Here is a 54,541-nt window from a genome sequence, read left to right as displayed (position 1 = left end):
CGCCATGGTCTTCGATCTGCATCCCGACATGCCGGAGGACGTGGTGGCGGCCTGGAAATGGCCCGAGGGCAGGGCGGTGCCGCAAACCCTGCGCGTGACCTTCGCCGGTCAGCTTTACAAGCGCCGCGACAACCTTTACGGCGCGCCCGGCTGGTTCCCGGCCGATCCGGCGGCGGCGGTCGACCTGCCGGTCAAGACGGTGGCGGCGCAATGAGCATCCTGAAGCCGGCCGCCGCCCTGGTGCTGGCGGTCCTTGCGCTTGCCGTGATGCAGCGCACCGCGCCCGGCTATGCCGACATCACGCGGCCCATCACGGTGTCCGGCAAGCTCGGCGAGCGCCTGACGGGACGGCAGTTCGACATCCGCGTCGAGTCGGTCCGCCTCGGCCGCGATCTCGTCTACGAGGCCTATGGGCGACGCCAGACGCTGACGACCAACGGCGTCTGGGCCCTGCTCGAGGTCTCGGCGGAGGCCACGACCGAGAGCGTCTCGATCATCGCCGCGAGCTGGCGGGCGCCGAACGGCGCACGCTATGTCGCCAGCAAGCGGCCCTCGACCTATCCCGGCATGCTGTCGCTGCAGCGCCTGGAGCCGGGCCTGCCGAAGCGCGGGTTCATCCTGTTCGAACTGCCGCGGGACCAGCTCGCGGGCGGCACCGTGCTGATCGCGCGCACCGAGTTCGCGCCGCTCGACACCGAATTCGCGTTTCACATGGACGGCATCGACACCCTCCCGCTGCAGGGCGAGCTCGTGCTGACGGCCGATGACTGAGCGCGCCGCCGCCCTTGCTCCAATCTCCGCCGGCGCGCGCCGCACCCGCCGCCTCAGCCTGCTGGCGCTGCCCTTCGTCGTCGCGCTGGCGCTGGTCGTGCATTCCTGGGAAACGGCGCTCGAATGGTGGCGGGTGAGCGATCTCGTCGAGCGGCGCGTGGAGGCCGGCCAGTCCGCCTCCTATGCGGGTGCCGACTGGCGCCTGCTCCGGTCGACCCGTGTCGTCGACAGGCCGGACGGCAGCGCCGTGGTGCTGGTCGAGTTCGAGGCGGTGATCCGCGATCCCGATGCGTTCGCGCGGCTTCCATGCACCATCGCCCTGGCCGACGCGGAAGGGCGCAGATGGCTGCCCTCCTTCATGCGGCCGCGGGAGCTGCGTGGCTTGCAGCGCAACGTCGCCATCCCCGAGACCTGCGGATCGGTAAGCTTGACACGCCCGCAGGCGGGAACGCGCGTCGAGATCGCGGAAAGTTTCGTTTTGCCGAAGGAAAGCCTGGCCGAGGCGCAGCCGATGGTCAGCCTCGCCGCCGGAAGGCCGTATTTTCTGAGATTTGAAGAGCTGGGAGTAGGGGAGTAAGGGGAAAATGCTTGCCCGCATGCGAACCCGGCAGCACCCTATCCCCTATCCCCTATCCCCTATCCCCTATTCCCTATTCCCTATTCCCTGCCACCGCCCGCTCCACCACGGCCGCCAGCAGACAGATGCGCAGCGGGTCGAGCAGGATGCCGCCGTCGAGATCGGCCAAGCTGCCGATCGCAAGGCCGATCGGCTCGGCGATCAGCTGCCAGTCGGCAAGCTCGTGCGCCCCGATCAGCCGCGTCGCCGCGACCCACAGCCATGCGCCGATCCAGCCGATCAGCCTGTAGCCGAGCACCAGCGCGATCAGTGGGCCCAGGCCGGCGCCGAGCGCCATGCGCACGCAACGCAGCACCGGCATGTAGCGGCTGCGGTAGTCGCCGAAGAAGTGGGCCAGGAAATCGCGGAGCCAGCCGAGCAGCGTGGCGTGCCTGGTGTCCGCCGGCGGTCTCTCCTGCTTCGGGGCGGCGGGCGCGGCGTCGTAGCCGTAGATGATCGCCGCCATGACCAGCCACACCAGCGGCAGCAGCGCGTAGAAGAACAGGCTTTGCGCACTGGTCCACAGGTCGGGCTCCCGCAGCTCGACCGGCACGAAGTCGGCTGCCGCCCAGGCCGGCGCAACCAGGCCGGCGCTGACGCCCTGGAGGCTGGGCAGCGCCTCGAACAGGCCGCCGGAGCCGATCCAGCGGAACAGCTCGTCCTTCCAGCCGCTCAGCGCGTAGAGGCCGATGAAGATCCAGGTCGCGTCGCAGGCGACGATCAGGAAGGACCAGAGTGGCGCGGGCGAGCGGCTGTTGATGCGCTTGACCGCCCAGCGCACGATCCAGCAGGCGCCGATCGAGGCAAGCAGGAACTGCGACGTCAGGAGGTCGAGAAAATTCGCGCTCTCGCCGAACGGCACCTTCGACAGCGCCAGCCGCGAATATTCGCGCACGGTGTCGCCGAGAAAGCCCCAGGCGGCGTAATAGGCGAAGAACGGCAGGATGGCGATCGCCACCGTCGCCATCGCCTGCTGGCGCGGCGTCCGGACGGCGGCGGCCTCGTCGTCGTCACCTGTCCTGCCGAGCCGGCGCACCGCCGGCAGGTCGGGCCGCAGGGCCTGGAACATCAGCACGGTGATCGCCAGTTTTGAAAGCACGACGAAGGACAGCACCACCATGCCGGCCATGGCGTTTCTCAGGCCGGCGAAGACGGCGGCGGAAAGCAGCAGGTCGCGCAGGATCAGCCCGAGCGCGGCGAGCAGGATCAATTGCGGCCAGTAGCGGGCGAACAGGCGCAGCGTCAGGATCAGCGGCGCGACAAAGTCCCGCGCGATCGGGGATTTCGGAAAGGCCTGGCTGATGCTCATGCGGGCGGCGGATCTTTTCATCCTTTCCCGCCCGGCCTCTGTTTAGGCGATTTGCGAACGACCCTGCAACCGCTGATCGGTCGAGCCTGTCAGGAGTGTTCCACGGGTAGCGTCTCTCCACAGAGCGCAGACTGTTCTCTGTTGGATCGCGCCGCGACCCGCATTATTTTCGCGATCCTGTCGGACTCGCCCGCGCCGGTGCGTCCTCGAAGCGAAGGAAGAAACCATGCTCTACGCCGTGCTCTGCTACAACGACGAAGCCGTGACCTCCGCCTGGTCGAAGCAGGAGGACGAGATGGTGATGGGGCGCCTGATGAAGGTGCAGGAGAAGGTCGCCCGCCAGGGTAGGCTCGGTCCGGTGGCCCGGCTGGTGCCGACCACGGCGGCCACGACGCTGCGCAAGACCAGGGACGAGCCGATCGTCATCGACGGCCCCTTCGCCGAGACCAAGGAGCAACTGCTCGGCTTCTACATGGTCGACATGCCGTCGCTCGACGCGGCGCTCGACTTCGCCCGCGAACTGGCCGCCGCCAATCCCGGCGTCGGCTCCTACGAGATCCGCCCGGTGGGCTACTTCGCCCAGAATGGAATTGACACATGACCGATCAGGTGTGGATCGAGGCCGCGCTTTCCTCCGCCCGTCCGCAGGCGGTCAGCGCGCTGCTGCGCTATTTCCGCGACCTCGACACCGCCGAGGAGGCCTATCAGGAGGCGTGCCTGCGTGCGTTGAAGAGCTGGCCGAAGAACGGCCCGCCGCGCGATCCCGCCGCCTGGCTGATCTTCGTCGGCCGCAACGCCGGCGTCGACGCGGTGCGGCGCAACAAGCGGCTGACGGCGCTGCCGGACGAGGAAAAACTGTCCGATCTCGACGACGCCGAGGCCTCGGTGGTCGAGCGGCTCGACGGCGCCGACTACCGCGACGACATTCTTCGGCTGTTGTTCATCTGCTGCCATCCCGACCTGCCGGCCACCCAGCAGATCGCTCTGGCGCTCCGAATCGTCTCCGGCCTGTCGGTCAGGCAGATCGCCCGCGCCTTCCTCGTCTCGGAAGCCGCCATGGAGCAGCGCATCACCCGCGCCAAGGGGCGTATCGGCGGCGCCGGCGTGCCGTTCGAGACGCCGGGCGCGGTGGAGCGCGCCGAGCGCCTGGCCGCAGTGGCTGCCATGGTCTACCTGGTCTTCAACGAAGGCTATTCGGCCGAAGCAGCCGAGGCGAGGGCGCGCGCGCCGCTCTGCGAGGAGGCGATCCGCCTCGGCAGGCTGCTGATACGGCTGTTTCCCACCGAACCGGAGATCATGGGGCTGCTGGCGCTGATGCTGATCCAGCATGCCCGCGCCGACGCCCGCTTCGGCGGCGACGGCAACGCCATCCTGCTGGAGGACCAGGACCGCAGCTTGTGGAAGGCGCCGCTCATCTCCGAAGGACTTGCGCTGATCGACAAGGCGATGCGCCACCGCCGCCCCGGCGCCTATCAGGTGCAGGCGGCGATCGCTGCTCTGCACGCCCGTGCCGCCCGGCCGGAAGACACCGACTGGCCGCAGATCGACCTGCTCTACCGGTCGCTGGAGGCGTTGCAGCCGTCGCCGGTGGTGACGCTCAACCGCGCCGTCGCCGTCTCCAAGATCGCCGGCCCGGCTGCCGCCCTCGACCTCATCGAGCCGCTCGCCGACCGGCTCTCCGGCTATTTCTATTTCTTCGGCGTGAAGGGCAATCTCTTGATGCAGCTCGGCCGCAACGCCGAGGCCAGGGTCGCCTTCGACCGCGCCATCGCGCTCGCCAACACGGCGGCCGAGGCCGCCCACATCCGCGGCCATCTCGACCGCCTGATGGCGGATGCCGGCAAGGCTTCCGTACAACGCGGCGCATCCTGACCTTTTTCCGCCGAGCTGTCGGAACGTTCCGCCTCCCTTCGTCCTTGGCGTGAGGAGCAAGGACAGGAGTGAACACGATGAGCACCCGGCTTTCCACCAATGGAGAAGAGGCGCAGGTTCGGGCCGTCATCGAGCAATGGGCCGACGCCATTCGCCGCAAGGACGCCGATGTGGCGTCGTCACATGTGGCGTCTGGCTACGTGCATTTCTCGCTTGCGCCGCCGCTCGTCGATGCCGGCTCGGGCGCTGCCGATCTCGATGCCTGGTTCCGGACTTGGGACGGGCCGCTCGAACTCGAGTTGCGTGACCTGACGGTGATGGCCGGCGACGACGTGGCCTTCAGCCACGGTCTGAACTGCCTGGCCGGCAACAAGCGCGACGAAGGGCGACAGGAGCTTTGGTTCCGCAGCACGCTCGGATTCCGCAAGATCGAAGGCGGCTGGAAGATCGTGCATGAGCACGAGTCGGTGCCGTTCTACATGGACGGCAGCATACGTGCCGCGGTCGACCTGAAACCCTGATTTTCCACCGCAAAGACAAGGAGGAACATCGTGCCCGAACATTCCGCAATGAAAATGGCAGGCGTCGTTCCTTATGTGCAGGTCGACAATGCCCATGAGGCCGGCGAGCTCTACAAGAAGGCTTTCGCCGCCATGGAAGTGGATCGCCGGACGGTCGAGGACGGCCGGCTGATCCATCTGCACCTGGAGATCAACGACGGAGCCTTGATGCTGAACGACCCGTTCCCCGAATACGGCTTCGGACCGAAGCCGGTGGAGAGCGTGACGCTGCACATCATCTCCAGCGCGCCGCGCCTGTGGTGGGACCGGGCGGTAGCTGCCGGACTCGAGGTGGTCATGCCCTTCGAGGTGGCCTTCTGGGGCGACCTCTACGGACAGCTGCGCGACCGCTTCGGCGTGAGATGGGGCATCGTCGGTCCGGCTGACGACGCCGGCAAGACAGGCTGAGCCTGCCGACGCAATCCTCGGTCAGCCGCGGGCGCCGGCGAGCGCGCGCGGCAGCTCTTCGGCGAAGATGTCGAGTTCGGGGTCGAGGCCGACGCTGACGCGGATGCAGCGGTCGAGCACCGGCACCATGGGCTTGCGGATGAACACGTCGCGGGCGAGCAGGTTCTGCATCACCCTGAGCGCGAAGGCGCCGTCGCCGCCGCAGTCGATGGTGACGAAATTGGTCGCCGACTCGATCGGCGAAAGTCCGTTGTCGCGGGCGATCGCCGCGATGCGCCGGCGGCCGGCGGCGACCTTGGCCTTGACCTCGGCGAGCCAGGCCTGGTCGGCGAGTGCGGCCTCGCCGGCGATCTGCGCCATGCGGCTGACGCCGTAGTGGTTGCGCACCTTCTCGAAGTCGGCGATCACCTGCGTCTCGCCGACTGCATAGCCGCAACGCAGCCCGGCCAGCCCGTAGGCCTTGGAAAAGGTCCGCATGCGGATGACGTTCGGCCGGTCGACGGAAATCGGCGGCAGCGCCGAATCCGGCCCGGTCTCGCCATAGGCCTCGTCGAGCACGAACAGGGTGGTCTCGGGCAGGGCGTCGGCGAAGCGGGAGACGTCGTCGGCCTCCCACCATGTCCCCATCGGATTGTCGGGATTGGACAGGTAGACCATCGCCGCGTTGTCGCGGCGCACGGCCGCGAGCAGCCCGTCCAGGCTCTCCCGGTCGTTCTCGTAGGCAACCTTGACCAGTCGCCCGCCGAACCCGTCGACATGGAAGTTGAAGGTCGGGTAGGCGCCGAGCGAGGTCACCACTGCTTGCCCGGGTGCCACGAAGATGCGCACGGCGAGATTGAGCAGCCCGTCTATGCCTTCGCCGACCACGACATTGTCGAAGCCGACCCCGAGATGCGCGGCGAGCGCCGCCTTGAGGTCGAAATTATCCGGGTCGCAGTACATCCACTGGTCGGCCGCGACTTCCTGCATCTTGCGGATCACCGACGGCGCCGGGCCGAAGCTGCTTTCGTTGGCGCCGATGCGGGCGCGAAAGGTCCGGCCGCTCGCCCGCTGCTGCGCTTCCGGTCCGACGAAGGGCACGGTGACGGGGAGGGCGGCGACGATCGGGGCCTGTTTCGGACGCAAGGTCATGATGCGGTTCTCTGCTGACGCGACTGACGGCCGGCGCGAACCAGCCGTCGCTGCCGATAGCAGAAAATCGGCAGGCGCGGCGAAAATTGTGGGCACGCGGCGGGGCCTTGCGGCAACCGGATCGGGGAGCCGGAAGCGTCGGCGCCGCCAGGAGCGGTGCGACCGACTGCACGCTGCAGCCGTGCCGTTCTACGCCGGATGCCGCAGCGCGCCGGCTGCCTTGCGCCTGCGCCCGTGGTTCAATTGCCACAGCGAATGCGCCACCAGGGCGACGATCAGGATGGCGCCGCCGGCCAGGGTGGGGCTGGCCGGCACCTCGGCGAAGATCATCCACACCCAGATCGGCGCCAGAACCGTCTCCAGCAGGTAGAACATCGCCACCTCCGGACCGGACAGGTATTTGGGTCCGGTGGCGAGGCAGAAGAAGGCGACGGGCATGACCACCGCGCCGTTGAGGATGATCCACCAGGGCGCCGCGACGCTGAGCCCGGTGGTCGCGACCATCGGGGCGGCGACGGCCAGCGGGATCAGCACCGCCACCAGCGCGGCAAAACCCATGTCCCTGCCGGTCGACCGGCTGATGGTGATCGCCGAGGCGATCAGCATCGCGGTCACGACGGCCATCAGGTCGCCGAACAGATGGCCGCTGCCCATCGAGGCGCTGACGATGATGAACACGCCGCCGGCCATGACGGCCATGGTGATCAGGGTCGAGACGGCGGGGCGCTCGCCGAGCAACAGCCATGACAGCAGGGCGGCGAACATCGAGTTGAACGCCAGGATGAAAACCACGTTGGCCGTCGAGGTATGATAGACGCTCGTCATGAAGGTGATGGACGACAGGCCATAGAGCGCGGCGACGATCAGGCCGGCTTTGCCGGGGATCAGCGACGGCGCATTGCCGCGCAGGCCGCGCCACGCCAGCCAGATCAGCAGGGTGGCGATCAAGGTCGTCGAGCTGCGCAGCAGCAGGATGGACCAGTGGTCGCCGTCGGCCAGGCGGATGAGCGGTACGTCGAATGTCAGGGTCAGGCCGCCGACGGCGGTCAAGGCGAGACCCTTCGCATGGTGCGGGGATGAGGCAGGCAAGAGGATTGCTCCCGGACGGAGGATGAGGAGGAAACGGTGGTCCGGAAGGATCGGTCAGACGGCTTCGTTCTTGTACCGCTCCCAGCCGCGCGGGCCGAGATGCTCCTGCGGCGTGAAGCGCACCTTATAGTTCATCTTGCGCGAGCCGTTGACCCAATAGCCGAGATAGACATGGGGCAGGCCCTCGGCCCTGGCGCGGGCGATGTGGTCGAGGATCATGTAGGTGCCCAGAGACCGGTCCTCGAGCTCGGGATTGTAGTAGGAGTAGACCATCGACAGGCCGTCCGCCATCTTGTCCGAGAGCGCCACCGCGATCAGCTCGCCTTCGCCGCGCCCGGTGATGAAGCTGTCGGGGCCGCGGCGGCGGTATTCGATGATCTTGGTCTGGACATGCGTGTCCTCGACCATCATGGCGTAGTCGAGCACCGTCATTTCCGACATGCCGCCCTTGCGGTGGCGGGCGTCGAGATAGCTGCGGAACAGCGAGTACTGCTCGGTCGAAGGCTCGGCGTCGCTGATCGCGCCGATCAGGTCGGCGTTGCGGGCGATCACCCGGCGCATGTTCTTCGACGGTGAAAACTCACCCGCCAGGATGCGCACCGACACGCAGGAGCGGCAGGATTCGCAGGCCGGCCGGTAGGCGATGTTCTGCGACCGGCGGAAGCCGCCCTGGGTGAGCAGGTCGTTCATCTCGCGGGCCTTGTCGCCGACGAGATGCGTGAACACCTTGCGCTCGAACTGGCCGTCGACATAGGGACAGGGAGAGGGGGCGGTCAGGAAGAACTGCGGCGACTGGGTCGGATGGTGGGTCATCAGGGTCCGAGGAGTCCACGAATCCCTCTACCTTGGCCCCAACGGCGAAAAATTCAACAGGAGAATTGACGCGGCGGTTTCACGAGACCGCGCGGTGGGGCGCAGTCAGCGGTCGGTGCGGGTCACCACCGTGCCGAGCAGCAGGTCGTGCAAGGTGCGCTTGCGGTCGGCAAACAGCGTCACTAGCAGCACCAGCGGCGTCAGGATGACGTTGCCCGCCCAGAACAGCACCGAATGGACGACGGCGAAGAGCCCGTCGACCGGCCGCCCGTCCAGGCGGTCGAGGCGGATGCCCATGGCGCGCATGCCGACGGTTGCCTGGCTGGCGCCGCCGAGCGTGTTCCAGACATAGACGATCGCCACCAGCGGCCCGAGCACGCCGAACAGGCCCCAGCCGATGCCGAAGGTGATCAGCCCGAGCAGGAGCACGACGAGGCCGAAGGGGATGAGCAGCAAAAGGACGATCAGATAGTCGATGAGGAAGGCGAAGATACGCCGCGAGCGGACGCCGTCATAGGCGCGCACGTCGTCGAGCCGCGACTGGATGATCTCGCCGTGAAGGACCTGATCGTTCATGGCCGTTCCTTGCTCAACCACGGCGGGATGCCGCGGTCTGCTTGAGAAATGGGAATCCTGTCCGCGTATTCAAGCCGTTTTTGACGCCGGCAGCCGCGCTTTCGACCTGAAAGACCCGGCTTTCGAGCCGAAAGGCACGAGTTTTCACCGCTGGCGGGCGCGAAAATGCTGCTTCAGCAACTCGATGTCCGCCGCCGACCGGTCCTGTACGTTGGTCACCTCGACCCATGCGTCGATGTAATGCGGCGCGGCATAGACGTGCCCGTGGCCGAGCGGCGTGGTCGTCGCCGTCGCCACGTCCAGCAGCAGCTGCAGGAAGGTCACGACCGGATACCAGCGCAGCGCCGGCGATACGTCGGGGCCGCGCGGCTCGGCCATCCAGTCGGGCTGGCGGTAGAGCGAGGCGTAGTCGAAGAAGGTGATCGGATCGCTGGCATATTGCAGGTAGACGACCCGCATCGGCCCCCAATGCGCGCCCGGAATGGCCAGCGCGTTCTCCTGGCTGGTGAAGCGCACATAGGAGCCGTCGCGGAAGCGCGGCAGCCAGGCCGGCGAACCGGGATCGCGGTCGCGCGTGACCGAGCGCCAGATGCGGCTGGGGAAGGGCGGGCCGCTCCATAGCGCGCCGTGATAGGGATCGCCGATCACCTCGAACAATTCGGTCGACTGCTCCGAGCTCAGGGCGCCGAGGCTGAGGCCGTGCAAATAGAGTTGCGGCCGCCGGTCCCTGGGCAGGGTGGTCCAGTAACCGTAGACCTCGGAGAACAGGGCGCGCGCCGTCTCCGCGCCGTAGCCGGGCTCGACCAGCAGCGACAGCCAGCTGGCGAGGTAGGAGTATTGCACCGCGACGCTGGCGATGTCGCCGTCATGCAGATATTCGGCGGGATCGATCGCCTCCGGATCGACCCAGCCGGTGCCCGTCGGCGTGATGACGACGAGCAGCGAGCGGTCGAAGGCGCCGGTCCGCTTCAGCTCCTCCAGCGCCAGCTTGGCGCGCTCCGCCGGCGTTTGCGCCGGCCGCAGGCCGACATAGACGCGGATAGGGTCCATCGCCGGCTTCTTGGCGAAAAGCTGCAGTTGCGCAGCCGTGGGGGCCGAGGCGATATAGTGCTGACCCTGCCGTCCGAGCTCGTCCCAGCGGATCAGCGAGGCGTCGCTGCCCGTCCTGTTCGGATCCGACGGGCGCTGCGTCTCGGGCTCCATCAGCGCATCGACGGCCTGGAAGGAGGCGTCGGCGGCCCGCAGCCCCAGCCTGAACAGCACGCCATCGGCGATCGACCAGAACAGGGTGACGGCGATCGCCGTGCCGATCACATAGGAGACGCGGCGGGGCACGAACCGCTGCAGCCAGCGCGAAATGAAGTCGAGCGTGAGCCGGAAGAGCCGCGCCAGGGCGAGCAGGATCACGAAGGTCAGCGCCGCGATCAGTCCGACCTCCAGCGGGCGCGCCGTCTCGACCGGCTCCACGCCCATCAGCGTGCGGATCGAGTTCTGCCAGGCGGAGGCCTGCCAGAGGAAGGCCACGGCAATCGCGCCGCAGGCGAAGGCGGCGGCGAGCTTGGTGACCAGCAGGACGCGGTTCTTCGGCGCGGGCAGCTCGAGATAGGCCCAGAGCCAGCCGCCGAACACGCCGATCCCGTAGCCGACCGCCGCCGCAAGGCCGGACAGCACGCCCTGCATCATGAAGGTGCGCGGGACGAGCATCGGGGTGAGGGACGCTGCGAAGAACAGCGTGCCGACGAGCAGGCCGATCAGCGAGAAGGAGTGCCAGAACCTGACAAGCCAGTTATGTCGCATCGCGGCTCCGCGCCTCCCCTCCGACGTTCCGACGGCAGCTAACAGCTTTCGGCCGCCAGGGGCAATTCGCAGGCGGTACCGGCAGACAACTTGTCCGGGAGGCTCGGCAGAAATCGCACTTCTGGCCGGTCGGTCAGTTCGGCCCGGCCGGGGGCGGCGCCGTGGAGCCGCGCACGACCAGTTCCACGTCGAACGTTTCGCGCCGGATGGTGCCGTCGAAGCCGAGGATCGTTTCCACCGCACGGCGGCCCATCTCGGCCATCGGCTGGGCGATCGTCGTCAGCGGCGGCTCGGAGAATTCGCCCTCCGGGACGCCGTCGAAGCCGATGATCGACACCTCGCCGGGCACGGCGATGCCGCGTGCGCGCAGCCAGTCCAGCGCGTGCAGCGCCACCTTGTCGGACATGGCGAGGATGGCGGTAGGTGGCTCGGGGAGGGAGAAGACATGTTCGAGCCCCGCCCAGGTGCTGGCCTCGTCATTGTCGGTCTCGTAGATCGGCACCCCCGACTCGTCGATCCCGGCTTGCGACAGCGCCTGGAAGTAGCCGCGGATGCGGGCCCGCGTGCCGCAGTAGAGCGCGTTCCGAGCCTCGCCGAACGAGGCCGGGCCGGTGCCGGTGTCGGCGAAGGACAGCGACAGAACGGCGAAGCGGCGGTGTCCTAGGCCGGTGAGATGGCTGGCGGCGAGCCGGGCACCGGCCACGTCGTCGACGCCGATCGCGGCGATCGTCTCGTCGTCGAAGCCGAAATCGAGCGCCACGAATGGCAGCTTGCGCTCGCGTGTCAACTCGACCAGGCGCGAGCCGTCCTCCAGGCAGAAGACGATGAATCCGTCGACGACGGCGCTCTGGATGTTCCAGGCGAGCTGCTCCTGGTTGGCGGCCGAGACCAGCGAGATGCCGGCGCCGGTCGCGTCGCAGGCCTGGGAGATGCCCGACATGACCACGCGGGCGAAAGGATCGGCGAAAAAATAGGAGAGCGGCTCGGCGGTGGCGACGCCGATGGCGTTGACCTTGCCGGCACGCAGCAGCCGGCCGCGCGGATCGGGACCGGCATAGTTGAGCTTCTGCGCGGCCTCGAAGATGCGTCTGCGCACCTCCTCGCGCACGATCCCGGGGCGGTTGAAGGCATTGGAGGCGGTTCCATGCGACACGCCGGCCGCCTTGGCCACATCAGCCAGCTTCACCGATGGTTTCGACACGCACGCTCCTGTCCTGACGTCGCGCTTTAGATAGCATGCGGCTTGGAACGATTCAAATATCGCTTGACATCTGCCGTGACCGGACTAAGATTGAATCGATCCAATATCTCTGCTCGTTACGGTTGGATCGATCCAAGTTGGAGCTGCGACATGCTCGCACAGATGGTCCCGTTCAAGACCGGGCTTGAGAATAGAAGATTCGAGTCGACCGCTTTGGCCGTCCAAACCGGGAGACGTCACGCCTGGGTAGCGGACGGCTCTTTGCAGCAAAGCACTTGAATCGATCCAAATTTCGGAGGAAGTCATGCACCCCGTCAAGTTTCTGTTTGAGGAAATCTACCGTGAGCACTGGGGCATTCCTGTTGGCGAACAGGGGCCGAACCGCAAGCGCCGCGAGGACAAGCCGATTCTCCCGCGTCTGAGGCTGTCGCGGCGCACAATAGGCGGTTGAAGCCGGCCGTCCGGCAGATCCCGCTGCGTTGCAGGGCAGGACCTACACCCGGACACCCATTGCGGCTCAAGGTTCCGCAGTCCGAGCGGTCTGCCTTTGCTTGGTCGAGCCCCGCCGCACCTCTGATGGATGCGACGAATATGATCTAGTGCCTGACCTCCGGGTCGGGCCACAGGCTGCGCACGTCCTCGGGCAGCGATTCGCGGACCTTCCGCACCTCGCCGGGCGTGATGTAGTGCGACAGCACGTTGAAGACCGAGCGCGCCGCATCCTTCGCATCCACCGGCCGGACGAACTGCAACTCCTCCTCGATGTGCTTCAGGAACTCGTCCAGCGTGCGGTATTGCATCGGTTGCTTTGATGGCTCGTAGCGGTCGTAATAGGCACCGCGCACCAGGAGCGGCAGCTGTGCGCTCAAATGGGCGGAAAGATCGGCCGGCAGCCTGTCGCGGATCGTGTGCAGCACTGCGCTCAGCACATGCCAGGCGACCTGCCGGTCCGGTCCATGGTCGGCCATGATGTCCTTCAGCCAGGTATTGGTGATCTGCAAGGTCTTGTCGAAAGCCTCGAGTCCGGTGGCGCTCATGTCATCCTCCTGTCTGGTCAGGGCGAAGCTCGCCGGATTGTCCTTTGCCTGCCCAACGGCCGCGCGTCGGCTTTGTTTCCTTTTTCGTCAAACGAAACGTCATCCTGAGGAATAGGGGAAGCCGGGCCGGACCGGCCGGTGCTGGCGGAAGGCCGCATTGGGGCTGCGGCATGCCCCGACGTGTCGAGAGAACTCAGGCGCGGCCGCGATACGGAATCGAGCGCTTGCGCCCGAACAGAACCAGCCCGCCAAGCGCCGCCAGGCACAGCGCCGTGACGGGGAAAACCACCCAGTTCAGCATTTCCCAGCCCCAGGCATTGTAGACGGCGCCCGACATCAGCGAGGCGAAGGCGACGGAGCCGAACAGGATGAAGTCGTGCATGCCCTGGATCTTGCCCTTCTCGGAGGGCCTGTAGGTCTGCGAGACCATGGCCGTGGCGCCGATGAAGCCGAAATTCCAGCCGAGGCCCAGCAGGATCAGCGCCGTCCAGAACTGCCAGAGCGCGATGCCCGACAGCGCCACCGCCGCGCAGCCGATCAGCAGGAGCAGGCCGAGGGCGACGATGCGCTCGACGCCGAAGCGGTGGATGAGATGGCCGGTGAAGAAGCTCGGCCCGAACATCGCCATCACATGCCACGAGATGCCGAGCGTCGCGTCGTCGGTCGAGAAGCCGCAGCCGACCATCGCCAGCGGAGCCCCGGTCATGACGAAGCTCATCAGCGCATAGGAACCGACGCCGCAGCCGAGTCCCACGATGAAACGCGGCTGGCTGACGATCTCGCCGAGCGGTCGCGCCGGCGTCTCCTGGCCTTCATGGTCCGCGGGGCCGTGCTCGCGGACCTTCAGGAAGGAGAGGAGGACGGCGCCGACCGCGGCCAGCGCCAGGATCGACGCGAAGGAACCGGCGAACATGACCGGCTCGAACAGGGTGCGCGTGTAGATGACGATCTGCGGGCCGAGGATGGCGGTGATGACGCCGCCGGCGAGCACGAAGGAGATGGCGCGGGCCTTGAACTCCGGCGGCGCGTCGTCGGCGGCGGCGAAGCGGAACTGCTGCACGAACGCGCCGCCGACGCCGATGACCAGCAGCCCGAGCGCGAACAGCCAGAACGATTCCTGGAACAGGGCGAGCGTGGCGACCACGCCGCCCAGCGCGGTGACGGCGGTGCCGGTCTGAAAACCGTTCTTCTGGCCGACGGCCTTGATCAGGGCGGCCGCCGGCAGGGCGCCCAGCGCCACGCCGATGTTGAAGCCGGTGACCGGCGCGGTCGCCAGCGACTTGTCGGTGTCGAGGAGGTAGGAGCCGGCGAGCGCACCAAGCGAGATGGCGATCGGGGCCGCCGAGCCGATGACCGCCTGTGCGGCGGCGAGAATCAGCGCCGTGCGCCGCGCCTCGCGCTGCCTGGCCGTATCGGTCAAGTCGCGTCCCGTCCGCGGCCCTCGCCGCGCACGCGCCGGGCGACGCGGTCGAGCACCGCATTCACCAGCTTGGGCTCGTCCTCCTCGTAGAAGGCCTTGGCGATGTCGACATATTCCGACACGATGACGGCGGTCGGCACGTCCTTGCGCTCCATCAGTTCGTAGACGCCGGCGCGTAGGATGGCGCGCAGGGTCGAATCGAGGCGCGACAGCGGCCAGTCCTCGGTGAGCGCCTGGCGGATCAGCGGGTCGACCGTGGTCTGGTTCTGCACGACGCCGGACAGGATGGCCCGGAACCACTGCGGATCGGCCTCGCGATAGGTGGCGCCGTCGACTTCCTTGCCGAGCCGGAACGCCTCGTATTCGGCCGTGATCTCCAGCAGCCCGGCGCCGGCGACGTCCATCTGGTAGAGTGCCTGCACGGCGGCCAGCCTGGCCGCACCCCGCTTGTTGGCCTGGCGGGGAGGCTGTTCGCCGTGGTCTGCGGGTTTCGACACGATCAGCGTGCTCCGAATCGATCCTTGAGGGCGATCATGGTGAGCGCCGCGCGTGCCGCGAAGCCGCCCTTGTCACCCTCGCTGCGGCGCGCCCGCAGCCAGGCCTGCTCTTCGTTTTCGGTGGTCAGGATGCCGTTGCCGACGGCAATCGCCTCCTCGACCGCGAGGTCCATCAGGCCGCGCGAGGATTCGTTCGCCACCACGTCGAAATGATAGGTGTCGCCGCGCATCACCACGCCGAGGGCGACGAAGCCGTCATAGTCCGTGCCGCCATCGTCGGCGCCGTCAAGGGCGAAGGCCACCACCGCCGGGATTTCAAGCGCGCCGGGTACCGTCACCACGTCGTATGTGGCTCCGGCCTCGTCGAGCGCGGCAGTGGCGCCGTCGAGCAGCGCGTCGGAGAGCGCGTCATGGTAGCGCGCCTCGATGACGAGAAGGTGGGCTTTCTCCGGGCGGATGAAAGCCTTGCCGTGTTGCGAAATGCCAGCCATGTCGGTCTCCGGAAGGTCGCCGGTGACTTAGGCCGAACGGGTCTCGACCGCAAGCGCTTCGTGGGCGCGTGTCACCGGGTCGCGGTTTCAGCGGTCTTCCCGAGTGTGCCAAAGCCGCAGCACGTAAATGACGGACCCGTTGATCTCGTAGCGCATCTCGTAGTGTCCGACCAGGAAGCGGCGCACGTCGCGTGGCGCGAACTCATCAAGCCTTTCGCCCAGACGCGGATGCCGGAGCAGCTTGTGGGGGCAAGCGTGAGGGATTGTACCGCGCGGGCGGCAGCACGCCGGTTGACGGGCGCGAGAAAATCATAAAGCCGAGCCAGGTCCGATACAGCCTTGCTCGTCCATTTGATCTCGTTCATTGCGGCGGCGAAAGAGGAGCGTCGCCATCGAGACTCTCGGCCCAGGCTTGGACGGCCTGATGATCGATCACGTGACCTGCGTCGACGTCGGCCAGCGCCTCGAGAGTCAGGCGCCGCCGTTCCTCTTCCATTTCGATCCAGGCAGACAGGGCCTGCTTGACGATCCAGCCTCGGGAACGATCGAGCCGCGTGGCAAGTTCATCGACCTTGTCTGCAAGGGGCAAGGGAACGTGCGTGGTGATCACTTTCGTGTCCATTGGTACCTCTCAATCAGAAGCAATCATACTGATTGACGATGATCACGTCGAGACGGTGGTCGTCGTGCCGCTCGGCGTCACAATCCTTCCCGCGCCGCCTCTGCCAGCCGCGCCGCATAACGCGCCATCGTGTCGACCTCCAGATTGACGCGGTCGCCGACCTGCCGCTCGCCCCAGGTGGTGACGGCGAGCGAATGGTGGATGAGCAGCACGTCGAAGCGCCTGCCGTCGACCTTGTTCACCGTCAGCGACGTGCCGTCGAGCGCCACCGAGCCTTTCGGCGCGATGAATTTCGCCAGCTCGGCCGGTGCCTCCAGAGTGAAGCGCACAGCCTCGCCCTCTTTCTCGCGCGCCACGACCTCGGCCGTCCCGTCGACATGGCCCGACACGATATGGCCGCCGAGCTCGTCGCCGATCTTCAGCGCCCGCTCCAGGTTGACGCGCGTGCCGTCCGTCCAGTCCGCTGCCGTGGTCAGCCTCGTTGCTTCCTCCCACGCCTCGACCTCGAACCAGCGCTGGTTGGAGCCCTGTTCGGGCAGTTCGACCACGGTGAGGCAGACGCCGCCGGTCGAGATCGAGGCGCCGATGGCGATCGTCGCCGGATCGTAGTTGGTGCGCACCCGCAGCCGCACCCCCTTGGGCAACGGGCGCAACGCCTCGATGGTGCCGATGTCGGTGACGATGCCCGTGAACATCAATCCATCCTTTCGTATTCGATCAGCCGATCCATGCCGAACCGGCTCTCCTCCGCGACCGTGAAGCCGGCAGGGACGGTCCTCTCGGTGACGGGGGAGGGGATCCCGTCGCCGCCGACCGTCGTCGACCCGACGAACAGCGCGATCCGGTCGACCATTCCTGCCGCCAGGAACTGGCGGGCCGTCTCGGCGCCGCCTTCCAGGAGAATGCTCTTCAGGCCCATCACGCCGAGCGAGCGCAGCACCTCGCGCGGGTCGAAGCGGCCGCGATAGTCGGAGGCGACGGCGCGGATGGCGGCGCGGCGGTCGCGCAGCGCGTCGACCTGCCGGCGCTGCGCCTTTTCGCTCACCAGCAGCAGCACGGAATGCCGGTCCGCCTCGTCGAACAGTTTTGCTTCCGGCGGCGTGCGCGCGAACGGATCGACGACGACCCTGACCGGCGAGCGCTTCTCGAGGCCCGCCAGCCGGACAGTCAGCAGCGGGTCGTCGGCGACGATCGTGCCGACGCCGACCATGATCGCCTCGTGCTCGACCCGCATCATCTGCACGGCGCGCCGCGCCGTCTCGCCGGTGATGGCGACCTGCCCGGCGCCCCGGCGGCCGATCATGCCGTCGGCGGAGACGGCGAGCTTCAGCGTCAGGAACGGCCGGCCGCGGCCTTTGAGCGACAGGAAGCCGGCCATTGCCTTGCGCGCTTCGCTCTCCAGGCAACCATGCGCCACTTCGATCCCGGCCTTGTCGAGGATGGAGACGCCGCGCCCGGCCACGCGCTTGTCGGGGTCGAGCACCGCGATGACGACGCGCGCCACGCCGGAGGCGACCAGCGCGTCGGCGCAGGGCGGCGACTTGCCGATATGCGAGCACGGTTCCAGCGTGACATAGGCGGTGGCGCCCTGCGCCGCCGGGCCGGCCTCGGCCAGCGCCTGCAGTTCCGCATGCGGCCGTCCGCCGAGCGCCGTGACGCCGCGGCCGGCGATGACCGGCGCGGCGCCGTCGGTGCGCACGATCAGCGCGCCCACCGACGGGTTTTCGCCGGTCAGCCCGCGGTGCCGGAGCGACAGCCGTATGGCGGCCGCCATGAAGCGGCGGTCGATGTCGGCCTGCGGCGGCACTGATGCACTCGCGCCCGGCATGGCTCAGCCGGCGTCCTCGTCGGCCTTGAGCTCGCCGAGCACGTCGTGGAAATCCTTGGCCTCGCGGAAATTGCGGTAGACCGAGGCGAAGCGCACATAGGCGACGTCGTCGAGCGCCTTCAGCGCCTCCATGACCAGCCGGCCGATCTCGCCCGACGGGATCTCGGTCTCGCCGCTGCTCTCGAGCTGGCGCACGATGCCGGTGACGGCCCGGTCGATGCGGTCGGGATCGACATTGCGCTTGCGCGTCGCGATCTCGACCGAGCGCAAGAGCTTGTCGCGGCTGAACGGAACTTTCCGGCCGGATTTCTTGATCACCACCAGGTCGCGCAGCTGCACCCGCTCGAAGGTGGTGAAGCGGCCGCCGCAATCCGGGCAGACGCGCCGCCGCCGGATTGCCGCGCCGTCCTCGGCTGGACGCGAATCCTTCACCTGCGTGTCTTCGGACTGGCAATAGGGGCAGCGCATGGATGGCTCAGTTCAATTGAGGCGCAATGAGGCGCAGGTCAGGGAAATAGGTGCGGTAGCGGCGTACATCGCGGGTCAGGATCGGAATATCAAGAGCGGACGCGTGTGCGCCGATGAAGAAATCGGACAGGACACCGGTCTTTGCTCCGCCCGATATGCGGTAGCGGCTGAAGGCCTTTGCTGCGAGGAACGCGGCCTTGCGCGGAATGTCGAGCAGCTGGACGCCAGCTATCTCGATGAAATCATCCACTTCCTTGATGTTCGAATAGCGGACGGACAGCTCCGCATAAATGACCGCGTTGATATGGAGCGGCCCGTCCACCGCCGCCGCCTGGATCGCGCTCAGCGACCAGGCCGACCACTGCGGGTCTCCTGTTGCCAAATCCAGAAGGACATTGGTGTCGACGAGGATCAATCGTCCTCGCCGCGCAGCATGGTCATGATCTCGTCCGTGGTGGGGCCGGGTCCCGCATGACCTAGAAGCTTTTCGAACCGGCTGGGCGGGCGTACGCCGTCGGCTCGCTCCAGAATGATTTCGCGGTTCGGGCCGTAACGGAACTTGACCTCGCTGCCCGGCTTCAGGTCGAGCAAGTCGCGAACGGCCTTCGGAATGGTGACTTGGCCTTTGGTCGTCACTTTGGTGCTCATCTCGGCCTCGGTAATACTTCGTGTTTGGAAGGTATTACCGAGGCTGAGCCAAATCAAGCACAGCGGCCTGAGGGGCGTTCACCCCAGATACGGATAAAGCGGGAAACGCTCCGTCAGCGCCACCACCTTCTGCTTCACCGCCGCCTCGACGCCGGCATTGCCCTCGTCGGAATTGGCGGCCTTCAGCCCGTCGAGCACCTCGACGATGAGGCTGCCGATCTCGCGGAATTCGGCGGGGCCGAAACCGCGCGTCGTGCCGGCCGGCGTACCGAGGCGCACGCCGGAGGTGACGAAGGGCTTTTCCGGGTCGAACGGGATGCCGTTCTTGTTGCAGGTGATGTTGGCGCGGCCGAGCGCGGCCTCCGCCCGCTTGCCGGTGGCGTTCTTGGGCCTTAGATCGACCAGCATCAGGTGGTTGTCGGTGCCGCCCGAGACGATGTCGAGGCCCGACGACTTCAGGCTCTCGGCGAGCGCGCGGGCGTTCGCCACCACGTCGTGGGCATAGGTCTTGAACTCCGGCTTCAGCGCCTCGCCGAAGGCCACCGCCTTGGCGGCGATCACATGCATCAGCGGTCCGCCCTGCAGGCCGGGGAACACCGCCGAGTTCATCTTCTTGGCGATCTCCTCGTCATTAGTGAGGATCATGCCGCCGCGCGGGCCGCGCAGGGACTTGTGGGTGGTGGTGGTCACCACATGCGCATGGGGCAGGGGGGAAGGATGCACGCCACCCGCCACCAGGCCGGCGATGTGGGCCATGTCGACCATCAGATAGGCGCCGACGGCGTCGGCGATCTCGCGGAACCGCTTCCAGTCCCAGACGCGCGAATAGGCGGTGCCGCCGGCCAGGATCAGCTTGGGCTTGGCCTCATGCGCCTGTCTCTCGATCTCGTCCATGTCGAGCAGGTGGTCGTCGCGGCGCACGCCGTAGGAAACTACCTTGAACCATTTTCCGCTCATGTTGACCGGCGAGCCGTGGGTGAGATGTCCGCCCGAATTGAGGTCGAGCCCCATGAAGGTGTCGCCCGGCTGCAGCAGCGCCAGGAACACGGCCTGGTTCATCTGGCTGCCGGAATTCGGCTGGACGTTGGCGAAGTTGCACGAAAACAGCTTCTTGGCGCGGTCTATGGCGAGCTGCTCGGCGATGTCGACGAACTGGCAGCCGCCATAGTAGCGCTTGCCGGGATAGCCCTCGGCATATTTGTTGGTCATGATCGAGCCCTGCGCCTCCAGCACGGCGCGCGACACGATGTTTTCGGAGGCGATCAGCTCTATCTCGTGGCGCTGGCGGCCCAGTTCGCTACGGATCGCGCCGAAGATTTCCGGATCGATCTCGGCAAGCGGTGCCGAGAAGAAGGAATCGGATTGGGACGTAGCGGCCGCTGCTGATGCCATGTCTGTCTACCTCGATGTCCGGAAGGTTGTCGGTTCGGCGGGCAATTAACATACTTGGTCGTGCCCCGCCATGTTGCAGCGCGAAATTTGATGGCTGCTTTGCGCCGCCAGCATTTGGCGCTGCCCGAAAAGCAAAGGGCCGCCCGAAGGCGGCCCCGATCCGAAGGCGATGTCGCTCAGAGCGACGAGGTGATCTGCAGCTCGTCGACGCCGTCGCGGGCATAGATGTCGTCGCGGAAATGCACGACGCCCTCGCCGGTCGACCAGGCGGAGATGTAGGTGAAATAGACCGGCACCGGGTCGCTGATGGCGACCGGCGTGCTGACGCCGCTCTTGATGGTCTGCTCGAAGGTCTGCCGGTCCCAGCCCGGCGTGTCGCGCAGCAGCCAGGTGACGAGATCGCGCACGTTCTGCACGCGCACGCAGCCCGACGAATCGAAGCGCATGAGCTTGTTGAACAGGCCCTGCGACGGCGTGTCGTGCATGTAGGTGGCGTGCGGGTTCGGGAAGTTGATCTTCACCGAGGCCATCGCGTTGATCTTGCCGGGATCCTGGCGGAAGCGGAATTTCGCCGCGTCCTCGGTGTTCCAGTCGATGGTGGTCGGGTCGATCTCGGTGCCGTCCGGGCCGAGGATGCGGATGCTGTTTTCCGCCAGATATTGCGGGTTCTTGCGCATCAGCGGGATGATGTCCTTGCGGACGATCGATTCCGGCGCGTTCCAGTAGGGATTGACGATGATCTCGTTGATCTTGGAGTTGAGGATCGGCGTCTGCCGGTCGATCTTGCCGACGATCGCGGTGTGGCGCGACACGACGCGGTCGTTCTCCACTGCCTCGATCTGGGCGGCCGGGATGTTCACCATCACGTAGCGCTGGCCGAGGAAGCCGCCCATGGAGCGCAGGCGCACCAGATTGGTCTCGAGCTGGCCGAGGCGCACCTGCGCCGAGACGTTCATGGCCTTGAAGCTGTATTGGCCCATGACGCCGTCGGCCGGCAGGCCGTGGCGCGCCTGGAAGCGCTTGACCGCGGCGTCGACATAAGTGTCGAAGGCCGGCGAGATGCCGGCATTGGGCGACAGGTCGCCCGAAACCATCAGCCGCTTGCGCAGCGCCTCCACGTCCGGATCGACCACGCCGAGCTTCAGCTTCTTGGTGGCGGGCACGACCGGCCAGCCGCCGGCTCCGACGATGTTCTGGTATTGGCCGATCGCCGCCTCGACATAGCTCACCGTCTGCGGGCTGAAGATGGGCAGGTGCGAGGCCACCTTGCCGTTCTGGCTGGCGCGGGCGTCGAACGTGTCGTCCCAGTTGCCGCGACGCGACGACTTCAGCACGTCGCCGACGACGTCGAGCGTATCCTGTGCGAACGCCCCGCCGCTGGCGAAAGTCGCGGCGACGGCTGCGGCTCCGGAGAGAAACGAACGGCGGCTGGCTTCGATCGGCATGCTGGATTGTCCCCGCTTTCCCACCACGGACCTTCTCGATCCGAGATTACGCCGGTCAATCTTAACAATTGACCAACCATGATGCTGCGCCGACACTTTCGCCGGTGCGGACTAGGCCGCAACTTCGACGCCGGGGCGCGCGTCCACAGGGTCCCGGATTTCATTGGATTATGGCGGCACCGTGACCGAGGCCGACAAGATGGCGTGAGCCGGCCCGACTGTTGCAGGCAAGCCATGGACCGGGCGCGCCCGGTCCATACGGTCGGCGCGATGGCGACGGCGGCCTACATGCGGTAGGCGATGGTGTCGTTCCAGAAGCGGTCGAGGCGCTGCAGGGCGCGGTTCATCTGCTTGAACTCCTCGGCGTTGATGCCGCCGACCTGCTCGATCGAGCCGATGTGGCGCTCGTAGAGCCCGCCGACGACCTCGGCGATCGCCGCGCCCTTCGGCGTCAGACTGACCCTGACCGAGCGGCGGTCGATGCGCGAGCGCTGGTGGTTGATGAAGCCGAGGTCGACCAGCTTCTTGAGGTTGTAGGACACGTTGGAGCCGAGATAGTAGCCGCGCGAGCGCAGCTCGCCCGCCGTCAGCTCCGAATTGCCGATGTTGAAGAGCAGCAGCGCCTGCACGGCATTGATGTCGTTGCTGCCGCTGCGGTCGAATTCGTCCTTGATCACGTCAAGCAAACGCCGGTGCAACCGCTCGACGAGCTGAAGTGATTCCATGTATAGGGAGCGGATCGCCTCGCGACGATCATCGGACACCGTAGCGGTCTTCGCCGCAGGACGGGAGTTGATCATGGTCTTCGCCTCTCGTTTGTCGCCGGGTGATGTTTTGTTTTCTCACCTTGGTCGCGACCCTATCGAATACCCATAAAATTCGACTTAAACGCCAGGCTTAACAAGCTGTTACGGGGGAGTGGTTGCGAAACAGGATTAACGATCGGTCACCCGAGGGCAAACAATTAACCTAAAAGCTTAGGCAATTGCCCCGAAGCGCCCGCGGTGCCGCGGTTCGAGCCGCGGCAAGGCGCAGGTGCCGGGTTTCTGGCGGCCGCCGGCCCGTAAAGGTCTATGCCCGTGAGCCTAGCGTTCCACCCGGCGTTTCTGCAGGCCGATGAAGACGCGGAAGGTGGTATAGAGGCAGGCGGCGAAGCCGTGCGAGGCGACGACCGCGTAGTGGCCGCCGAAGAGATCGGGAAAACCGACATACATCACCGTCTCGGTGGCGGCGCAGATGAACCAGATCACCGGCCCCCAGGACGCCTGCATCCACAACCCGGCGGCGGCGAAGGGGAAAAACACCGCCAGCGTCGTCGTCACCACCTGCCAGTAGACCGGCATCAGGTCGAAACGCCACAGCGGCCCGTCATAGTAGCCGATCAGCCGGATCCAGTAGAGCACGCCGAACATCAGGCAGTAGACGGCGATAATGCGCTGGAACCAGGCGAACAGCAGCTCGACCGTGCTCGGCGCGAACGTCTGCTGCCGTGCCGGAACGTCGCTCACAGCTCTAGCTCACCGCCCGGCAGCGGCGCGAAATAGGCCTCGACGGATGCGTCCGTCAGCTCGGCGAGGCTCGCCGGCCGCCATTTCGGCGCGCCGTCCTTGTCGATGACCGCGGCGCGGATGCCTTCCGGGAAGTCGTGGCTGGCGAGCATGCGGTTGAGGATGCGGAATTCCATGCGCATGCACTCGTCCATGTCGAGCATGGCGCCGGTGTTGATCTGCCGGAACGTCACGGCGACGCTGGTGGGGGATGCCTTGCCGATGGCCGCGAGCGCCGTCTCGGCAACCGCCTCGCCGGCTTCGCGCGCCTGTTCGAGGCCGACCAGAAGATCCGCCAGCTTTTCGCGCGAGAACAGCCGGGCAACCGACAGCAGCGTGCCTTCGTCCGTCTCGCAGTCGGGCGTCGCGGCGAAGGTCTTGAGCACCTGGTCCGGATCGTCGCCCTCGCACAGCCGGTCGACAATCTCGTCGAGGGAAGCGGACCCGACGGCATGCGTCGCGATGCCGCCCCGAAGGGCGTCGCCGGCGCGGATGCGTCCGCCGGTCAGGCCGAGATACATGCCGTAGCTGCCCTTGAGGCGCGACAGGAAGAAGCTGCCGCCGACGTCGGGGAAGAAGCCGATGCCGACTTCCGGCATGGCGAACAGCGCCTTTTCCGTCATCACCCGATGCGAGCCGTGGCAGGAAATGCCGACCCCGCCGCCCATCACGATGCCGTCGATCAGCGAGATGCAGGGTTTTGGAAAGCGCGCCAGCGCGGCGTTCAGCCGGTACTCGTCGGCGAAGAACCGGACCGGCGGGGTGCCGGCGCGCATGGCATGATAGACCTGTGCGATGTCGCCGCCGGCGCAGAAGGCCCGGCCTTCCGCCTTGATCACCACCCTCGAGAGCGAGTCGTCCTGCTCCCAGGCTGCAAACGCCTTGGACATGGCGACGACCATCCCGAGCGTCAGCGCGTTGAGAGCCTTCGGCCGCGTCAGCGTGACCACGCCGGCCGCGCCGCGGCGCTCGAAGCGGATTTCGTCTCCACCGCCAAAGTCCATGCGTCGCGACTCCCTGACCGGCCTTCCCGCGACAGTGCTAGAGGACCGTGGACCGGCCCGTCAACCTGCGTGCCCGGTTGCGAGGGCCTGCGGGACGATGCCACGTCGAACCGCCACACCGGGGCCTTGCGGGTGTTCTTTTTGCGTTGCCCGTGCCAAACAGGGACCGAATCGATGCGCCTTCTGAAGCAGATCATATCCGCTCGCCTTGCGAGCCGGTCCTGGCTTGGCCTTTTGATGGTCGGCATGGCCTGCTGCCTGGCCGCCGGTCCTGCTCGGGCTCTCAACCTGACCGCTCTCTACGAGACGCAGGCGGTAGTCACCGGGACTGGCGAGGCCAACCGGCAGCGTGGCTTCGAGGAGTGTTTCCGCGAGGTATTGGTGAAGGTGTCGGGCGACCGCCGCGTGCTGGATGCGGAGATGGTGGCGCAGGCGCTGCCCGAAGCCGGCAGTTTCGTGTCGGCGTTCCACTATCGCGACCGCATGGAAGGCATCCCCATCCACGACGAGCAGGGGACATACGACCGCCCGCACGACCTCACCTGCAGCTTCCACCGCGAGCGCGTCGATGCGTTCCTGGAAAAGCTCGGCCGAAAACCCTGGCTGGCGGAACGGCCGCGCCTCGTCGTGTTTCTCGCCGTGCGCCAGGGCGGCAAGGCCTTCGCGCTCGCCCGCAACGGCACGGGCGGCTTCTTCATGCGTGAATCGCTGGAGGCGGCCGCTGCGCCGCTGGCGTTGTCGGTGGAGCTTCCCGATTCCGCGACGCTCGCCAACACCGCGCTGACCGCCGACACCCTGCCCAAGGTCGAGATGGACGATCTCGCGGCGATCGCGGCGCGCTATGACGGCGCCCTGGCGCTGGCCGGCAGCCTGACCTGGAGCGACGAGGACCGCGGCTGGGTGGCCGACTGGCGGCTTTCCAGCGGCGAAACGGTCTTCGAGTGGCAGCGGCGCGGCATCAGCTTCGACGAGGCGTTCCGCGATGCCATGAGCGGCAGCCTGCAGATCCTGTCGGGCAACGGCCAGCCGCAATAGGACAGCGCGGGCAACGGTCGCATTGGTCCTCGCCATGCCGGCATGCTAGAGCATCGGATCGACAGGTGCCGAGCGGTCTTTTCAGCAAATCCGACCGCCAGGCCCGACCGGAGACACGCCCATGAACCGCATGTTCAAAGCCACGACCGCCGGCCGCAGCGTCGACGAGATCACCGAGGGCCGGCGCCTGCGCCGCATGCGCAAGGCCGACTGGTCGCGCCGACTGGTGCAGGAGAACCGGCTGACCGTCGACGACCTCATCTGGCCGATCTTCCTCATCGACGGCGAGAACCGCCGCGAGGAGATCGCCGCCATGCCCGGCGTGTTCCGCCTTTCGGTCGATCTCGCCGTCAGGGAGGCCGAGCGCGCGGCGAAACTGGGCATCCCGGCGCTCGCCACCTTTCCCAACGTCGAGCTTTCCCTGCGTGACCAGACCGGCTCGGCCATCCTCGATCCCGACAATCTGGTCAACCGCGCCAGCCGCGCCATCAAGGCGGCGGTGCCGGAGATCGGCGTCATCACCGATGCGGCGCTGGACCCGTTCACCAGCCACGGCCATGACGGCATTCTGCGCGACGGCATCATCGTCAACGACGAGACGGTGGCCCAGATCGCCACGGCCGCCGTGCTCCAGGCCGATGCCGGCGCCGACATCATCGCGCCCTCCGACATGATGGACGGCCGCATCGGCGCCATCCGCGACGCGCTCGACGCCGCCGGCTTCCAGGACGTCGCCATCATGTCCTATGCGACGAAGTTCGCCTCGGCCTTCTACGGGCCGTACCGCGAGGCGATCGGCACGAAAGGCCTGCTCAAGGGCGACAAGAAGACCTACTACATCGACCACGCCAATGCGGACGAGGCGGTGCGCGAGGCCGAGCAGGATCTGGCGGAAGGCGCCGACATGCTGATGGTGAAGCCGGGCCTTCCCTATCTCGACATCATCCGCCGGCTGAAGGACGAGTTCGCCATGCCGACCTTCGCCTACCAGGTGTCGGGCGAATATGCGATGATCAGGGCGGCCGCCGCCAATGGCTGGATCGACGGCGACAAGGCGATGCTGGAATCGCTGGTCGCCTTCAAGCGCGCCGGCTGCGACGGCATCCTGACCTATTTCGCGCCGCAGGTGGCGGAGATGCTGAGGGCTTAAAAACACCGTCGCCGGCGGGTCGGGAAGCACATGCGCAGGAACGAGATCATACATGCACTCCGCCGCAACGCCGATGCCGTGAAGCGCATGGGCGCCACGTCGCTGTTCCTGTTCGGCTCGGCGGCCCGCGACGAGGCGATCGAGACAAGCGATATCGATCTCTTCATAGACTACGACGAGGGAGGGCGTTTCTCATTGATCGATCTCGTCGGCATCAAGCAGTTGCTGGAGGAGCGGATGGCGATGGAGGTCGACATCACCACCCGCGACAGTCTGCATCCGATGCTGAAGAACGAGATAGAACGATCGGCCTATGGCGTGTTCTGATGGCAAGACGAAGCCTCGAGCCGGTCTTGGCCGAAATTATCGAGGCGTTGAACGGCATCGAGGCCGCTACGACCGGCAAGACGCTGGAGGGATTTCCGGGCGGATTGATTGCTTCGGCACGGCGTGGAACGCGGCCTGGAGATAATATCGGAAGCGGTCCGGCATCTGCCGGACGAGTTGCTGGAGTCGGCGCCCGACATACCGTGGAAACAGATACGCGGCATCGGCAACATTCTTCGGCACGAGTATCACAAGGCATCGGAAGTGATTGTGTGGGCCGTGGTCGCCGATCATCTGCCTCGGCTTCGGGTCGCCGTGGAGCGCATGATTGCGTTGGTTCGCACCGCGCCGGATCGCCAAGCCTGACTTTCGGCTTTGTCAGCGCTGCTTCTGACCGACGGGAAGCTGCGCGCGCGCCTTCGCGACCGGTCGCAGCAGCGGCTCCGGCTGCTCCAGGATGGTGGTGAGCTCGGCCGGCAGTCCGGGGCGCAGCGGCGTCTTGACGGCCATGCCGTCGGCGATGGCGAGCACGCTGTCGTAGAACTCGGCGCCGGTCGCCGAGCGCGGCGGCTCGGTCTCGTGCATGACGCTGATGACGGTGATGCCCGGGCAATTGTCCTTGATCGCCTGGTGGAAGGCCACCTTGGCCTGCACGTCGAGCGCGCCGGTCGCCTCATCGAGGAACAGCAGCCCCGGTCTGTGCAGCAGGATGCGTGCCAGCACCAGCTTCTGCTTCTGGCCGCCCGACAGGAGGTCTTCCCACGCCTTTCCGGCGCGGCCGGGCTCGGCCAGCGATTCGATGAACTCGCCGAGGCCGGCCCTGTGCAGGGCGGCGGCGACGCGCGTGTCGGTGTGCTCGGCCTCGGGCTGCGGCAGGCATACCAGTTGCTTCAGCGACACCGACGGCAGCCGGACTTCCTGCGCGGCATAGAATGTCGCGACGCCCTCGGGCAGGACGATCTCGCCGCCGCCATACGGCCACAAGCCGTTGACGGCCTTGATCAGGCTGGTCTTGCCGGTGCCCGACGCGCCCTTGATGAAGGTCCATTCGCCGCGGCGGAAGCGCAGCAGCGGCGCGCTGAGGAACGGCACGGTTTCCTCGCCGGCATGCATCAGTTCCAGGTCGCGCACGGTCAGCCCGAACACGCCGTGCTGACGGGCGAAGCGGAATTCGCTGCGGCCGGTCGAGCGATAGAAGTCGTCCGGGCTCTGCACGCGTTCGATCGCGTCGGCTAGCTCGATCACGCGGCGGGCGTTCGCCTTCAGCGAGGCGATGCTCGGCATGACATGGATGAACCACGAGCATTCCTGGATCAGCCGGTTGACCAGTTCGGCGCCCGTCACATAGTTCTTCAGGCTGATGTCGTTGTTGACGTAGGGCAGCAGCCCCGGCGCATAGGCCACGACCCGGAAACCGATGAAATCGTAGATCTTGTTGTAGGCCTTGTAGCCCGCGTCGAACCAGTTCAGGCGCGCCCATACACGGTCGATGCCGGTGTAGAGGCGGTCGTTGGTCTCCTGCTGCACGGACTCGCCGCGCGACGCCGCCATGTGGAAGCTGCGGCGCAGCAGCGTCGTCAACTCGGCGCGAAAACTTCCTTCCACCTTCTGGCTGGCGACGCTGAGCCGTTCCAGCGCGCCGCCGAGTTTCAGGGCGAACCAGGTGTTGAGCGGCACGTAGGCGGCGACCGCGGCGAAGGCGAGCACGGCGGCGCCATAGGTGCCGAACATTTCCAGTCCGGCGATCGGCGTGGACGTGCTGATCAGCACCTGGCCGAAGAAGAACAGCGAACTCACCACCTGCAGCACGCCCATGGCCAGCCCGATCGCGCCGCCGGTCATGTCCTTGATCGATTCATGGACGCGCTGGTCGATGTTGTCGGGCGCCGGCACCGCCGTGCCGTCCGCATCGCGACCACCGGCCTGGACGTGCAGATGAGTATGGTTGGCGTCGAGCAGCGCTGCGTTGAACCGGCCGGTCAGCCAGCCCCGCCACTTGCGGTGCAGCGTCGTAGAGAACAGGTGCCGCACGCCGAATATGCCGAGATCGTGGGCGATGACGAGGAACACCAGCCAGACCATGGCCATGACGATCGTCGCGAGCGGCGACTCGTTCTCCTGCCAATGGAACAGCGCGATGGCGCTGGTCAGTTCGCCGCCTGCCTGGGCGATCCACACGCCGACCTTGCTCGAAGCGGCCGTCAACAGGGCGATGACAGCCGTCAGCGCCCAGGCTTCATGCCACCGGTCCGAAAACCAATAGGCCCGCATCAGGCCCCAGAAGCCACGCATCGAGGAGACCGGCGTCAGCGGAGGAGACTGGTCCTTGCCGAGACGCCACCGGTTCAGGAAGCGTGGCGGGGGTCTCACGACCCTCGTCCGAATCACGCGTTTATACCCCTTGCCCTTTTTGGAAAAGGTAGCACGAATTGACTGTTTGCCTATGCCGAGAGCGGCAATAACGGCAAAGTCGGCTAACGGTAGAGTCGGCGGTCCAGGGGTCGCGGCGGCGGGATTTATCGGCGAATTCAATCGGTTTGCATAAAAAGCTGCAGCAAAATCCCGGCAACGAGATCACGAAACCTTGACGATGCCGACAGGCTTTCGCATACAGCGTACGGGTCTGGATTCTGCCTTGGCAGTCTCTGCCATTGCAGCCGCCGGTCTCGCCTCAACGGCCCGGGGAGGGGTTCTTTCGGGCTATCCATCAGGGAAAATTCGGCAATGACCATACTCTACGTCGTCATCGCCTGCGGCCTGCTTTCTGTCCTCTACGCCATCTGGGCGACTCGGTCGGTGCTCGCTTCCGACCAGGGCAATGCACGCATGCAGGAAATCGCAGGCGCCATCCGGGAGGGTGCGCAGGCTTATCTGGCCCGCCAATATACGACGATCGCGATCGTCGGTGTGGTGGTCTTCCTGCTCGCCTGGTGGCTGCTTTCGGGAACGGCGGCGATAGGCTTCTTGATCGGCGCGGTGCTCTCGGGCGCCGCCGGCTTCATCGGCATGCATGTCTCGGTCCGCGCCAACGTGCGCACCGCGCAGGCCGCTTCCAACAGCCTTGCAGCCGGCCTCGACATCGCCTTCAAGTCGGGCGCCATCACCGGCATGCTGGTCGCCGGCCTCGCGCTGCTCGGCGTGTCGGTCTACTACTGGATCTTGATCGGTCCCGCAGGCTACGCGCCCGCCGACCGCACGGTCATCGACTCGCTGGTGGCGCTCGGCTTCGGTGCTTCGCTTATCTCCATCTTCGCCCGTCTCGGCGGCGGCATCTTCACCAAGGGCGCCGATGTCGGCGGCGATCTGGTCGGCAAGGTCGAGGCCGGCATTCCGGAGGACGACCCGCGCAATCCGGCTACCATTGCCGACAATGTGGGCGACAATGTCGGCGACTGCGCCGGCATGGCGGCCGACCTGTTCGAGACCTATGCGGTGACGGTCGTCGCCACCATGGTGCTCGCCGCCATCTTCTTCGGCGGCTCGGCGGTGCTGGGCAGCGTCATGCTCTACCCGCTCGCCATCTGCGGCGCCTGCATCATCACCTCGATCGTCGGCACCTTCTTCGTCAAGCTCGGCGCCAACGGTTCCATCATGGGCGCGCTCTACAAGGGGCTGATCGTTACCGGGCTGCTCTCCATCCTCGGCCTCGGCGCGGCCACCTCGCTCACCATAGGCTGGGGCGAGATCGGCGTCGTCGGCGGGATTTCCGTGACCGGCACCGCCCTGTTCGTGTGCGGCCTGATCGGCCTCGCCGTCACCGCGCTGATCGTGGTGATCACCGAATACTATACCGGCACCGGCAAGCGCCCGGTCGTCTCCATCGCCCAGGCCTCCGTCACCGGCCACGGCACCAACGTCATCCAGGGTCTGGCGGTGTCGCTGGAATCGACGGCGTTGCCGGCGATCGTCATCGTCGCCGGCATCATCTCCACCTTCCAGTTCGCCGGCCTGTTCGGCACGGCGATCGCCGTCACCACCATGCTCGGCCTTGCCGGCATGATCGTGGCGCTCGACGCCTTCGGCCCGGTCACCGACAATGCCGGCGGCATCGCCGAGATGGCGGGCCTGCCCAAGGAGGTGCGCCAGTCGACCGACGCGCTCGACGCCGTCGGCAACACCACCAAGGCGGTCACCAAGGGCTACGCGATCGGCTCGGCCGGTCTCGGCGCGCTGGTGCTGTTCGCGGCCTACAGCTACGACCTGCAGTTTTTCGCCGCGAACGCCGCCCAGTTCCCGTATTTCGCCGATGTGGGAACGGTTTCGTTCGACCTCTCCAATCCCTATGTCGTCGCCGGCCTGATCTTCGGCGGCCTGATCCCCTATCTCTTCGGCGGTATTGCCATGACGGCCGTCGGCCGCGCCGCCGGCTCGATCGTCGAGGAGGTGCGCAAGCAGTTCCGCGAGGATCCCGGCATCATGAAGGGCACCTCAAAACCCAACTACGCGCGCGCCGTCGACCTGCTGACGAAGGCGGCGATCAAGGAGATGATCATTCCTTCGCTGCTGCCGGTGCTGGCGCCGCTGGTGGTCTATTTCGGCGTGCTGCTGATCTCCGGCTCCAAGGCGTCCGCCTTCGCCGCGCTCGGCGCCTCGCTGCTCGGCGTCATCGTCAACGGCCTGTTCGTGGCGATCTCCATGACCTCAGGCGGCGGCGCCTGGGACAACGCCAAGAAGAGCTTCGAGGACGGTTTTGTCGACAAGGACGGCACCAAGCACCTGAAGGGCTCGGAGGCGCACAAGGCCTCCGTCACCGGCGATACCGTCGGCGACCCCTACAAGGACACCGCCGGCCCGGCCGTCAACCCGGCGATCAAGATCACCAACATCGTGGCGCTGCTGCTGCTGGCCGTGCTGGCGCACAGCTGATCGCCACGAATCGAGCTCAGGCGACAGGCCCGCGGGAGCGATCCCGCGGGTCTTTCTTTTGCTGCGAAGCAAACTTCGTCCAGAAGAGGCAGGCCGTTCGCAAGTTTCTCCCTCGACAGGCGGGAGGCCGCGAAACTAAACTGCGGAGACCATATTCCAAGTCGACAAGACAGCCACCAGGGAGGTGCGCCATGAGCCTTCGTATCAACGATATTGCGCCCGATTTCACCGCGGAAACCACGCAGGGGCCGATCAGCTTTCACGAATGGATCGGCGACGGCTGGGCCGTGCTGTTCAGCCATCCCAAGAACTTCACGCCGGTCTGCACCACCGAGCTCGGCACCATGGCCGGGCTGGAAGGCGAATTCCGCAAACGCGGCGTCAAGATCATCGGCATTTCGGTCGATCCCGTCTCCAGCCACGAGAAGTGGCAAGACGACATCCGCACGGCGACCGGCTTTTCCGTCAACTACCCGCTGATCGGCGACAGGGATCTCAAGGTCGCCAAGCTCTACGGCATGCTGCCGGCCGAGTCCGGCGACACGTCGGAAGGGCGGACGCCGGCCGACAATGCAACCGTGCGCTCGGTCTTCGTCGTCGGGCCGGACAAGAAGATCAAGCTGATCCTCAGCTATCCGATGACCACCGGCCGCAACTTCGACGAGATCCTGCGGGCCATCGATTCCATCCAGCTCACCGCAAAGCACCTGGTGGCGACGCCGGCGAACTGGAAGCAGGGCGAGGACGTCATCATCACCGCCGCTGTTTCCAACGACGATGCGGTCAAGCGTTTCGGCTCGTTCGATACCGTGCTGCCCTATCTGCGCAAGACCAAGCAACCGACGGCGTGAGCGGCGCCCGGGAGCAGCCTGGCCGGAACCATTCCGGCCACGCTTCGACCGGCGAGCGGGAGAGGAACCCAGGCCTGGGAAGCGCGGCCGCAAAGTCCCCCTCCCCCTTGTGGGGAGGGGTTAGGGGTGGGGGTGCCTCACTGCCGGCGCTTTCAGAATTCCATGCGCGATTGCCCCGCCGGGCAGGGGGAGAGGTGGCCCGAAGGGGCCGGTGAGGGGGTGCCGACAGCCTGATCGTCGCCGTTCAGGACGATAACCAGCCGGCCGGTGTGTCCTGCGTCCCTGCGCCGCCCCTACTGGCCGGGCGTCTGCCCCGGCAGGCTGAGCGGCCGGCCGGTGGCGCCGGCGAGAATCTGGCCGATGAAGTTCTGGTCCTTGCCGCCGGTCGGCGTCGTGCGCGACACGAAGTCGAACACCTTGCCGTCCTGCATGCCGTAATTGGCGATGTTGGCGACGCGGCCGTCCTCGCCGAAATAGACGGCCAGCACGCGCTGGTCGACCAGCTTCGGCTTGGCGAAAGCGACCGGCCGGTAGCGCTTCTGCGAGATGTAGTAGAACACCTCGTTGTCGAAGGTCGCGGTGGTCGACGGACTGCCGAGCGCCAGCAGCACCTGCTCGCGGCTGGAGCCGACCGGGACGAGGTCGATCTGCTGCTGGTCGATCACGTAACCCTGCGTCAGCGTCTCGCCGGGCGACAGGTCGCCGAGGGCGCTCGACGAATTACAGGCCGGCAGGGCCGTCGCGGCCGCCAGCGCACCGGCGATTGCGAACCCCCGCGACATCAGCGCGCTCTTGATTTTCATCGACTTCAACGACAAGTCCCTCTCGCCTGCTTCGTCCCCGGGCGCGCTTGCGCGGCACCGCAAATCCGGTAAACCAGCTCGAGCGCCGATGCAACAACACCAGCCCGCCGAAGCAGCGCCGGGAGTAGCAAGCATGTTTCAACGTCTGTTCGGTCGCGAACGGTCCCGCAATCGTCAGATAATCGGGGCGCTCTATGCGGAAATCGTGGCGGCGGCGCGGCAGGAGGCATTTTTTTCCGACTGGGAAGTGCCGGATACGCCGCTCGGGCGCTTCGAGATGCTGTCCCTGCACATGTTCCTGGTCCAGCACCGTCTGCGCGGCGAGACCGGCCAGGCCCGCGACATCGCCCAGCAGCTCGTCGACGACTTCTTCACCGAGGTCGACCATTCGCTGCGCGAGCTCGGCATCGGCGATATGGGCGTGCCCAAGCGCATGAAGAAGCTGGCGCGCATGTTCTACGGGCGCACCGCCGCCTACGGTACCGCGCTCGACGCCGGCGACCGGCCGGAGCTCGCCGCGGCGCTGGCCCGCAATATCCGGCCGGACGCCGCCGACTGGCGCCACGCCGATGCGCTCGCCGGCTACGTCGTGACCGCCGCCGGCGGGCTCTCCAGCCAGCGGCTCGCGGACATCTGCGCCGGCAGCATCGTCTTTCCGCCGCCGCGGGCGGAGCCGGGGGAGGCCTGATCCCATGCAGCCAGCCGAAAAGAGCCCGATCAGCTTCGATGTCGACGTCGCCCGCCTGCCGAAGAAAGGCGTGTCGGTGGCGATCGAGGCGACGGAAGCCGAGCGCGCGGCGCTTGCCGACGTCCACGGCCTGCTCGCCGTCGACCGGTTGCGCGCGGATCTCGCCGTGTCGGCCTGGAAGCGCAACGGCGTCAGGATCGAAGGCCGGGTGGTAGCCGACATCGTCCAGTCCTGCGTGGTCACGCTAGAACCGGTGACGAACCACATCGACGAGGAAATTTCCGCCGTATTCCTGCCGGAGGATTCGAAGCTCGGCCGCGAATCATTCGACGTCGGCGGAGAGATCATGATCGATGTGGACGGTCCGGACAGTCCCGAGACGTTTTCCGGCGATCGCATCGACGTCGGCGCCCTGGTGGAAGAGTTTTTCGGTCTCGGCATCGATCCCTATCCGCGCAAGGCCGGTGCGGCGTTGCCGGAGGCTCCCTCCGCGTCGCCGCGGGAGGAGAACGAAATGCAGCGAAAACTTCGAAAACTCTTCCGCGATTCTTGAATTTACCCATCAAAGCGCCCCGAATTACGTTGTATGACGAGGCAAAATCGCTATTTTCCCCGGCACTCGGCCCGGGGCCATGACCACGAAAGCGAGACGAACCACGCGTGATTAGGATTTCCATCGATGCCATGGGCGGCGATCACGGGCCATCGGTGGTCATGCCTGCGCTGGCGAAGGTCGCCAGGCGGCGTCCCGACGTGAATTTCATCGTGTTCGGCCGCACCGACGCCGTGCGCCCCGAACTCGACAAGTTCCCGGCGCTCGCCGCCGTCACGCAGTTCGTGCATTGCGACATCGCGGTCCGCATGGACGACAAGCCGAGCCAGGCGCTGCGGCACGGCCGCTGGAAGTCGTCGATGTGGCGGGCGATCGAGGCGGTCAAGAGCGGCGATGCCGACGCCTGCGTGTCCGCCGGCAACACCGGCGCGCTGATGGCGATGTCGAAATTCTGCCTGCGCACCATGGCCAATATCGAGCGGCCGGCGATCGCCGCCATCTGGCCGACGGCGCGCGGCGAGAGCGTGGTGCTCGACGTCGGCGCCACCATCGGCGCCGATTCGCACCAGCTCGTCGATTTCAGCATTCTCGGCGCGGCGATGGCGCGCGCCGTCTTCGGCACGGAGCGGCCGAGCGTCGGCCTGCTCAATGTCGGGGTCGAGGAGATCAAGGGCCAGGAGGAGGTCAAGGACGCCGGCCGGCTGCTGCGCGAGGCCAATCTGGCGTCGATGCAGTATCACGGCTTCGTCGAGGGCGACGACATCGGCAAGGGCGTCGTCGACGTGGTGGTGACCGAAGGATTTGCCGGCAATATCGCGCTGAAGACGGCGGAAGGAACCGCCAGGCAGATCGCCGGTTATCTGCGTGAGGCGATGAGCCGGACGCTGATGGCCAGGATCGGTTATATGCTGGCCAAGGGCGCTTTCGACCGGCTGCGCGAGAAGATGGACGTGCGCAAGGCCAATGGCGGCGTGTTCCTCGGCCTGAACGGCATCGTGGTCAAGAGCCACGGCGGTACCGACGACGAGGGTTTTGCCGCCGCGATCGAACTGGCCTACGACATGATTCGCAACCGGCTGCTCGACCGGATTGAAGCGGATCTCGATCTCTTCCATGCGCGCCAACCCTATTCGGCACGCCCCGCGGCGCCGGAAAACGCCAAGCAGTAGGAACCAAAATGCTCAGATCCGTCGTGCGTGGGGTCGGCTCAGCGCTGCCGCGCCGCATCATGAAGAATACCGAGTTCGAAGGTCTCGTCGACACCTCGGACGAGTGGATCGTGCAGCGCACCGGCATCCGCCAGCGCTACATCGCCGGCGACGGCGAGACCACCGCTTCGCTGGGCGAGGCGGCGGCGCGGGCCGCGCTCGCCAATGGCGGGCTGGAGCCCCGGGACATCGACCTGATCGTGCTCGCCACCTCGACGCCGAACAACACCTTTCCGGCAACCGCCGTGGAAGTGCAGCAGCGTCTCGGCATCCGCCACGGCTTCGCCTTCGACATGCAGGCCGTGTGCAGCGGCTTCGTCTACGCGGTCGCCACCGCCGACGCGCACATCCGCGCCGGCCTGTGCAAGCGCGCGCTGGTCATCGGCTCCGAGACCTTCTCGCGCATCCTCGACTGGAGCGACCGCACCACCTGCGTGTTGTTCGGCGACGGCGCCGGCGCGCTGGTTCTGGAGGCGCATGAAGGCGAGGGCAGCGTCGCCGACCGCGGCGTGCTGGCGGCGAGCCTGCGCTCAGACGGCACCCACAAGGACAAGCTCTATGTCGACGGCGGCCCCTCGACCACCGGCACGGTCGGCCAGCTCCGCATGGAGGGCCGCGAGGTCTTCAAGCACGCTGCGGGCATGATCACCGACGTGGTCGAGGGCACGTTCGCGCAGGCGGGCATCACCGCCGACGACCTGTCCTGGTTCGTGCCGCACCAGGCCAACAAGCGCATCATCGACGCCTCGGCCAAAAAGCTCGGCATCGCCGAGGAGAAGGTGGTGGTGACCGTCGACCTGCACGGCAACACCTCGGCAGCGTCCGTGCCGCTGGCGCTGGACGTCGCGGTCAAGGACGGCCGCATCCGCAAGGGCGATCTGGTGATGCTGGAAGCGATGGGCGGCGGCTTTACCTGGGGGGCGGTGCTGATCCGCTGGTAGGCCCGGTCGGCTGACCGGGGTAAAGAGCGCATTCATGCGAACCGGTCGGTTCGGTTCTTGACCTCATCTGGGCAATTTCCTAACGTCCTGTAGCCCTATCGCGGCCATTGAGGAGGGTCAGAAAAGTCATGGCGGGAAAGACACTTACGCGCGCCGATCTCGCTGAGGCCGTCTACCGCAAGGTGGGCCTTTCCCGTACCGAATCCGCCCAGCTGGTCGAGTCCGTGCTCGACGAGATATGCGAGGCTATCGTTCGCGGCGAGACGGTGAAGCTGTCCTCCTTCGCCACCTTCCAGGTGCGCGGCAAGAACGAGCGCATCGGCCGCAACCCGAAGACGGGCGAGGAGGTGCCGATCCTGCCGCGCCGGGTCATGACGTTCAAGGCGTCGAACGTGCTGAAGAACCGCATCCTGCGGGCCCACCAGCAGCGGTCCAAGACGGCAAAATAGCCGGCTTCGCCCCAAAATGCCGGTTGATGACGGCTCCGCGCCTTGGCGCGGGCCTTGAAATCCGTGCCGCAAAGGTCTGAAATGAATCACGAATCGGCTCGGCTTTCGCATGCCGCCGAGGCGCTTCGGGCATCTCCCTTCCTGAGACCAGGTGGTGACCCATGGACAAGAGCCCAGACGCTTTCCGCACCATTTCCGAAGTCGCGGAGGATCTCGACCTGCCGCAGCATGTGCTGCGCTTCTGGGAGACGCGCTTCAACCAGATCAAGCCGATGAAGCGCGGCGGCGGCCGCCGCTATTACCGGCCGCAGGATGTCGACCTGATCAAGGGCATCAAGAACATGCTCTATGACCAGGGCTACACCATCAAGGGCGTGCAGAAGCTGCTGCGCGAAAGCGGCAACCAGTTCATCGTCGCCGTCGGCAATGGCGACGTCGCGGCGATCGAGGCGATCGCGCAGCGCAAGCAGGCCGCGGCCATCCCGCTGACGCCGGCCGCCCAGCCGCGCGGCGACGACGAGCTGCTGGTCGGCGAGCCGAAGGCAAAACCCAGCCGCCGCTTCTTCGGCCTCGGCAAGGCCGAGGAAGAAGGCCCGGTGCAGCCGGACGCCGCAAAGCTGTCGCGCGACAACCGCGCGCTGCTGCAGGAGGCGCTGTTCGATCTGCTCGAATGCAAGCGGCTGCTCGACCAGGTGCGCTGAGCCTCTCGCCTCCGTCGCCGATTGACCGCCGGCACGCCGGTCCTCATCCAGAGGCGCGAGCCCGCCACGCCTGAAAAATCAGCGGGAATTTTTGCGAGCTTCGATGACGCGCCGAACGCGGCTCGCAGCCTGTGGGTGTGGGCCTGACTATCGGTGCGGTGAAACGAGAATCCCGGCTTCCTCAGCCGCCTCGCGGAACCGGGTCTCGGCGTCGATCGTCGAACGGTGGCCATCTACCACCTTGAGGCAGGTATCGAGCGCGTCGCGGTGACGCGGGCCGCGCTGCTGCGGCCATGCTTCCGTCAGGATGTCGAGGGCCGGGACCACCCCGTCGACGCAGATGTCCTGCCCCTCGAGATGGATCGTGACCGGGTGTCGGAATCTCACGACCGGCCCTCGACCTCGGTGGCCGGCCGGTCGCCGCCAGGCGCCACCTCCTCGTGCCAGTTCCCTTCGGCGTCCTGGAATTCGATGCCTTCCGTGCTGCCGCCGACCTGCTGCTCGGAGGCGGCGGTGCGCGCCGCTGCCATGGCTTCGTCATAGGTAGGAAAGGTCTCGGAATAGACGTCGCCGACCTTGTAGGCCCAGCCGCCGTCATGCTCGACCACGCGATAGATGACCTTGGACATGCCACGTCTCCTTTGATTCAAGAGAACGTCGCGGCGCGGTTTTCAGTTCCGATGCAGGGGAGCGAGCGGTCACTCCGCCGCCGAAGCGGCTGCACGACAGCCTCATAAAAAATCGGAAAATGGTCGGAGTGGCGGGATTCGAACCCACGACCCCTTGACCCCCAGTCAAGTGCGCTACCGGGCTGCGCTACACTCCGGACCGGCTGCTGTCTACAGGTGAAAGTCGCGCGCGGTCAACCGAAATTCCGAGCCGGCGCTGTGGAACCTGGCGGATATCCAGCGCTCGCTGGTGGCGCGCCTCCAGCGCCATCATTCCCCAGATCAGGCCGAGCAGCAGGTAGAAGTGCCGCCAGTGGTCGGTGTCGATCACCGTGCCCAGCCCGACATGGCCGACCAGCGTGACGTAGGCGCACAGAAGATAGGGCTGCCACGGGCGGTCGCGGAACAGGATGCGCAAGCCGCCAGCGAGCGTCCACAGGATCAGCGTCAGATAGGCTGCGAAACCCAGCCAGCCGTAGTCGAGCAGCGCCTTCAGCCAGATGTTGTGGGTGTCTTCCCGGTAGATCAGGCCGAACACCAGCGGGCCGATGCCGAACGGGTGCTCCATCGCCATCTGGAAGCCGATGGCGTGGCGGGCGAAGCGGCCGAGCCGGGCCGAATCGTAATCCTGGGCGAGCTGCGCGCGCGTCGTGAACAGGTCCGCCACCGCTGGTATCTGCAGCAGCACCAGCAGCGCCAGCAGGAACAGCGCCACGACGCCGACGGTCATCACGACGATGCGCAGCCGGAACACGCCGTTGCCGCTCTGCATGAACAGCCCGGCGATGAGCAGCACGGCCGAGACGAAGAACAGCCCCCAGGCGCCGCGCGAGAACGAAAAGAAGATGCCGGCGACGATGATGAGAAGCGGGACGGCGTAGACCGGCATCCTGGCGACGCTGCCGGTCATCAGCCGGTGCAGCAGCCAGATGCCGGGCAGCGTCAGAAAAGGGCCGAACACGTTCGGGTCCTGGAACGCGCCGGCGGCGCGCTCGAACTTGGTGAAGATCTCGGCGCCGGGAAAGGCGTGGAAGTAGCCGAGCACGCCGAGCATCGAGGTGCCGACGGCGGCGACGACGTAGGCGGCGAAGATGGTGCGCAGCAGGCTTGGCCGCGCCTCGACGACGGCGGCGAAGAACACCGCCGTGAAGGCGAGGAACAGCGACACGGCGATGTAGAGCGGAGTCGACGCCAGATCGTCCATCTGCGTCATCGAGATCATGCCGCCGATATTGAAGACGACGAGCAGCACCAGCAGCGGCACGATGGTGCGCGAGATGCGCAGGCCGAACAGCGCCCACACCCCGACCAGGCCGGCCATGTAGAGTTCATACGGCGCCGGCTCGCGGATGACGAAGCCGGACAGCAGGATGCCGAGCGCGATGGCCGCGGTCGAGATGAGCTCGACCAGCTTGGCGTTGACGGCCCGCGGCGGAACGGGTGCGGCGACCGCGCTCAATAGGCGTTTTCCGTGTTGAGCAGGCGGATCGGCGTCAGCACCAGGATCTTGAGGTCCAGCCAGAGCGACCAGTTCTCGATGTAGTGGAGATCGTATTCGGTGCGCATCTTGATCTTCTCGTCGGTATCCATCTCGCCGCGCCAGCCATTGATCTGCGCCCAGCCGGTGACGCCGGGTTTGACGCGGTGGCGGGCGAAATAGCCGTCGACGACCTCGGTGTAGAGCAGGTTGTGCGATTGCGCCGCCACCGCATGCGGGCGCGGGCCGACCAGCGACAGCGAGCCGAACAGCGCGTTGAAGAACTGCGGCAGCTCGTCGATCGAGGTTTTCCGGATGAAGCGGCCGACGCGGGTGACGCGCGGATCGTTCCTGGTCACGCTCTTCTTGGCCGTGGGGTCCGACTGCTCGGCATACATGGAGCGGAACTTGAGGACCTCGATCTCCTCGTTGTTGAAGCCGTGGCGCTTCTGCTTGAACAGGACAGGTCCCTTGCTGTCGAGCTTGATGGCGATCGCGGTGGCCAGCATGACCGGCGAGAAGACGGCGATGCCGACGATCGAGAAGACGATGTCGAAGGCGCGCTTGGCGACCGAATCCCAGTCGTTGATGGGCTTGTCGAAGATGTCGAGCAGCGGCACCGAGCCGATAAAGGAATAGGAGCGCGGCCGGAACTGCAGCTGGTTGTTGTGCGCCGACAGGCGGATGTCGACCGGCAGCACCCAGAGCTTCTTCAGCAGCGACAGCACGCGCGTCTCGGCGGTGATCGGCAGCGACACGATCAGCATGTCGATGCGGGCGATGCGGGCGAACTCGATCAGCTCCGAGATGTTGCCGAGCTTGGGATAACCGGCGACGATCGGCGGCGAGCGCTTGTCGTCGCGGTCGTCGAAGATGCCGCAGATGCGGATGTCGTTGTAGGGCTGCTGCTCGATCGAGCGGATCAGCCCCTCGGCCGCCTTGCCGCCGCCGACGATGAGGGCGCGGCGCTCCATGCGGCCGTTGCGCGCCCAGCGGCGGATGACCCGCGCCATGACCAGCCGCAGCGCCAGCACCAGCACCAGGCCGGTCACGAACCACAGGCCGAACAGCAGCCGCGAGAAATCCTCGGAAATCTTCAGGAAGAAGCCGGCCACCGCCAGCACCGCGAAGGCGCCCGTCCAGATGAGCAGCATGCGGCCGAGATAGCGGCTCGGCCGCATCAGGGCGCCGACCTGGTAGCAGTCTCCGACTTCCAGGCCGATCACGGTGAGCAGCGACGCGGCGGCGATCACGATCGGGTAGTGCCAGTAGAGATGGGTCTCCAGGCCGACATGCCAGGCGAAGATGGCGATGCCGGAAACCAGCAGGATGGCGAACTCGGCGAGCCGCAGCACGCCGCCGACCATGATCGGCGACATCGTATCGCGCCGGTACTGCGAGGCCACCTGCTGCGCGACCTTGCCGAGCTTGGCGCTTGCCGGCTTCATAGCGTCGTCGGCCTCGAACTGGCGCACGGCGTCCACCGAGAAGCGCTGGGCAGGGTCGACCTGGTTCATTGCTGGTTTGTGTCCGCAGGAGTCCTGCCGCAACCTAGCAAGCCTCAGCTAACAATCCCTTGAAGTTGCCCGGACAGTTTGATCGAGTCTGCACGTAGGCCGCACCGGCTGCCGGTAGATTCTGTGGGACCTTCATCCGGTTCAGGTGTAGTCGCCATTGGGCCGCGAGGCGTTCGAAGCCGTGCTGCGTGGCAGCAAGAAGGTTCCGGACAGTCGGAGGAACAGGAAATTGCGCGACAAGGTCATTTTCGGAACCGCTTTCCACACGCCGGCGCGCGGGCGGCTGGAGGTCCTGCGGGACGCGCTGATCGTCGTTGCGGGCGATGGCCGCATAACCGAGGTGATCGCGCAAGGCAGCGGCGACCATGACGCGGCCAGGGCGCGCGCCGCCGAACAAGGCAGACTTGTCGAGCTGGGAGCCGGCGAGGTCCTGCTGCCGGGCCTGGTCGACCTGCACATCCATGCGCCGCAGTGGCCGCAGCTGGGAAAGGCGCTCGACGTGCCGCTCGAGGTATGGCTGCGGAAACATACGTTTCCGCTCGAGGCCCGCTATGCCGACGTCGCGTTCGCGCGGACGATCTATGACGATCTGGTCTCGGGCCTGGTCGCCAACGGCACCACGACGGCCGTGTACTTCGCCACGATCCATATGGAGGCGTCGCTGGCTCTCGCCGAAATCTGCCGGGCGAGGGGACAGCGGGCCTTCGTGGGCAAGGTGGCGATGGACGATCCGGATCAGTGCCCGCCCTTTTACCGGGATGAAAATGCCGCGACGGCGCTCGACGAGATGCGGCGTTTCATCGAGGCGGTGCGGGCGATCGCGCCGGGCGGCGACGCGCTGGTCCACCCGATCATCACGCCCCGCTTCATCCCGAGCTGCACCGACGAGCTGCTGGCGGCCCTGGGGCGGCTGGCCGCCGAAACCGGCTGCCTGGTGCAGACCCACTGCTCCGAAAGCGACTGGGAAAAAAGCTTCGTCGAGCAGCGCTTCGGGCGCTCGGATGCCGCCGTCCTGGCTGGGTTCGGCCTATTGCGGCAGCATACGGTCCTTGCCCATTCCAACTTCGTGTCGGACGACGATCTCGACCTGATCCGCGCGCGCGGCGCCGCGGTGGCACACTGCCCGCTGTCGAACGCCTATTTCGCCGAGGCGGTGTTCCCGCTGCGCGAGGCGCTCGACCGCAATGTGCGAGTCGGATTGGGGACCGACATCTCCGGCGGGCACAGCCCGTCGCTCCTCGACGGATGCCGGCACGCGCTGATGGCGGGGCGGATGCGCCAGGGTGGCGTCGACGCCGGCCTGCCGCGAGACCGGCGCGGCGTGGCGGACGCCCGCATCACCGTGGCCGAGGCGTTCTGGCTGGCGACCGCCGGTGGGGGAGAAGCGCTGGGGCTCGACGTCGGCAAGTTCGCGGCCGGCTGCAAGTTCGATGCATTGCGCATCGATGTCGAGGCAGACGGCTCGAATGTGCGGGTCTGGCCGGATCTGGACGAACCCGAGGACGTATTCCAGAAGATCGTGCTCAACGCCGGCAGGGCGAACATACGGCAGGTATGGGTCGACGGCGTCTGCGTCGGCGGCACCGCCGGAGACGCGGGTCAGCGCGCGAGCGTCTCCCGATAGGCCTGCTCGATGCGGGCGGCCATCACGTCGGCGCCGAAGCGGGCGCGCAGTTCCTCGGCCGACGGCATGAGGGCCACGAAACCCGGCGGGTCGAGCAGGGCGCGTGTCATCCTGTCGGCGAGCGCTCCGGAATCGGGGGTGGCCAGCACGGGCGATCCCTCTCCGAAAATCTCCGGTATGCCGCCGACCGCCGTCGCCACCATCGGCTTGCCTGCCGCCAGCGCCTCCAGAACGATATAGGGCATGGCCTCGGCGCGCGACGGCACTACGATGGTGCGACCAAGCCCGAAAGCCTCGCGGGCCGGCATCGGCGCATGGAAGCGGATGCGCTCGGCCAGTCCGAGCGTGGCTGCCTGCTGGCGGTATTTCGGCAAATCGTCGCCGTCGCCGACCATATCGGCCGTCACCGGCCGGCCGGCGCGGATCTCCACCTGGGCGAGCGCGTCGATGAAGAGGTCAGGCCCCTTCAGGTCGCGCATCATGCCGATATAGAGGAAATCGGCCGCGTCGGCCTTGAGGGGGACAGGCTCGAACTCAGCCGCGCGCAGGCCGTTGTAGACCAGCGCGTTGGGGATCGGCGGCTCGCCGACCTTCTTGCGGTAGGCGCGCCGCTCGTAGTCGGAGACGAACAAAAGGTGGTCGGTAAAGCCTCCCATCAGCCGCTCCAGCAGGAAGAAGACCTTTCCGGTCGCGGTGTTCTCGTCATAGTGGAGGCTGCCGCCATGCGGCGAATAGAGGCGGGCTACGCGAGACCTTGAAACCCGCAACAGTGAGCCGAACAGACGCGCATAGACGCCGCCCTTGGCGCCATGGCCATGCAGGACGTTCGGCTGCAATTCCTTGATGATCTTGAAGGTTCTCCATGCCGCGGCGACGTCGCCGGGGCCGATGTGGCGCTGCATCGGCGTGCGGTGGACGCCGAGCTCGAGCCGGTCGGACATGGCCGTGAACAGGCGTTCCTCGAAGGCACCGCCGGTGGTCGAATCGCAGACGATGCCGACCTTGTGTCCGGCGGCGACCTGCGCCTCGGTGAGGTCGCGCACATGGCGGAAAATGCCGCCGACCGGCGAGCGGAAGCAGTGGACGATCCGCAGGGGAGGGGTCACGGTCACCGCCGCCGCCCGGTCGCTCAGAACAGCCGTTCGCGCACGTAGATCGTGTCGCCCGGCATCAGCGGATCGGAGGTGACGACGCGGCCGGTCATGACTTTTCCGTTGATGTCGCGGGTGATGTCGACGCTGTTCTGGTTGGCGCGGGGGGTGAAGCCGCCGGCCATGGCGACCGCCTTCTGCACGGTGAGGCCCGGCACGTAGGAATACTGGCCGGCCGCCCCGACCTCGCCCATCACGAAGATCGGCCGGTACTGGTCGACCTCCACCGATACGTCGGGGTCGCGCAGGTAGCCTTCGCGCAATCGGGCGGCGATGTCGCCCTCCAGCTGCTGCACGGTGCGCCCGCGCGCCGGCACCGAGCCGACGAGCGGGAAGGCGACGTAGCCAGCGGAGTCGACGTTGTAGGTGTTGGTCAGGCTTTCCTGCTCGAACACGGTGACGCGGACGCGGTCGCCGGCGCCGAGCCGGTAGGGCTGGTTGAGGGCCGCGTGAAAGGCCTCCGGTGCCGGCCGGTAGCCCGAGCACCCGCCCAAGGCCGTCGCCAGCGCCAGTGCGGATAGGATGGAGGCCCAGGTCTTCATGCCGGCGGACTGCCCTTCATGAGCGCCGCATGATCCGGCGCGTTCAATGCCCGCCGTTATCGAATGATTAGGGTTAACACCGCGTAAAAGGCTTCGGCGATCTTGTTTCCCGGCGGGCCGCGGCCGAAGCCGGGTTAGTGCCGGGCAAGCCTTCTTAACGGCTGAGTTACCATAGTTGTTTACGGTCGGCGCGACGCAAAGCCGGAGTTGCGCGTATGTCAGCCATGAGTTCGACCGCAAGCGACGTCGACGTCGACCTCGGACGACTTTTCGCCAGCCTGTTGCGGGACTGGAAGCGCATCCTCGTGGTCGCCGTCGCCCTGTCGGCGCTTGCCTTCGCGCTCGCCTCGATCGCCACGCCCCACTACAAGGCCGAAACGCGTCTTCTCATCGAGGCGCGGGAATCGGTCTTCACCCGGCCGCAGGGCGAGAACGCCGACAGCCGGCCCATGCTCGACGAGGAGGGGGTCGCCAGCCAGGTCGAGATGATCACCTCCAACGACATCCTCAAGGACATCGCCCGGAAATTCGACCTCGCCAGCCTGCCGGAGTTCGAGAAGGCGATCAATCCGTCGCTGCTCGGGCGCCTCCTGATCATGGTCGGGCTGAAAAGCGACACGTCCGGCGTGCCGGCGGAGGAGCGGGTGCTGGAAGCCTTCCGCGAGAAGCTGTCGGTGTACCGGGTGGAGAAGTCGCGCGTCATCGCCATCGAGTTCTCGTCGGAGGACCCCAGGCTCGCCGCCGAGATCCCCAACGCCATCGCCGACGCCTATCTCGCCTTCAGCCGCGACGCCAAGCAGCAGTCCAACTCCGCCGCCACCGAGTGGCTGGAGCCGGAAATCCAGGCGCTGACGGCCCGCGTCAAGGAGGCGGAGGCGCGCGTTGCCGCGTTCCGCTCGCAGTCAGACCTGCTCGTCGGCCAGAACAATTCGGCGCTGGCCACCCAGCAGCTTTCCGAGCTGTCGACCGAGCTGTCGCGCACCCGCGCCAACCGGGCGGCCGCAGAGGCCAACGCCGAAAGCGTCCGCCTCGCCATCGAGAGTGGCGGATCGCTCGACGCCTTTCCCGACGTGCTGTCCTCCGACCTGATTCAGCGGCTGCGCGAGCGGGAGGTACAGCTCAGGGCCGACGTGGCCGACCTGTCGACGACCCTGCTCGACAACCATCCGCGCATCCGCGCCATGCGCGCCCAGCTCGCCGATCTCGACCGCCAGGTCACCGCCGAGGCCGGCAAGATCCTGCAAAGCCTACGCAAGACAGCGGATTCCGCCAAGCTGCGCGAGGATCAGCTGGTTGCCGATCTCAATCGCCTCAAGGCCGAATCCTCGCGGGTCGGCGAGAAGGAGGTGGAACTGCGCGCGCTGGAGCGCGAGGCCGCCGCCCAGCGCGACCTGCTGGAATCCTACCTCGCCCGCTATCGCGAGGCGGCGTCGCGCCGCGACGGCAACTATCTGCCGGTGGACGCGCGGGTTTTTTCCCCGGCCCTGGTTCCGCTCGAGCCCTATTTCCCCAAGGTGATCCCGATCGCCGGCGCCACCTTCGCCGCATCGCTGCTGCTCATGAGCATCGGCGTGCTGCTGCGCGAACTGTTCTCGGGTCGCGCCATGCGGCCGGCCGAGGGCAGGCTGGTGGAGCCGGTCGACGAAGTGCGCATGCCCGAGCCGCCGGTCGGGGAGGGGAGCATGGCGTTGTCCGGCACCGCCGAAGCGCCGGACGACGACGAGATGTCGGTCGCGGCGGCGGCCGAAAGGCTGGTCGCCGGCGGGGCGTCGCGGGCGCTGTTCATTTCGCCCGAAGGTGACGAGGCGGCAGCGAGCGCCGTCCTGGTGGCGCGCGCGGTGGCGGATGCCGGCCTGCGCGTGCTGCTCATCGACCTGACCCGTACCGGCGCCGCGTCCCGGCCGATGCTGGACGGCGAGGAATTGCCGGGTATCACCGACCTGCTCGCCGGCACGGCCGAATTCGTCGACGCCATCCACGCTGACCGCTATTCCGACTGCCACGTCATTCCGGTGGGCGAAGCCGACCAGCGCCAGGCCATGCGGGCGGTCGAGCGGCTTCCGGCCATCGTCGACACGCTGGGCGCCGCCTACGATGTAGTCATCATCGAGTGCGGACCGGCCGGGGCAGCCAGCATCCGCCGGCTGGTTTCGGAAGGCACGGAAATCCTGGTAAGTGCGCTCGAACCGGTCGAGGAGGTGCTGCGCGCCCGCGACGACCTCGCCTCAAGCTACGACGGCCTGACCCTGGTGACGCCCGGCGATCATCTTTTCCCGCTGCCGCCGGATCGCACGGTGGCCGCATAGCATCGCCATTGCGGCGCGCTACTCCTCGGCCGGGCCGGCATCGGCCTTGTTGCCGACTGCCCGCCGCCGCAATGCCTTGGTCAGCCGCCACACCGTCGGACTGTTCTTGACCCGCGCCTTCATGCCGGCGAACAGTCGCATCATGCCGGCGACCAGCCTGCCTTTCAGGGTCAGCGGCACCAGCACGTCGAGATGCTGGGTCTCGATATCGCACCACAGCCGCTTGTATTGCTCGTCGCCGACGCTGAAGTCGTAGACGGCGAGGCCTTCCTCGCAGGCCTCGCGAATGTTCTCGAAGAACAGGAACTCGCCGGGGCTGGCCTGCGCGACCTCGTCGTCGGCGATCGCTCCGAACTCGCAGATCAGCCGGTCGCCGCAGCGGCTCGACCCGGTGACCGCGCGGGGCACCCCACCCACCTCCAGCGCATGCAGCACAAAGGGCTTCGGCGAGAGCGGCAGCGCCTCGTGGAACAGTTTTCGGAAGAAGGCCTGGACGCTGGGATCGGCGAAGACGTCGACGATGCCGGCCTTGCGGAAGCGGCACGCCTTCATGGCGAAGAACGCTTGCAGCAGCCGGTCCACCTGCTCTTCCGTCTCCGCCTCGATGCGCCGGAAGCCGCCGGCGGCCTCGTATTTGCGCGCCTGCGAGCGGTGCTTCTTGCGCTTGTGCTTGCCGCTGCGCCCGGCGACCAGCCTGGCGAATCCGCCGTCCAGGCCAACGGCGAGCGACAGGTTGGCGCTTTTGAAATGCGGCAAGGCGAGCAGCGGGTTCCTCAGCCCGCCAAGCTCGGGCAGCAGCCGTTCCAGGGCAAGCAGGTCGATATCGGGGCGTGCGCTCCTGACGGCCGCCGCCAGGTCGCGGAACACCCGCGGCTGCGCCGTCGCGAGCCAACTTGCATCGGCGAGGGCGAAATTGCCGTTGGCATGCGTGCCGCCGGGAAAGCGGGCCACCCGGCACGGGCCCTTGCCCACGACTTCGAGCACCAGCGCGAATACCGGCCGGTCGCCTTCGGCCACGATGACGGCGAGCGTATCGGGAGCGACCGCCGCGATCCATGCGCCTGTCCAGGCAGGACTTTGCGGCGGCGCGAAGATACCCGTGTGGGCGAGCGCTGCAAGAGTGGCCATCGTCTCGGCGGAAACGGCCTCGGCGCTGATGCGGACAGCCGGGATCGTCGGCCGCGAGGCGGTCAGGGCGGCGCCGGCCGGTCCTGTCGCTCCGAGCGCGGCGTCAACCATCCTTCAATCCTTCGCGCGTAAGCAGGGCGAGAGGCTCCGCGTCGCAGCTTCCCTGGTGCAAAGGCTAGACGCAAAAGGTGAATGAATGCTCGACGCGGGAGAGGCGATCCGGAAGCTGGCGCTCAACCTCGCCAGATATTCCGGGCTCGCCCCGCTGGTGCGTCCGTTCGTCGGCGGTGTCGGCGCCATCCTGATGCTGCATCGCGTCACCGCCAGCCCGGCCCGGCCGCACGGGATGAACCGGCACCTCACCATCGCCCCGGACTTTCTCGACGAGCTGATCACCGGCATGAAGGCGGACGGCTACCGCTTCGTCACCCTGGACGACGCGCTCGGGCACATGGGTGCCGGCGGCGGCAATTTCGCCGTGATGACGGCGGACGACGGCTATCGCGACAATCTCGTTGAAGCCTTGCCGGTCCTGGAGCGCCATGGCGTGCCGATCGCCGTCTATGTCGCGCCGGCGCTGATCGACGGCACGGCCTTCCTGTGGTGGGACGTCGTCGAGGAGATCGTCGAGCGCAATGCGCAGGTGAGGGTGCCGACTGCCGCCGGAGAGGTTGTCCTGGATTGCTCGACACCGGCCAAACGCCTGGCGTCGAATGCATGGCTGCACGATCATCTCGGACGGCGGGTGGCGGAAAGGGAAACCCCCGCCTTTCTGAGTGCCCTCGCCGAGCGGCATGGCGTCGATCCGCTCGAGCCGGGCCGCAGATCGCTGATGGACTGGCACGAGATCGGCGAGATGGCCCGGCATCCGCTGGTCACGATCGGCGCGCACACGCTCAATCATCACAATCTGCGTCGCCTCGACGAGGACGAGGCACGCCGCCAGATCGCCGGCGCCGCCGACGTGATCGAGGAGAAGATCGGGCAGCGGCCGCGGCACATGGCCTATCCCTACGGCTACGCCAGCGCGGTGGGCTGCCGCGAGGTGAAACTCGCGCAAGAGGCCGGCTTCGCCTCGGCGGTGACCACCCGGCACGGCGTGCTGCAGGCCGAGCATGCGCGCCACCTGCTTGCGCTGCCGCGCATTTCCGTCAACGGCCGCTACCAGCGCGTAGCGCATATCCGCACCATGCTGTCCGGCGTGACCACGCCGCTCGCCAATGCCGGCAAGATGGTGGTGACGGTCTGACCCGGCTCAGGGTTTCGGCGGCAGCATCATCCATTTGATGATGCCCATGGCCGGCAGGATCCACACCAGCCCCCCCAACAGGAAGAAGGCGAAATGCGCCAGCGGTCCGGATTGCGACAGCTGCGCCACAGCCACGATCGTCGCCACGATCGCATAGACGATGACGAGGGTGACCAGGAGCACGGTCCCGATGAGTTTCTTCAGGCGGATCGGCATTTTCTCTCCTTGCCCGTTCCGATAGTCTGGTGCGGCGGGCAGCGCAACCAATAGCCGCCCGCGCGACGGCGTGTCGCGCGGCGCGGGCTTGCAAGGCATTGACTGCTGGTCCACCACTCGCGGGTTTCTGGAAGCCGGACGTCGACCCATGGCCGCAATAACCGACAGCCGCCCGCCGCTCGCCGAGCGCGACCGCCTGCTGCGCAACCGGGCGCTGGTGCGCGGCTGGCTCTATGTCGTGCTGGTCGTGCTGTTCGCGCTGGTGATGGTGGGCGGGGCCACCCGAATGACCGGCTCGGGCCTGTCGATCACCGAATGGAAGCCGATCCACGGCGTCATCCCGCCTCTCAACCACACCGAATGGCAGGAGGAGTTCCAGAAATACCGGCAGATCCCGCAATACGAGCAGATCAACAAGGGCATGACGCTCGACGAGTTCAAGGGCATCTTCTGGTGGGAGTGGGCGCATCGGCTGCTGGCGCGCGGCGTCGGTTTCCTCGTCGCCATCCCGCTCGTCCTGTTCTGGATCTCCGGGCGGCTGGAAAGCCGGCTGAAGCCGCGCCTGTTAGGGCTGCTGGCGCTCGGCGGGCTGCAGGGCTTCATCGGCTGGTGGATGGTCGCCTCCGGCCTGGTCGAGCGCGTGTCCGTCAGCCAGTACCGGCTGGCGACGCATCTGACGCTCGCCTGCATCATCATCATGGCGGTCACCTGGATCGCGCGCGGGCTGGCCGTGCACTCCGAGGCGCCAGCCGGCAGGGGCGTGCGGCGCCTCGCCGGCATCATGGTGCTGCTCGTGCTGGTGCAGATCTATCTCGGCGCGCTGGTCGCCGGCCTGCATGCCGGGCTCTCCTACAACACCTGGCCGCTGATGGACGGCGCCGTCGTTCCCGGCGACCTCTTCGTCATCGATCCGGCCTGGCGCAATTTCTTCGAGAATCCCAAGACCGTGCAGTTCGTGCACCGGATGTTCGCCTATGCCCTGCTGGCCGCCGCCCTCTGGCATGCCTTCGCCACGTCGAGGGCGCTGCCGGGGACGACGCATGCGCGGCGCGCCTGGGTTCTGGCCGCGCTCGTGCTCGGTCAGGCGGCGATCGGCGTCGGCACCTTGCTCGCCCAGGCGCACATGCATTGGGCGCTGCTGCACCAGGGCTTTGCCATGGTGGTGCTGATCTTCGCCACCGCGCACTGGCGCGGCTGCGCGGGCAGCTATCCTCTGCCGGGAGAGGCGAGGCTCACAGCCTGACGGCGACCTCGCGGATCGCCCGAGCGATCGCGAGCGTGCGCTGTTCCTCGACGGGTTGGCCGTCCTCCGCGTGCCAGGCGGCGGAGAGGCAACCATAGGCGAAGGCGTGGTCGAGGATTGCCGTCGGATGCTGCGTCAGCGTCCGGGCGAAGACGTTGGCCATGCGGGCGATGCGCTCCGGATCGAGGCAGAGATCGTCCCTGTCCAGCGGATTGTAGAAGACGTTGCCGGCGTCGAAGCCGGGATCGCCGAGCACGCCCTTCGGGTCGATCGCCAGCCAGCCGCGCAGCCCGAACAGGACGTTTTGATGGTGCAGGTCGCCATGCAGCGGCCGCACCTCCCGCGGATTGGACAAGAGCCGTTCGGCGATATTTGCCGCCTCGACATAGAGGCTCGGCTTGCCGGCGTCGCGATCGATCCTCGCATTCCTGAACAGGCTGCGGAAACGTTCCCTGAGCGGCTGCAGGTCGGCGGGATAGGGGATGTCCGACGGTGAGAGCAGCCGCTCCATCACGTCGGCAGCTACCTCGGTGGCGAAGACGTCGCCCTTTTCCGCGACATCCTGCGACAGCAGCCGGTCGCCGCCATGCTCGAGCAGCATGCGCTGGCCATCGCGCCCGAGCAGCCGGACCGCGCCTTCGCCGTCTCGCCATGACAGATAGTGAGCGCCGCGCAGCTCGTCCCACACGTCGTTGACCGGCTTCAGGTTCTTGACGATGGCCGGCGTGCCGTCTGCCAGCCGCACCGTCCAGATCCGGCTCGAAAACGTTTCGGTGAGGAGGACTGGCTCGCTGACGTTCCAGCGCAGTGGAAAGACGGGAGAATCCATTCGGTCGTCCATTCTGACAGACCGGCGCCTGCCCGCATCGCCTTGCACGGCGATTGGGGGGCAACGAGCCGGTCGGATCAGCGCGTGCTCCTGCGCGACGGGATAGCTCTAGCTTCTCAGCATCAGATCGAGATTCTGCACCGCCGCCCCCGATGCCCCCTTGCCGAGATTGTCGTAGACGGCGACCAGCACCGCCTGAGCCCTGGCATCGTTGGCGAAGACGTAGAGCTTCATCTTGTTGGTGTCGTTGTAGCGCTCCGGCTCGAGCTCCGGCAGGCGCTCCGTCGCCGCGAAGGGGGCGACCTCGACGTCGCCGTCGATCCCGGCATAGTGGTCGGCGAGCGCGGCATGCAGTTCCGCGCCCTTGGGAACGCGGTTCAGCGTGCCGAGCTGCAGCGGCACCATGGTGATCATGCCTTGCGCGAAATTGCCGACCACCGGCTGCATCAGCGGATCGCGGGAAAGGCCGGCATATGTCTTCAGTTCCGGCACGTGCTTGTGCTGGAAGGTGAGGCCGTAGGGGAAGAATTCGGGTGCGTCCTCGCCCTTGCCCTTATAATCCTCGATCATGGCGCGGCCGCCGCCGGAATAGCCGGAGATGCCGTTCATCGAGACCGGCAGGTCGGCCGGCAGCAGGCCGGCCTTGATCAGCGGCCTGAGCGTGGCGATCGGCCCTTGCGGCCAGCAGCCGGGGTTGGCGACGCGCTTCGCCGCGGCGATCGCCTTGCCCTGCTCCCTGTCCATCTCGGCAAAACCGTAGGTCCAGCCGTCGGCGACGCGGTGCGCGGTGGAGGCGTCGATCACCCGCGTCTTGTCGTTCTCGATCAGTGACACGCTTTCCTTCGCCGCGTCGTCGGGCAGGCAGAGAATGGCGACGTCGGCGGCGTTCAGCAACTCGGCGCGGGCCGACGCATCCTTGCGGCGCTCGAGCGGCACCGAAATGATCTCGAGATCGCCGCGTCCCGCCAGCCGCGCGCGGATCTGCAGTCCGGTGGTGCCGTGTTCGCCGTCGATGAAGATTTTGGGTTTCATGCCGCGTCCGTTCAAAATTGTCCGAGAAACCAAGACTATATGCCGGTTCCGTGATTCAGCCCGGCAGCGCCGTTGTTGTTCATGTCGGCGAGCCGGGCTTTCCGCTCCGCCAGCAGGCCGAGATAGTGCTGCGCCACCGTGGAGCCGGCGATCGCCGTTATATCGGCATGGTCGTAGGCCGGTGCAACCTCGACCACATCGGCGCCGACGATGTCGAGTTGGCCGAGCTGGCGCAGAACCGAGAAGATTTTGGCCGAGGACGGCCCGCCGGCCACCGGCGTGCCGGTCCCGGGCGCGAAGGCCGGGTCGAGGCAGTCGATGTCGAAGGTGACATAGGTCTTGTGCCCGCCGGTACGTTCCACGATCGCATAGGCGATGTCGGAGGCGCGCATCTCCTCGACCTCGTGACCGTAGAGGATCTTTATGCCGCAATCCGCCGGCGCGTGGGTGCGGATGCCGATCTGGATGGAGCGGCCGGGGTCGATGATGCCGGCGCGCACGGCGCGCGCCACGAAGGAGCCGTGGTCGATGCGCTTGTCCTCGTCGAACCAGGTGTCCTGGTGTGCGTCGAACTGCACCAGCGCCAGCGGCCCGTGCACCGCCGCATGGGCCTGCAGGAGCGGCCAGGTGACATAATGGTCTCCGCCGAGCGTCAGCAAGAACGCGCCGGACTTCAGGATCTTCGCCGCCTCCCGTTCGATCGTCGCCGGCGTCTTGTGGTGGTTGCCGTAGTCCAGCCGGCAGTCGCCGTAGTCGACCACGGCGAGCTTCTCGAACAGGTCGAGATGGAACGGATATTGCGGGTCGTTGTCGAAGATGGCCGAGGCGCGGCGGATGGCCTGCGGCCCGAAGCGCGCGCCGGGCCGGTTGCTCACGGCCGCGTCGAACGGAATGCCCCAGATCACGGCGTCAGCGCCCTTCAGCGTCTTGGTATAGCGACGGCGCATGAAGGACAGCGCCCCGGCATAGGTCGGGTCGCTCGCCCGCTCGGTGTCGGAGCGGGCGGTGAAGGCGTGATCGATCGCGTTTGAAGGCATGCTTTCCATTCTCCCTCATGTTTCGCGGCGCCAGCTATTGGCGGAATGCGACGCCTGCGCAACCGAAAAGATTGGCCGCCGGACAGGCGGTCGTGCGCCGGCTTCGTTCACGCGGCTGTCACGGCCCGCCGCTATCTGCCGGGCCGAAGAGGGTCCGGACCGGAGCGAATCGATGCGCCGATCGATCTTTGCCAGCCTGGCGCTCGTCCTGGCTGCCATGACCACCCCGGTTGCCGCCGAAGGCGGCCGGACGCGGGAAATCCTCGAAAGGCTGGAGAACGCCAACCGCTGGCGCGACCACGTGATGATCGTCGCGCATCGCGGCGGCTGGAAGGAGGACGGCGCCATCCGCTGGGCCGAGAATTCGCGCGCCGGCGTCCGCCATGCCATCGCGCTGGGCGTCGAGAT

The 54,541-nt window shown here is 66.8% G+C and carries 60 protein-coding genes, 1 tRNA gene and 1 pseudogene (2 of these 62 running past the window's edge); 25 read left to right on the top strand and 37 right to left on the bottom strand.

Annotation, left to right across the window (positions count from 1 at the left end):
* The 3 genes in view from C7I84_RS01155 to C7I84_RS01145 are tightly spaced (each overlapping or abutting the next) and all read left to right on the top strand, a layout consistent with a single transcriptional unit that may run on beyond the window.
* A protein-coding gene (locus tag C7I84_RS01155; protein ID WP_133170042.1) for a hypothetical protein crosses the window boundary here: on the top strand, window positions 1–214 show its end. Its footprint begins 368 nt before the window's first position; the window shows 214 of its 582 coding nt (coding positions 369–582); the start codon falls outside the window, past its left edge; its stop codon occupies window positions 212–214.
* Complete coding sequence (locus C7I84_RS01150) at window positions 211–771, top strand: hypothetical protein (RefSeq protein WP_106770300.1); 561 nt, start codon at window positions 211–213, stop codon at window positions 769–771. The genes C7I84_RS01155 and C7I84_RS01150 overlap by 4 nt, the downstream gene beginning before the upstream one ends.
* Window positions 764–1,348, top strand: coding sequence for a hypothetical protein (locus tag C7I84_RS01145; RefSeq protein ID WP_106770299.1), 585 nt, complete (start codon window positions 764–766; stop codon window positions 1,346–1,348). The genes C7I84_RS01150 and C7I84_RS01145 overlap by 8 nt, the downstream gene beginning before the upstream one ends.
* Window positions 1,349–1,421: 73 nt before the next feature.
* On the opposite strand, the gene C7I84_RS01140 is transcribed toward C7I84_RS01145, so the two are convergent.
* Entirely contained in the window at window positions 1,422–2,717 is a 1,296-nt protein-coding gene (locus tag C7I84_RS01140; protein ID WP_245428273.1) for a hypothetical protein, read from the bottom strand.
* 205 nt (window positions 2,718–2,922) lie between these two features.
* On the opposite strand from C7I84_RS01140, the gene C7I84_RS01135 reads away from it, so the two are divergent.
* The 4 genes from C7I84_RS01135 to C7I84_RS30475 all read left to right on the top strand — a co-directional run bounded on the left by C7I84_RS01135 (window position 2,923) and on the right by C7I84_RS30475 (window position 5,536).
* Complete coding sequence (locus C7I84_RS01135) at window positions 2,923–3,297, top strand: YciI family protein (RefSeq protein WP_106770297.1); 375 nt, start codon at window positions 2,923–2,925, stop codon at window positions 3,295–3,297.
* Window positions 3,294–4,568, top strand: a complete 1,275-nt coding sequence (locus C7I84_RS01130) for an RNA polymerase sigma factor (protein WP_106770296.1) — start codon at window positions 3,294–3,296, stop codon at window positions 4,566–4,568. Before C7I84_RS01135 ends, C7I84_RS01130 begins: the two co-directional genes overlap by 4 nt.
* Before the next feature lie 77 nt (window positions 4,569–4,645).
* Window positions 4,646–5,089: a YybH family protein gene (locus C7I84_RS30480; protein WP_165815940.1), complete on the top strand. Its 444-nt coding sequence runs from the start codon at window positions 4,646–4,648 to the stop codon at window positions 5,087–5,089.
* Between the two features lie 30 nt (window positions 5,090–5,119).
* A complete protein-coding gene (locus C7I84_RS30475) occupies window positions 5,120–5,536 on the top strand; it encodes a VOC family protein (RefSeq protein ID WP_245428272.1) in 417 nt (138 codons plus the stop codon).
* A 21-nt stretch (window positions 5,537–5,557) separates the two neighbouring features.
* Here the strand turns inward: C7I84_RS30475 and C7I84_RS01120 are convergent, their stop codons facing one another.
* The 6 genes from C7I84_RS01120 to C7I84_RS01095 form a co-directional block, all read right to left on the bottom strand.
* On the bottom strand, window positions 5,558–6,667 hold the full coding sequence (locus C7I84_RS01120; RefSeq protein WP_106770295.1) for a pyridoxal phosphate-dependent aminotransferase: 1,110 nt from the start codon (window positions 6,665–6,667) through the stop codon (window positions 5,558–5,560).
* Between the two features lie 189 nt (window positions 6,668–6,856).
* Entirely contained in the window at window positions 6,857–7,717 is an 861-nt protein-coding gene (locus C7I84_RS01115; protein WP_245428271.1) for a DMT family transporter, read from the bottom strand.
* Window positions 7,718–7,810: 93 nt separating this feature from the next.
* Entirely contained in the window at window positions 7,811–8,569 is a 759-nt protein-coding gene (locus tag C7I84_RS01110) for an arginyltransferase (RefSeq protein WP_106770293.1), read from the bottom strand.
* 105 nt (window positions 8,570–8,674) lie between these two features.
* The gene (locus tag C7I84_RS01105; RefSeq protein WP_106770292.1) at window positions 8,675–9,145 is read right to left on the bottom strand and encodes an RDD family protein; all 471 of its coding nucleotides are present in this window, start codon (window positions 9,143–9,145) and stop codon (window positions 8,675–8,677) included.
* A gap of 144 nt (window positions 9,146–9,289) precedes the next feature.
* Complete coding sequence (locus tag C7I84_RS01100) at window positions 9,290–10,942, bottom strand: alpha/beta hydrolase (RefSeq protein WP_106770291.1); 1,653 nt, start codon at window positions 10,940–10,942, stop codon at window positions 9,290–9,292.
* Window positions 10,943–11,075: 133 nt separating this feature from the next.
* Window positions 11,076–12,143 (bottom strand): LacI family DNA-binding transcriptional regulator, encoded by a 1,068-nt coding sequence (locus C7I84_RS01095; protein ID WP_106770290.1) that lies wholly within the window; start codon window positions 12,141–12,143, stop codon window positions 11,076–11,078.
* A gap of 304 nt (window positions 12,144–12,447) precedes the next feature.
* On the opposite strand from C7I84_RS01095, the gene C7I84_RS29880 reads away from it, so the two are divergent.
* A complete protein-coding gene (locus C7I84_RS29880; protein WP_165815939.1) occupies window positions 12,448–12,594 on the top strand; it encodes a hypothetical protein in 147 nt (48 codons plus the stop codon).
* A gap of 145 nt (window positions 12,595–12,739) precedes the next feature.
* Here C7I84_RS29880 and C7I84_RS01090 read toward each other — a convergent pair whose 3' ends face one another.
* From C7I84_RS01090 to C7I84_RS01015, 16 genes and pseudogenes are all read right to left on the bottom strand, one after another.
* Complete coding sequence (locus C7I84_RS01090) at window positions 12,740–13,180, bottom strand: DUF2267 domain-containing protein (RefSeq protein WP_106770289.1); 441 nt, start codon at window positions 13,178–13,180, stop codon at window positions 12,740–12,742.
* Between the two features lie 193 nt (window positions 13,181–13,373).
* Window positions 13,374–14,600, bottom strand: coding sequence for an MFS transporter (locus tag C7I84_RS01085; protein WP_106770288.1), 1,227 nt, complete (start codon window positions 14,598–14,600; stop codon window positions 13,374–13,376).
* Window positions 14,597–15,097: a transcription antitermination factor NusB gene (nusB, locus tag C7I84_RS01080; protein ID WP_106770287.1), complete on the bottom strand. Its 501-nt coding sequence runs from the start codon at window positions 15,095–15,097 to the stop codon at window positions 14,597–14,599. Before nusB ends, C7I84_RS01085 begins: the two co-directional genes overlap by 4 nt.
* A 2-nt stretch (window positions 15,098–15,099) precedes the next feature.
* Window positions 15,100–15,588, bottom strand: a complete 489-nt coding sequence (gene ribH / locus C7I84_RS01075; RefSeq protein WP_106770286.1) for a 6,7-dimethyl-8-ribityllumazine synthase — start codon at window positions 15,586–15,588, stop codon at window positions 15,100–15,102.
* An 87-nt stretch (window positions 15,589–15,675) separates the two neighbouring features.
* Window positions 15,676–15,953: pseudogene (locus C7I84_RS01070) on the bottom strand (type II toxin-antitoxin system RelE/ParE family toxin).
* Window positions 15,950–16,210, bottom strand: a complete 261-nt coding sequence (locus C7I84_RS01065; RefSeq protein WP_106770285.1) for a CopG family ribbon-helix-helix protein — start codon at window positions 16,208–16,210, stop codon at window positions 15,950–15,952. Before C7I84_RS01065 ends, C7I84_RS01070 begins: the two are co-directional and overlap by 4 nt.
* Window positions 16,211–16,287: 77 nt before the next feature.
* Entirely contained in the window at window positions 16,288–16,905 is a 618-nt protein-coding gene (locus C7I84_RS01060; protein WP_106770284.1) for a riboflavin synthase, read from the bottom strand.
* Window positions 16,905–18,038 (bottom strand): bifunctional diaminohydroxyphosphoribosylaminopyrimidine deaminase/5-amino-6-(5-phosphoribosylamino)uracil reductase RibD, encoded by a 1,134-nt coding sequence (gene ribD, locus C7I84_RS01055; RefSeq protein ID WP_106770283.1) that lies wholly within the window; start codon window positions 18,036–18,038, stop codon window positions 16,905–16,907. Before ribD ends, C7I84_RS01060 begins: the two co-directional genes overlap by 1 nt.
* A gap of 3 nt (window positions 18,039–18,041) precedes the next feature.
* Window positions 18,042–18,506, bottom strand: a complete 465-nt coding sequence (gene nrdR, locus C7I84_RS01050) for a transcriptional regulator NrdR (protein ID WP_106770282.1) — start codon at window positions 18,504–18,506, stop codon at window positions 18,042–18,044.
* Between the two features lie 7 nt (window positions 18,507–18,513).
* The gene (locus C7I84_RS01045) at window positions 18,514–18,921 is read right to left on the bottom strand and encodes a type II toxin-antitoxin system VapC family toxin (RefSeq protein ID WP_106770281.1); all 408 of its coding nucleotides are present in this window, start codon (window positions 18,919–18,921) and stop codon (window positions 18,514–18,516) included.
* The gene (locus C7I84_RS01040) at window positions 18,918–19,154 is read right to left on the bottom strand and encodes an AbrB/MazE/SpoVT family DNA-binding domain-containing protein (protein ID WP_106770280.1); all 237 of its coding nucleotides are present in this window, start codon (window positions 19,152–19,154) and stop codon (window positions 18,918–18,920) included. Before C7I84_RS01040 ends, C7I84_RS01045 begins: the two co-directional genes overlap by 4 nt.
* A 78-nt stretch (window positions 19,155–19,232) precedes the next feature.
* A complete protein-coding gene (glyA, locus tag C7I84_RS01035; RefSeq protein WP_106770279.1) occupies window positions 19,233–20,546 on the bottom strand; it encodes a serine hydroxymethyltransferase in 1,314 nt (437 codons plus the stop codon).
* Window positions 20,547–20,722: 176 nt separating this feature from the next.
* Window positions 20,723–21,985: a L,D-transpeptidase family protein gene (locus C7I84_RS01030; RefSeq protein WP_106770431.1), complete on the bottom strand. Its 1,263-nt coding sequence runs from the start codon at window positions 21,983–21,985 to the stop codon at window positions 20,723–20,725.
* 290 nt (window positions 21,986–22,275) lie between these two features.
* Window positions 22,276–22,791, bottom strand: a complete 516-nt coding sequence (gene ldtR, locus C7I84_RS01025) for a transcriptional regulator LdtR (protein WP_106770278.1) — start codon at window positions 22,789–22,791, stop codon at window positions 22,276–22,278.
* A 285-nt stretch (window positions 22,792–23,076) separates the two neighbouring features.
* A complete protein-coding gene (locus C7I84_RS01020; protein ID WP_106770277.1) occupies window positions 23,077–23,499 on the bottom strand; it encodes a DUF6163 family protein in 423 nt (140 codons plus the stop codon).
* On the bottom strand, window positions 23,496–24,542 hold the full coding sequence (locus tag C7I84_RS01015) for an enoyl-CoA hydratase/isomerase family protein (RefSeq protein WP_106770276.1): 1,047 nt from the start codon (window positions 24,540–24,542) through the stop codon (window positions 23,496–23,498). Before C7I84_RS01015 ends, C7I84_RS01020 begins: the two co-directional genes overlap by 4 nt.
* Before the next feature lie 174 nt (window positions 24,543–24,716).
* Here C7I84_RS01015 and C7I84_RS01010 point away from each other — a divergent pair, with 174 nt between their 5' ends.
* The 4 genes from C7I84_RS01010 (at window position 24,717) to C7I84_RS00995 (ending at window position 27,420) form a co-directional block, all read left to right on the top strand.
* Window positions 24,717–25,577 carry a DUF2066 domain-containing protein gene (locus C7I84_RS01010; RefSeq protein WP_106770275.1) on the top strand — a complete coding sequence of 287 codons (861 nt, stop codon included), beginning with the start codon at window positions 24,717–24,719 and terminating at the stop codon, window positions 25,575–25,577.
* A 121-nt stretch (window positions 25,578–25,698) separates the two neighbouring features.
* Window positions 25,699–26,727, top strand: coding sequence for a porphobilinogen synthase (gene hemB, locus C7I84_RS01005; protein WP_106770274.1), 1,029 nt, complete (start codon window positions 25,699–25,701; stop codon window positions 26,725–26,727).
* A 30-nt stretch (window positions 26,728–26,757) separates the two neighbouring features.
* A complete protein-coding gene (locus C7I84_RS01000; RefSeq protein ID WP_106770273.1) occupies window positions 26,758–27,054 on the top strand; it encodes a nucleotidyltransferase family protein in 297 nt (98 codons plus the stop codon).
* Between the two features lie 108 nt (window positions 27,055–27,162).
* Window positions 27,163–27,420: a HepT-like ribonuclease domain-containing protein gene (locus C7I84_RS00995; protein ID WP_342587145.1), complete on the top strand. Its 258-nt coding sequence runs from the start codon at window positions 27,163–27,165 to the stop codon at window positions 27,418–27,420.
* A gap of 12 nt (window positions 27,421–27,432) precedes the next feature.
* Here the strand turns inward: C7I84_RS00995 and C7I84_RS00990 are convergent, their stop codons facing one another.
* The gene (locus C7I84_RS00990; RefSeq protein WP_106770272.1) at window positions 27,433–29,346 is read right to left on the bottom strand and encodes an ABC transporter ATP-binding protein/permease; all 1,914 of its coding nucleotides are present in this window, start codon (window positions 29,344–29,346) and stop codon (window positions 27,433–27,435) included.
* A 432-nt stretch (window positions 29,347–29,778) separates the two neighbouring features.
* Here C7I84_RS00990 and C7I84_RS00985 point away from each other — a divergent pair, with 432 nt between their 5' ends.
* Window positions 29,779–31,920: a sodium-translocating pyrophosphatase gene (locus C7I84_RS00985; protein WP_106770271.1), complete on the top strand. Its 2,142-nt coding sequence runs from the start codon at window positions 29,779–29,781 to the stop codon at window positions 31,918–31,920.
* Window positions 31,921–32,111: 191 nt separating this feature from the next.
* Complete coding sequence (locus C7I84_RS00980; RefSeq protein ID WP_106770270.1) at window positions 32,112–32,771, top strand: peroxiredoxin; 660 nt, start codon at window positions 32,112–32,114, stop codon at window positions 32,769–32,771.
* A gap of 293 nt (window positions 32,772–33,064) precedes the next feature.
* Here C7I84_RS00980 and C7I84_RS00975 read toward each other — a convergent pair whose 3' ends face one another.
* Complete coding sequence (locus C7I84_RS00975; protein ID WP_165815938.1) at window positions 33,065–33,583, bottom strand: outer membrane protein assembly factor BamE; 519 nt, start codon at window positions 33,581–33,583, stop codon at window positions 33,065–33,067.
* Between the two features lie 124 nt (window positions 33,584–33,707).
* On the opposite strand from C7I84_RS00975, the gene C7I84_RS00970 reads away from it, so the two are divergent.
* The 6 genes from C7I84_RS00970 (at window position 33,708) to C7I84_RS00945 (ending at window position 38,114) form a co-directional block, all read left to right on the top strand.
* Complete coding sequence (locus C7I84_RS00970; protein ID WP_106770268.1) at window positions 33,708–34,262, top strand: ubiquinol-cytochrome C chaperone family protein; 555 nt, start codon at window positions 33,708–33,710, stop codon at window positions 34,260–34,262.
* 4 nt (window positions 34,263–34,266) lie between these two features.
* Entirely contained in the window at window positions 34,267–34,815 is a 549-nt protein-coding gene (locus C7I84_RS00965; protein WP_106770267.1) for a YceD family protein, read from the top strand.
* A 107-nt stretch (window positions 34,816–34,922) separates the two neighbouring features.
* Window positions 34,923–35,984: a phosphate acyltransferase PlsX gene (gene plsX, locus C7I84_RS00960; RefSeq protein ID WP_106770266.1), complete on the top strand. Its 1,062-nt coding sequence runs from the start codon at window positions 34,923–34,925 to the stop codon at window positions 35,982–35,984.
* A gap of 8 nt (window positions 35,985–35,992) precedes the next feature.
* Window positions 35,993–36,964, top strand: a complete 972-nt coding sequence (locus C7I84_RS00955; protein WP_106770265.1) for a beta-ketoacyl-ACP synthase III — start codon at window positions 35,993–35,995, stop codon at window positions 36,962–36,964.
* Window positions 36,965–37,092: 128 nt separating this feature from the next.
* A complete protein-coding gene (locus tag C7I84_RS00950) occupies window positions 37,093–37,413 on the top strand; it encodes an integration host factor subunit alpha (protein ID WP_106770264.1) in 321 nt (106 codons plus the stop codon).
* 161 nt (window positions 37,414–37,574) lie between these two features.
* Window positions 37,575–38,114: a MerR family transcriptional regulator gene (locus tag C7I84_RS00945; RefSeq protein ID WP_106770263.1), complete on the top strand. Its 540-nt coding sequence runs from the start codon at window positions 37,575–37,577 to the stop codon at window positions 38,112–38,114.
* Between the two features lie 147 nt (window positions 38,115–38,261).
* Here C7I84_RS00945 and C7I84_RS00940 read toward each other — a convergent pair whose 3' ends face one another.
* From C7I84_RS00940 to C7I84_RS00920, 5 genes are all read right to left on the bottom strand, one after another.
* Complete coding sequence (locus C7I84_RS00940) at window positions 38,262–38,501, bottom strand: DUF982 domain-containing protein (RefSeq protein ID WP_106770262.1); 240 nt, start codon at window positions 38,499–38,501, stop codon at window positions 38,262–38,264.
* Window positions 38,498–38,743 (bottom strand): DUF2188 domain-containing protein, encoded by a 246-nt coding sequence (locus tag C7I84_RS00935; protein ID WP_106770261.1) that lies wholly within the window; start codon window positions 38,741–38,743, stop codon window positions 38,498–38,500. The genes C7I84_RS00940 and C7I84_RS00935 overlap by 4 nt, the downstream gene beginning before the upstream one ends.
* 120 nt (window positions 38,744–38,863) lie before the next feature.
* Window positions 38,864–38,940 (bottom strand) — tRNA-Pro (locus C7I84_RS00930).
* On the bottom strand, window positions 38,931–40,241 hold the full coding sequence (locus tag C7I84_RS00925; RefSeq protein WP_120785107.1) for an O-antigen ligase family protein: 1,311 nt from the start codon (window positions 40,239–40,241) through the stop codon (window positions 38,931–38,933). The genes C7I84_RS00930 and C7I84_RS00925 overlap by 10 nt, the downstream gene beginning before the upstream one ends.
* The gene (locus tag C7I84_RS00920) at window positions 40,238–41,776 is read right to left on the bottom strand and encodes an undecaprenyl-phosphate glucose phosphotransferase (RefSeq protein ID WP_106770260.1); all 1,539 of its coding nucleotides are present in this window, start codon (window positions 41,774–41,776) and stop codon (window positions 40,238–40,240) included. Before C7I84_RS00920 ends, C7I84_RS00925 begins: the two co-directional genes overlap by 4 nt.
* A gap of 157 nt (window positions 41,777–41,933) precedes the next feature.
* Between C7I84_RS00920 and guaD the strand changes: the two genes are divergently transcribed.
* Entirely contained in the window at window positions 41,934–43,400 is a 1,467-nt protein-coding gene (gene guaD / locus C7I84_RS00915; RefSeq protein WP_245428270.1) for a guanine deaminase, read from the top strand.
* On the opposite strand, the gene C7I84_RS00910 is transcribed toward guaD, so the two are convergent.
* Together C7I84_RS00910 and C7I84_RS00905 are read right to left on the bottom strand one after the other, a co-directional pair.
* Window positions 43,376–44,506, bottom strand: coding sequence for a glycosyltransferase (locus tag C7I84_RS00910; RefSeq protein ID WP_106770430.1), 1,131 nt, complete (start codon window positions 44,504–44,506; stop codon window positions 43,376–43,378). The genes guaD and C7I84_RS00910 overlap by 25 nt on opposite strands.
* A gap of 23 nt (window positions 44,507–44,529) precedes the next feature.
* On the bottom strand, window positions 44,530–45,093 hold the full coding sequence (locus tag C7I84_RS00905) for a polysaccharide biosynthesis/export family protein (protein ID WP_106770258.1): 564 nt from the start codon (window positions 45,091–45,093) through the stop codon (window positions 44,530–44,532).
* 215 nt (window positions 45,094–45,308) lie between these two features.
* Between C7I84_RS00905 and C7I84_RS00900 the strand changes: the two genes are divergently transcribed.
* Window positions 45,309–47,399, top strand: a complete 2,091-nt coding sequence (locus C7I84_RS00900) for a GumC family protein (RefSeq protein WP_106770257.1) — start codon at window positions 45,309–45,311, stop codon at window positions 47,397–47,399.
* Between the two features lie 18 nt (window positions 47,400–47,417).
* On the opposite strand, the gene C7I84_RS00895 is transcribed toward C7I84_RS00900, so the two are convergent.
* On the bottom strand, window positions 47,418–48,638 hold the full coding sequence (locus tag C7I84_RS00895) for a GNAT family N-acetyltransferase (RefSeq protein ID WP_106770256.1): 1,221 nt from the start codon (window positions 48,636–48,638) through the stop codon (window positions 47,418–47,420).
* 85 nt (window positions 48,639–48,723) lie between these two features.
* On the opposite strand from C7I84_RS00895, the gene C7I84_RS00890 reads away from it, so the two are divergent.
* Entirely contained in the window at window positions 48,724–49,776 is a 1,053-nt protein-coding gene (locus C7I84_RS00890) for a polysaccharide deacetylase family protein (protein ID WP_106770255.1), read from the top strand.
* A 6-nt stretch (window positions 49,777–49,782) separates the two neighbouring features.
* On the opposite strand, the gene C7I84_RS00885 is transcribed toward C7I84_RS00890, so the two are convergent.
* On the bottom strand, window positions 49,783–49,992 hold the full coding sequence (locus C7I84_RS00885) for a DUF2842 domain-containing protein (RefSeq protein ID WP_106770254.1): 210 nt from the start codon (window positions 49,990–49,992) through the stop codon (window positions 49,783–49,785).
* Window positions 49,993–50,140: 148 nt separating this feature from the next.
* On the opposite strand from C7I84_RS00885, the gene C7I84_RS00880 reads away from it, so the two are divergent.
* Entirely contained in the window at window positions 50,141–51,235 is a 1,095-nt protein-coding gene (locus tag C7I84_RS00880) for a COX15/CtaA family protein (protein WP_106770253.1), read from the top strand.
* On the opposite strand, the gene C7I84_RS00875 is transcribed toward C7I84_RS00880, so the two are convergent.
* From C7I84_RS00875 to speB, 3 genes are all read right to left on the bottom strand, one after another.
* Window positions 51,225–52,064: an aminoglycoside phosphotransferase family protein gene (locus tag C7I84_RS00875; protein ID WP_106770252.1), complete on the bottom strand. Its 840-nt coding sequence runs from the start codon at window positions 52,062–52,064 to the stop codon at window positions 51,225–51,227. The genes C7I84_RS00880 and C7I84_RS00875 overlap by 11 nt on opposite strands.
* A 108-nt stretch (window positions 52,065–52,172) precedes the next feature.
* Window positions 52,173–53,096, bottom strand: a complete 924-nt coding sequence (argC, locus tag C7I84_RS00870) for an N-acetyl-gamma-glutamyl-phosphate reductase (protein WP_106770251.1) — start codon at window positions 53,094–53,096, stop codon at window positions 52,173–52,175.
* A 35-nt stretch (window positions 53,097–53,131) separates the two neighbouring features.
* Entirely contained in the window at window positions 53,132–54,133 is a 1,002-nt protein-coding gene (gene speB / locus C7I84_RS00865) for an agmatinase (RefSeq protein WP_106770250.1), read from the bottom strand.
* Window positions 54,134–54,305: 172 nt separating this feature from the next.
* Here speB and C7I84_RS00860 point away from each other — a divergent pair, with 172 nt between their 5' ends.
* Window positions 54,306–54,541 carry the 5' end (the start) of a glycerophosphodiester phosphodiesterase family protein gene (locus C7I84_RS00860; RefSeq protein WP_106770249.1) on the top strand. The gene runs 784 nt beyond the window's last position, so only the first 236 of its 1,020 coding nucleotides appear in the window; it begins with the start codon at window positions 54,306–54,308; the stop codon falls past the right edge of the window.

Source organism: Kumtagia ephedrae (assembly GCF_003012745.1).
Lineage (GTDB): Bacteria > Pseudomonadota > Alphaproteobacteria > Rhizobiales > Rhizobiaceae > Kumtagia > Kumtagia ephedrae.
This window is presented reverse-complemented; position numbering and strand designations above follow the sequence as displayed.

Excerpts from the sequence above, each read along its gene's own strand:
- C7I84_RS00980 (WP_106770270.1), top strand. The coding sequence starts at position 32,112 with ATGAGCCTTCGTATCAACGATATTGCGCCCGATTTCACCGCGGAAACC.
- C7I84_RS01010 (WP_106770275.1), top strand. The coding sequence starts at position 24,717 with ATGCGCCTTCTGAAGCAGATCATATCCGCTCGCCTTGCGAGCCGGTCC.
- C7I84_RS30480 (WP_165815940.1), top strand. The coding sequence starts at position 4,646 with ATGAGCACCCGGCTTTCCACCAATGGAGAAGAGGCGCAGGTTCGGGCC.
- C7I84_RS00985 (WP_106770271.1), top strand. The coding sequence starts at position 29,779 with ATGACCATACTCTACGTCGTCATCGCCTGCGGCCTGCTTTCTGTCCTC.
- C7I84_RS00920 (WP_106770260.1), bottom strand. The coding sequence starts at position 41,776 with ATGAACCAGGTCGACCCTGCCCAGCGCTTCTCGGTGGACGCCGTGCGC.
- C7I84_RS01110 (WP_106770293.1), bottom strand. The coding sequence starts at position 8,569 with ATGACCCACCATCCGACCCAGTCGCCGCAGTTCTTCCTGACCGCCCCC.
- C7I84_RS00955 (WP_106770265.1), top strand. The coding sequence starts at position 35,993 with ATGCTCAGATCCGTCGTGCGTGGGGTCGGCTCAGCGCTGCCGCGCCGC.
- C7I84_RS00885 (WP_106770254.1), bottom strand. The coding sequence starts at position 49,992 with ATGCCGATCCGCCTGAAGAAACTCATCGGGACCGTGCTCCTGGTCACC.
- C7I84_RS00900 (WP_106770257.1), top strand. The coding sequence starts at position 45,309 with ATGTCAGCCATGAGTTCGACCGCAAGCGACGTCGACGTCGACCTCGGA.
- ldtR (WP_106770278.1), bottom strand. The coding sequence starts at position 22,791 with ATGATCAACTCCCGTCCTGCGGCGAAGACCGCTACGGTGTCCGATGAT.
- nrdR (WP_106770282.1), bottom strand. The coding sequence starts at position 18,506 with ATGCGCTGCCCCTATTGCCAGTCCGAAGACACGCAGGTGAAGGATTCG.
- C7I84_RS00875 (WP_106770252.1), bottom strand. The coding sequence starts at position 52,064 with ATGGATTCTCCCGTCTTTCCACTGCGCTGGAACGTCAGCGAGCCAGTC.
- speB (WP_106770250.1), bottom strand. The coding sequence starts at position 54,133 with ATGCCTTCAAACGCGATCGATCACGCCTTCACCGCCCGCTCCGACACC.
- C7I84_RS01100 (WP_106770291.1), bottom strand. The coding sequence starts at position 10,942 with ATGCGACATAACTGGCTTGTCAGGTTCTGGCACTCCTTCTCGCTGATC.
- C7I84_RS00965 (WP_106770267.1), top strand. The coding sequence starts at position 34,267 with ATGCAGCCAGCCGAAAAGAGCCCGATCAGCTTCGATGTCGACGTCGCC.
- C7I84_RS01105 (WP_106770292.1), bottom strand. The coding sequence starts at position 9,145 with ATGAACGATCAGGTCCTTCACGGCGAGATCATCCAGTCGCGGCTCGAC.
- hemB (WP_106770274.1), top strand. The coding sequence starts at position 25,699 with ATGAACCGCATGTTCAAAGCCACGACCGCCGGCCGCAGCGTCGACGAG.
- C7I84_RS01015 (WP_106770276.1), bottom strand. The coding sequence starts at position 24,542 with ATGGACTTTGGCGGTGGAGACGAAATCCGCTTCGAGCGCCGCGGCGCG.
- C7I84_RS01135 (WP_106770297.1), top strand. The coding sequence starts at position 2,923 with ATGCTCTACGCCGTGCTCTGCTACAACGACGAAGCCGTGACCTCCGCC.
- C7I84_RS29880 (WP_165815939.1), top strand. The coding sequence starts at position 12,448 with ATGCACCCCGTCAAGTTTCTGTTTGAGGAAATCTACCGTGAGCACTGG.
- C7I84_RS01130 (WP_106770296.1), top strand. The coding sequence starts at position 3,294 with ATGACCGATCAGGTGTGGATCGAGGCCGCGCTTTCCTCCGCCCGTCCG.
- C7I84_RS00895 (WP_106770256.1), bottom strand. The coding sequence starts at position 48,638 with ATGGTTGACGCCGCGCTCGGAGCGACAGGACCGGCCGGCGCCGCCCTG.
- C7I84_RS00950 (WP_106770264.1), top strand. The coding sequence starts at position 37,093 with ATGGCGGGAAAGACACTTACGCGCGCCGATCTCGCTGAGGCCGTCTAC.
- C7I84_RS00890 (WP_106770255.1), top strand. The coding sequence starts at position 48,724 with ATGCTCGACGCGGGAGAGGCGATCCGGAAGCTGGCGCTCAACCTCGCC.
- C7I84_RS00990 (WP_106770272.1), bottom strand. The coding sequence starts at position 29,346 with ATGCGTGGCTTCTGGGGCCTGATGCGGGCCTATTGGTTTTCGGACCGG.
- C7I84_RS01000 (WP_106770273.1), top strand. The coding sequence starts at position 26,758 with ATGCGCAGGAACGAGATCATACATGCACTCCGCCGCAACGCCGATGCC.
- C7I84_RS01150 (WP_106770300.1), top strand. The coding sequence starts at position 211 with ATGAGCATCCTGAAGCCGGCCGCCGCCCTGGTGCTGGCGGTCCTTGCG.
- C7I84_RS00880 (WP_106770253.1), top strand. The coding sequence starts at position 50,141 with ATGGCCGCAATAACCGACAGCCGCCCGCCGCTCGCCGAGCGCGACCGC.
- C7I84_RS01145 (WP_106770299.1), top strand. The coding sequence starts at position 764 with ATGACTGAGCGCGCCGCCGCCCTTGCTCCAATCTCCGCCGGCGCGCGC.
- C7I84_RS01140 (WP_245428273.1), bottom strand. The coding sequence starts at position 2,717 with ATGAAAAGATCCGCCGCCCGCATGAGCATCAGCCAGGCCTTTCCGAAA.
- C7I84_RS01060 (WP_106770284.1), bottom strand. The coding sequence starts at position 16,905 with ATGTTCACGGGCATCGTCACCGACATCGGCACCATCGAGGCGTTGCGC.
- C7I84_RS01090 (WP_106770289.1), bottom strand. The coding sequence starts at position 13,180 with ATGAGCGCCACCGGACTCGAGGCTTTCGACAAGACCTTGCAGATCACC.
- ribD (WP_106770283.1), bottom strand. The coding sequence starts at position 18,038 with ATGCCGGGCGCGAGTGCATCAGTGCCGCCGCAGGCCGACATCGACCGC.
- C7I84_RS01040 (WP_106770280.1), bottom strand. The coding sequence starts at position 19,154 with ATGAGCACCAAAGTGACGACCAAAGGCCAAGTCACCATTCCGAAGGCC.
- C7I84_RS01065 (WP_106770285.1), bottom strand. The coding sequence starts at position 16,210 with ATGGACACGAAAGTGATCACCACGCACGTTCCCTTGCCCCTTGCAGAC.
- C7I84_RS00905 (WP_106770258.1), bottom strand. The coding sequence starts at position 45,093 with ATGAAGACCTGGGCCTCCATCCTATCCGCACTGGCGCTGGCGACGGCC.
- glyA (WP_106770279.1), bottom strand. The coding sequence starts at position 20,546 with ATGGCATCAGCAGCGGCCGCTACGTCCCAATCCGATTCCTTCTTCTCG.
- C7I84_RS01120 (WP_106770295.1), bottom strand. The coding sequence starts at position 6,667 with ATGACCTTGCGTCCGAAACAGGCCCCGATCGTCGCCGCCCTCCCCGTC.
- ribH (WP_106770286.1), bottom strand. The coding sequence starts at position 15,588 with ATGGCTGGCATTTCGCAACACGGCAAGGCTTTCATCCGCCCGGAGAAA.
- argC (WP_106770251.1), bottom strand. The coding sequence starts at position 53,096 with ATGAAACCCAAAATCTTCATCGACGGCGAACACGGCACCACCGGACTG.
- C7I84_RS00935 (WP_106770261.1), bottom strand. The coding sequence starts at position 38,743 with ATGTCCAAGGTCATCTATCGCGTGGTCGAGCATGACGGCGGCTGGGCC.
- C7I84_RS00945 (WP_106770263.1), top strand. The coding sequence starts at position 37,575 with ATGGACAAGAGCCCAGACGCTTTCCGCACCATTTCCGAAGTCGCGGAG.
- C7I84_RS00970 (WP_106770268.1), top strand. The coding sequence starts at position 33,708 with ATGTTTCAACGTCTGTTCGGTCGCGAACGGTCCCGCAATCGTCAGATA.